Annotated in this window: 34 protein-coding genes and 1 pseudogene; 11 read left to right on the top strand and 24 right to left on the bottom strand. The window is 62.5% G+C overall.

What is annotated here, in order from left to right:
* Positions 1–458 precede the first annotated feature (458 nt).
* Both EO174_RS22300 and EO174_RS22295 read right to left on the bottom strand, forming a co-directional pair.
* Entirely contained in the window at positions 459–1,220 is a 762-nt protein-coding gene (locus tag EO174_RS22300) for an SseB family protein (protein ID WP_065031413.1), read from the bottom strand.
* Positions 1,221–1,222: 2 nt separating this feature from the next.
* Positions 1,223–1,495 (bottom strand): BPSL0761 family protein, encoded by a 273-nt coding sequence (locus tag EO174_RS22295; protein ID WP_065031414.1) that lies wholly within the window; start codon positions 1,493–1,495, stop codon positions 1,223–1,225.
* A gap of 328 nt (positions 1,496–1,823) precedes the next feature.
* On the opposite strand from EO174_RS22295, the gene EO174_RS22290 reads away from it, so the two are divergent.
* Positions 1,824–2,426: a YkgJ family cysteine cluster protein gene (locus tag EO174_RS22290; RefSeq protein WP_074053024.1), complete on the top strand. Its 603-nt coding sequence runs from the start codon at positions 1,824–1,826 to the stop codon at positions 2,424–2,426.
* A gap of 68 nt (positions 2,427–2,494) precedes the next feature.
* Here EO174_RS22290 and EO174_RS22285 read toward each other — a convergent pair whose 3' ends face one another.
* From EO174_RS22285 to EO174_RS22270, 4 genes are all read right to left on the bottom strand, one after another.
* Complete coding sequence (locus EO174_RS22285; RefSeq protein WP_126945612.1) at positions 2,495–2,887, bottom strand: 4-oxalocrotonate tautomerase family protein; 393 nt, start codon at positions 2,885–2,887, stop codon at positions 2,495–2,497.
* A 26-nt stretch (positions 2,888–2,913) separates the two neighbouring features.
* Positions 2,914–3,924 (bottom strand): NAD(P)-dependent alcohol dehydrogenase, encoded by a 1,011-nt coding sequence (locus EO174_RS22280; RefSeq protein WP_164739047.1) that lies wholly within the window; start codon positions 3,922–3,924, stop codon positions 2,914–2,916.
* Between the two features lie 326 nt (positions 3,925–4,250).
* Positions 4,251–4,718: a Cu(I)-responsive transcriptional regulator gene (gene cueR, locus EO174_RS22275; protein ID WP_196768840.1), complete on the bottom strand. Its 468-nt coding sequence runs from the start codon at positions 4,716–4,718 to the stop codon at positions 4,251–4,253.
* Positions 4,718–7,216 carry a heavy metal translocating P-type ATPase gene (locus EO174_RS22270; RefSeq protein WP_277601019.1) on the bottom strand — a complete coding sequence of 833 codons (2,499 nt, stop codon included), beginning with the start codon at positions 7,214–7,216 and terminating at the stop codon, positions 4,718–4,720. Before EO174_RS22270 ends, cueR begins: the two co-directional genes overlap by 1 nt.
* 103 nt (positions 7,217–7,319) lie before the next feature.
* On the opposite strand from EO174_RS22270, the gene EO174_RS22265 reads away from it, so the two are divergent.
* From EO174_RS22265 to EO174_RS22245, 5 genes are all read left to right on the top strand, one after another.
* The gene (locus EO174_RS22265; RefSeq protein WP_126945618.1) at positions 7,320–7,580 is read left to right on the top strand and encodes a cation transporter; all 261 of its coding nucleotides are present in this window, start codon (positions 7,320–7,322) and stop codon (positions 7,578–7,580) included.
* 137 nt (positions 7,581–7,717) lie between these two features.
* Entirely contained in the window at positions 7,718–8,113 is a 396-nt protein-coding gene (locus EO174_RS22260; protein ID WP_102254386.1) for a hypothetical protein, read from the top strand.
* A gap of 20 nt (positions 8,114–8,133) precedes the next feature.
* Entirely contained in the window at positions 8,134–9,492 is a 1,359-nt protein-coding gene (locus EO174_RS22255) for a TolC family protein (protein ID WP_241240065.1), read from the top strand.
* Positions 9,489–11,003 carry an efflux RND transporter periplasmic adaptor subunit gene (locus EO174_RS23310; protein ID WP_126945621.1) on the top strand — a complete coding sequence of 505 codons (1,515 nt, stop codon included), beginning with the start codon at positions 9,489–9,491 and terminating at the stop codon, positions 11,001–11,003. Before EO174_RS22255 ends, EO174_RS23310 begins: the two co-directional genes overlap by 4 nt.
* Positions 11,000–14,140, top strand: coding sequence for a CusA/CzcA family heavy metal efflux RND transporter (locus tag EO174_RS22245; protein ID WP_126945624.1), 3,141 nt, complete (start codon positions 11,000–11,002; stop codon positions 14,138–14,140). Before EO174_RS23310 ends, EO174_RS22245 begins: the two co-directional genes overlap by 4 nt.
* 104 nt (positions 14,141–14,244) lie before the next feature.
* Here EO174_RS22245 and EO174_RS22240 read toward each other — a convergent pair whose 3' ends face one another.
* The 8 genes from EO174_RS22240 to EO174_RS22205 all read right to left on the bottom strand — a co-directional run bounded on the left by EO174_RS22240 (position 14,245) and on the right by EO174_RS22205 (position 25,668).
* Entirely contained in the window at positions 14,245–15,075 is an 831-nt protein-coding gene (locus tag EO174_RS22240; protein ID WP_126945627.1) for a DUF4198 domain-containing protein, read from the bottom strand.
* Positions 15,076–15,101: 26 nt separating this feature from the next.
* Positions 15,102–18,137 (bottom strand): TonB-dependent receptor, encoded by a 3,036-nt coding sequence (locus EO174_RS22235; protein WP_126947579.1) that lies wholly within the window; start codon positions 18,135–18,137, stop codon positions 15,102–15,104.
* 98 nt (positions 18,138–18,235) lie between these two features.
* On the bottom strand, positions 18,236–19,177 hold the full coding sequence (locus EO174_RS22230) for a FecR domain-containing protein (RefSeq protein WP_126945630.1): 942 nt from the start codon (positions 19,175–19,177) through the stop codon (positions 18,236–18,238).
* Positions 19,174–19,770 carry a sigma-70 family RNA polymerase sigma factor gene (locus tag EO174_RS22225; protein WP_206514013.1) on the bottom strand — a complete coding sequence of 199 codons (597 nt, stop codon included), beginning with the start codon at positions 19,768–19,770 and terminating at the stop codon, positions 19,174–19,176. Before EO174_RS22225 ends, EO174_RS22230 begins: the two co-directional genes overlap by 4 nt.
* A gap of 86 nt (positions 19,771–19,856) precedes the next feature.
* Entirely contained in the window at positions 19,857–21,683 is a 1,827-nt protein-coding gene (locus EO174_RS22220; RefSeq protein WP_126945633.1) for a PepSY domain-containing protein, read from the bottom strand.
* Complete coding sequence (locus EO174_RS22215; protein ID WP_126945832.1) at positions 21,680–22,369, bottom strand: PepSY domain-containing protein; 690 nt, start codon at positions 22,367–22,369, stop codon at positions 21,680–21,682. The genes EO174_RS22220 and EO174_RS22215 overlap by 4 nt, the downstream gene beginning before the upstream one ends.
* A gap of 68 nt (positions 22,370–22,437) precedes the next feature.
* On the bottom strand, positions 22,438–25,092 hold the full coding sequence (locus EO174_RS22210; protein WP_206514015.1) for a TonB-dependent receptor: 2,655 nt from the start codon (positions 25,090–25,092) through the stop codon (positions 22,438–22,440).
* 183 nt (positions 25,093–25,275) lie between these two features.
* Positions 25,276–25,668, bottom strand: coding sequence for a CopL family metal-binding regulatory protein (locus EO174_RS22205; RefSeq protein ID WP_074053011.1), 393 nt, complete (start codon positions 25,666–25,668; stop codon positions 25,276–25,278).
* Between the two features lie 157 nt (positions 25,669–25,825).
* On the opposite strand from EO174_RS22205, the gene hutC reads away from it, so the two are divergent.
* Genes hutC through hutG form a run of 4 tightly spaced genes read left to right on the top strand, consistent with a single transcriptional unit; the run spans position 25,826 to position 30,744 of the window.
* The gene (gene hutC / locus EO174_RS22200; RefSeq protein ID WP_046932594.1) at positions 25,826–26,551 is read left to right on the top strand and encodes a histidine utilization repressor; all 726 of its coding nucleotides are present in this window, start codon (positions 25,826–25,828) and stop codon (positions 26,549–26,551) included.
* A 16-nt stretch (positions 26,552–26,567) separates the two neighbouring features.
* Positions 26,568–28,250, top strand: coding sequence for a urocanate hydratase (gene hutU, locus EO174_RS22195; protein ID WP_206514017.1), 1,683 nt, complete (start codon positions 26,568–26,570; stop codon positions 28,248–28,250).
* Positions 28,247–29,785 carry a histidine ammonia-lyase gene (gene hutH / locus EO174_RS22190; protein ID WP_196768843.1) on the top strand — a complete coding sequence of 513 codons (1,539 nt, stop codon included), beginning with the start codon at positions 28,247–28,249 and terminating at the stop codon, positions 29,783–29,785. The genes hutU and hutH overlap by 4 nt, the downstream gene beginning before the upstream one ends.
* 20 nt (positions 29,786–29,805) lie before the next feature.
* Positions 29,806–30,744 (top strand): formimidoylglutamase, encoded by a 939-nt coding sequence (hutG, locus tag EO174_RS23300; RefSeq protein ID WP_231110600.1) that lies wholly within the window; start codon positions 29,806–29,808, stop codon positions 30,742–30,744.
* Here hutG and EO174_RS22180 read toward each other — a convergent pair.
* The 9 genes from EO174_RS22180 to EO174_RS22140 all read right to left on the bottom strand — a co-directional run bounded on the left by EO174_RS22180 (position 30,741) and on the right by EO174_RS22140 (position 39,827).
* On the bottom strand, positions 30,741–31,274 hold the full coding sequence (locus tag EO174_RS22180; RefSeq protein WP_065031431.1) for a DUF305 domain-containing protein: 534 nt from the start codon (positions 31,272–31,274) through the stop codon (positions 30,741–30,743). The genes hutG and EO174_RS22180 overlap by 4 nt on opposite strands.
* Positions 31,275–31,348: 74 nt before the next feature.
* Entirely contained in the window at positions 31,349–31,663 is a 315-nt protein-coding gene (locus tag EO174_RS22175; protein ID WP_049395166.1) for a hypothetical protein, read from the bottom strand.
* A gap of 28 nt (positions 31,664–31,691) precedes the next feature.
* A complete protein-coding gene (locus tag EO174_RS22170; RefSeq protein ID WP_081280536.1) occupies positions 31,692–34,082 on the bottom strand; it encodes a heavy metal translocating P-type ATPase in 2,391 nt (796 codons plus the stop codon).
* Positions 34,083–34,158: 76 nt separating this feature from the next.
* On the bottom strand, positions 34,159–34,701 hold the full coding sequence (locus EO174_RS22165) for a DUF411 domain-containing protein (RefSeq protein WP_080955570.1): 543 nt from the start codon (positions 34,699–34,701) through the stop codon (positions 34,159–34,161).
* Between the two features lie 70 nt (positions 34,702–34,771).
* A complete protein-coding gene (locus EO174_RS23295; RefSeq protein ID WP_228903386.1) occupies positions 34,772–35,620 on the bottom strand; it encodes a cytochrome c in 849 nt (282 codons plus the stop codon).
* Between the two features lie 12 nt (positions 35,621–35,632).
* Positions 35,633–36,904, bottom strand: coding sequence for a copper resistance protein B (locus EO174_RS22155; RefSeq protein WP_065031433.1), 1,272 nt, complete (start codon positions 36,902–36,904; stop codon positions 35,633–35,635).
* Positions 36,901–38,769: a copper resistance system multicopper oxidase gene (locus tag EO174_RS22150; RefSeq protein WP_065031434.1), complete on the bottom strand. Its 1,869-nt coding sequence runs from the start codon at positions 38,767–38,769 to the stop codon at positions 36,901–36,903. The genes EO174_RS22155 and EO174_RS22150 overlap by 4 nt, the downstream gene beginning before the upstream one ends.
* Positions 38,770–38,882: 113 nt before the next feature.
* Complete coding sequence (copL, locus tag EO174_RS22145) at positions 38,883–39,302, bottom strand: transcriptional regulator CopL (RefSeq protein ID WP_081280532.1); 420 nt, start codon at positions 39,300–39,302, stop codon at positions 38,883–38,885.
* A gap of 174 nt (positions 39,303–39,476) precedes the next feature.
* Entirely contained in the window at positions 39,477–39,827 is a 351-nt protein-coding gene (locus EO174_RS22140) for a helix-turn-helix transcriptional regulator (protein ID WP_005996633.1), read from the bottom strand.
* A 120-nt stretch (positions 39,828–39,947) separates the two neighbouring features.
* On the opposite strand from EO174_RS22140, the gene EO174_RS22135 reads away from it, so the two are divergent.
* Positions 39,948–40,706, top strand: a complete 759-nt coding sequence (locus tag EO174_RS22135; protein WP_231110607.1) for a hypothetical protein — start codon at positions 39,948–39,950, stop codon at positions 40,704–40,706.
* A gap of 20 nt (positions 40,707–40,726) precedes the next feature.
* On the opposite strand, the pseudogene EO174_RS22130 reads toward EO174_RS22135, so the two are convergent.
* A pseudogene (locus tag EO174_RS22130) lies at positions 40,727–41,593 on the bottom strand (transposase); the annotation flags it as partial.
* Positions 41,594–41,720: the final 127 nt, after the last annotated feature.

Below are 41,720 nucleotides of genomic sequence, written 5' to 3'. Positions count from 1 at the left end.
GTGCCGTCGCTCAAATCCGATGAGGACCTTTGGGGTAACTGCGGAACCAGTCCTGCTCGAACTGCGAGGTCAAGTAAGGCCGCACAAACGCCGACTGTGTGAGGTCCCGCAACCGCTCCTCATGTTGAGGGTCGGCAGGGATTCGTGAGAAAAACAGCCGAATCGGCTCTAACACCATGATTCAACGAGGAAACACCCCTCGACGTCAGGCAGTTCGTGGATTACAGACCTAGGCTTGATCGACCCAGAAGCCGCGTGACACAGGCATTCCTGGAGTACTGCTCAGGAAGGCTCCGACCGTCGCCTGATCCATTGCAGTAGTTCCTCGTGCGGGATCGTACGTCCAGCGTCGACGTCGGCCATACCCTCGCGGGTCCGCCGATCCTTCTCTTCCTCGGTCAATTCCGGAAGGAGTGCTAGTAGCTTGTCTTCAGGGCTCAGAGGCCGATGAGCTGCGCTCAAGTTGGCTTGATTCTCGTGAATATGGGCAGGATCTGGGGATCATCCAAGCCCGCCGGCAAAGGCAGCGATACGTCATGGACCGCCAAGTCGATGATTACGTCCAAATCTGAGCATAAGGGCTGTATGGCGGTGGTCACCAGACGAGCCGCCCGCTCGGCGAAAGCCAGGTCGACCACCAGCCAGATCAGCAGACCGGGAGGCTGTTCGACGCCCCCTGACGAGTTAGTTTCCAGGAGATACGCCGACGAGACGAAGTCGGCGTGCTCAAGGCTGCCGCTGATGGCCGGAGCGAGCCAAGCCGGTGCGGCCTGGGCAGGTCTCACCGCGAACTCCGCCGGCGCCAGCCGTTCCACCCTGGCCAGAAAGCCCGTATCCAACAATGTCGCAACCTCTTCCGGGTACAGGACAACGCCACCGTCGTTGGGATTGAGCATCAACGTCGCGCCGCGAGTACCGGTTAGCAGCTCACGGCCTGATACTCCCAGAATTCTGACAGCAGCCGAGCTGGCCGCCTGCGCCTTGTCGAGCGAGGTAAAGAAAGGGATCGCATCGAAACCGTCAGGATGGCGGAACTGGACCAGTCGCAGTGTCAGAGCGTCGTCCGAGACGGGCGCATGTACGTACACGATCGCATCCATCAGTCGCTTGAAGAATGCGCGTTCCTCGGCTGCACTGTCGCGGGCCCGTTCAAAGGAAGCCTCCAGCGCTGTCTCCGCAGACGTAGTCCCTCTTCCACGCGGCCTGCTCGATTGCTTCATGGTCAGATGCGATGAGGGCCAAGCGGGTACCCGGAGAACCAATCCGCCTCGATCTCGCTGCTCAGGTAGGGTCGCACGAAGGCCGACTGGGTCAGCGCTCGCAGCCGCTGTTCGTGCTCAGCAATCGCCTCGATGTCGCTGACGGTTGGATAGTGCCGCAGCAGTCGACATGCCTCTTGCCGCACCTCTTTGGGCACGGCTTGGCTGGCCGCTAGCTGCCTGAGGAATGCGCCCGCCTGCAGCACATTGCGGGTTCGCTCAGATGGCATCGTCATGACATCAAGAATGACTAGTACTAAGGAATGCTTAGCTTATCGCGTTTGTCGCCGGCCAGCGCACGGTGCAACTATGGACCTTGCGATTCCTGTGTTAATGTAATACAATCAATAACTTACTTCGCATAACGTCGCTTATGTAAAGCCGCGGCGTGGCCGGTATGGTGAGTCTGGTGTCTGAGTGGCTCCGCCCTCGATTGGTGTCTTGCTCACGTTGCGGCTAGCCCGCGCCGGACGCTCCAGCACTGATAGCCTTCAGTTCCGCGAGCATGATGGGCGCAGGCTTGGTAGGTTTCGAGAATCAACCCGGCACGCTTGAGGGGCACCGATGACGCAGCAAACGGATGACTCAGAGAGCGATCCTGCTCAGGCCAAGAAGAATGCTCAGGCGAATTTCGATCGAATGCTTACTGGCATTCCGATGGAAATCCAAGACAGAGAAGCCAGCTTGGCCAGTCGGCTGGCCGCCTTGCCTGGAAGCCCGATAAAAAAGCTGCGCGCCTTGCACAAGGAAATGGAGATCCTGTCCGCTGCGATGGCTCCCTATGTCGCATGCAGTGCGGGGTGCTCGGCATGTTGCCACTACCCGGTGCACCTTTATCCCGTTGAGGCCGAGCTTATTGAGAAGCGCTCCTCGCATTCTCGATTGCCGAAGTCGCTTCCTAGTGCCGACTTCCATGGTTCGCCCTGCCCCTTCCTCATCCAGGAACAATGCTCGATCTACGAGGACCGTCCAATGGTTTGCCGCCAGCATGTTGCGTTGACCAACACGGCGTACTGGTGCGATCCGGTCAGATCGGGCGAAATCACTTTGCCAATGGCCCAACTCTCCAAAGTTCAAGAAGCTTTTCATGAGCTCGTAGCAAAAGATGGCCGCACGACCCCCATGGACATTAGACAGATCTTTGCGGTACCCGGCGAAAGCTCCTAGGCATGGGAGTGCCTGAAAACTTGACCCGACAGCGCCCTTTTATGCGAGATATGCGCGCAACGGGAATGTCAGGACTGATGGAACCGCGCTTCTTGCGTACGCCCACCGTAGCCATAGGCCGAGGCGCGCGCATCGTGGACATGTACATAGCTTGTCGGGTGCACGGGGCCTAACAGGCGCTCAAAGCAGGCGAATACCTCGGCAAGATTCTCTGCCTTCTCCGCTTTGGTGTTGGTCTCATCCGTCACGATGATCTCCAGCGAGAAGCTTGAGACGCCAATCTCGCTCAGCGTCTTTCCTCCGATCAGCCAATCTTCAGGGCGGATATACGTGATGATCGTCGCGATCAGGCCCGCCTTCTTTCCTAGAATCCGGCTGGTCAGATCGCTCACCTGGGTAGATATCTTCGCGGTCAGCGCGGGAGACGAAGATGCAGAGACTTTGATGTTGATCAGAGGCATGAAGGAGCACGTGTGAAGCCGAGAGGCTAGTTGATGGCGATGACCACTTTGCCGATGGGCCTTCCATGTTCCATGCGCGCAAACGCGGCAGCAGCTTCAGCAAAAGGAAAGATGGTGTCGATAACCGGCACGATGGCGTGATCGTCGATGAAGCGGATAAGGGCTTGGGTCATTCTCTTGGACCCCACTACCACTCCGGTGAGCGACTTTCCGCCGATGAGTGAGAATGGATCGATGCTCAATGCAAATCCGCCAGCGACACCACCGATGGTCACGACTCGGCCGCCGGGGCGCAGACTTCGCAGCGAGCGAGCAATCGTGCCGGCTCCACCGATATCCATCACCAGGTCTACGCCGCCGGTGGTGTGGAGCACTGTTTCGTCCCAGTTGGGGTCGGTGTTGTAGTTGATGGTGGACTGTGCCCCTAATGCCACCATGTGCGCGATGCCCTCTTCTCTCCCAGAGAGCACTGTGACGCGCAAACCCGCGGCAAGCGCAAGCTGGACCGCCCAAGTAGACACGCCGCCGGTGCCCTGAATCAGCACATGAGCACCGTCGGGCAGCGCGCCCAACTCAAATAACGCGTGCCAGGCAGTGACTCCTGCACACGCGATCGTAGAGGCTTGCTCCCATGACAAAGTGCGTGGCGCGTGCACCAACGCGCTTTGATCGACCACCAGATGTGTCGTCAGCACACCGTCGATGTTGCCACCCAGCGACATGGACAGCGCTTCGTCACTGGGAAATCCTTCGATCCACAGCGGAAAGAAGATGGGGAGAACGGCATCACCGATGGAGAACTCGGTGACCGCCGGACCTGTAGTGACTACTTGTCCGGCGGCATCCGACAATGGGATGCGGGCTTCACCGGCTCCCATCTGGCCGTGGGCGACGAGTAAGTCACGGTAGTTGAGCGAGGCGGCCTTGACGGCCAGCAAGACTTGGTTATCACCCAAGGACGGGTGCGGAACCTCGATTCTGTGAAGGCTTTGTGGCCCCTGTCCACGGATGACGCGGTAGGCGTGCATGAGGCTCATTCGGCGAGTTTGGTGAGAGGCGGCGACCGAGATGGTGCAATGGCACATCGCATTTTTTGATGGCGCCACTAATGAACAATGTGGGCCGGATAGCCAATCGAGCTGAGTGCTTGCTTTATCAGCTCAAGCGGTCGGCGGGTTTCGAGGCCGATGCGGCGTTGGTCCGGCATGAACTGCGCCCGCATCGAAGGGTCTACGCTCATCAACGCACGTCGAATGGGCGCCACACATGCGCTGCAGGCCATGGCGGGGATATGTAGTCGATGCATGCTTTGCTGCTCCGAGCCGGGCGGACAGCCAGCCTCAGGCTTCCTACTGTGGGAACGTCAATGCCCGTTCGTCGGGCTCGCCAAATCGTCCAGAATCGGACATTCCGGGCGGTTGTCGCCATGGCATCGACTGGCCAGGTCGCGCAGCGTTCGCTGCATGGCCTGCATCTCGGTAATCTTGATCTGCAGATCGTCGATGTGGCCCTGGGCCAGTTTCTTGACCTGGGCGCTGGCTCGCCGGTCATCGCTCCACAAGCCTAAGAGCGATTGGATTTGTTTGATGGAGAATCCCAGGTTGCGGGCACGACGAATGAACCGAAGCCTGTGCACATCGGCATCGGTGTAAAGGCGATAGCCCGCAAAGGTGCGACTAGCCGGAGGGATCAGATCGATCCCTTCATAGTGGCGAATCATCTTGGCGCTGACCTCGCTAAGCGCGGCGGCTTCGCCAATGTTATGCAATCCGGCTTCGCGCGCGTCGGCCAGTTCGGGTCGCAGTGCCTTGGAGCTGCGTCTGGTTGCCATCATGCCTCTCCCACATCGATCTTGGTTGGCTGCCAACGGCGCAACAGCAGCGTGTTGGCAATCACGCTCACACTGGACAAGGCCATCGCTGCGCCAGCGATGACCGGATCAAGCAAGCCCAAGGCCGCCAGAGGAATCCCGACCACGTTGTAACCGAAAGCCCAGAACAGGTTCTGATGGATCTTGCGGGTCGTGCGGCGGGAAATGTCGATGGCATCGGCGATGAGACCCGGCTCAGCGCGCATTAGGGTAACCCCAGCGGCATGCATCGCCACATCGGTACCGGTTCCCATGGCCACCCCCAAGTTGGCGGCAGCCAGCGCTGGCGCATCGTTGACACCGTCGCCGACCATGGCCACCGGTGCCACCTGAGCCAATTCAGCGACCAACGCGGCTTTCTGCTCAGGCAATACATTGGCGCGCACCTCTTGGATGCCCAGCACCTTGGCCACCGAGGCGGCCGCGCCGGGGTTGTCGCCAGAAATCATGACGGTGCGCAAACCCAGCGTGTGCAGCCGTTGAACAGCCGCGGCTGCACCCAGACGCGGCGGATCCTCAAAAGCCAGTATCCCGAGCAACTGCGGATGATCGGTGCCCTGCTCTGCCAGCCAGGACACCGTGTGGCCGGTCTGGCTGAGTAGTTCGGCCCGGGTCTGCAATGCCGTGAGCACGACGCCATGCTCAAGCATCATGCGGGTACTGCCCAGCAACAGGTTCCTGCCATCCACCTTGCCGGTAATGCCGCGGCCAGGCACCGCCTGCACGTCGCGTGCAAGCGGAATGGCGCGCTGGCCCATCACGCTCAGTACGGCCTTGGCTAAGGGATGCTCGCTGCCTTGCTGCAGGGCCGCCGCCAACGGCAACAGATCGGCCGCATGGCCACGGGTGGCAATCTCTTCGGTCAGTACAGGACGTCCTTGGGTCAACGTGCCTGTCTTGTCGAAGGCCACCACCTTTACGGTACGTGCCACTTCCAGCGCCTCGGCATCCTTGACCAGAATGCCCGCTCGGGCGGCCACGCCGGTGCCGGCCATGATCGCGGTCGGGGTCGCCAACCCCAGCGCGCACGGGCATGCGATGACCAGCACCGCTACCGCGCTCAGGATCGCCTGGTTCCAATCACCCGTTGCCAGACCCCAGCCGAGCAGCGTGAGCAAAGCCAGGCCGATCACTACCGGCACGAAGATCGCGCTCACCCGATCCACGGTTCGCTGGATAGGTGCCTTCTTGGCCTGTGCATCCTCCACGAGGCGAATGATCCGAGACAAGGCGGTCTCGGCGCCGATGGCCAGTGTGCGCACCAGGATGCGGCCTTCACCATTGATGGCCCCACCGGTGATGCGATCGCCCTCCCCGCGCGCCACGGGCATGGATTCCCCGGTGATCAAGGACTCATCGACATGCGTGCGGCCCTCCGCGATCACGCCGTCCACGGGGATGCGCTCGCCTGGCCGCACACTGACAATGTCCGAGACGGCAACCTCGTGAATGGCAACCTCGCGCTCTTGTCCGTCCTGATACACGCGTGCGGTGGCTGGCCGCAGTGCTTGCAAGGCCCGGATCGCTTGCGTGGTCTGTTGCTTGGCGCGGGCCTCTAACCACTTGCCCAGCAGGATCAAGGTAATGATGACCGCCGAGGTCTCGAAGTACAGCGCGGCATCGCCGTGGTGTCCGGCATCATTGAACAAGTGATAGACACTCAATCCATAACCGGCGCTGGTCCCCAAAGCGACCAGCAGATCCATGTTGCCCGTGCCGGCGCGCAGTGCATGCCATCCGGCGCGATAAAAGCGCGCACCGATCCAGAACTGCACCGGCGTTGCGAGCAAGAACTGCATCCAGCCCGGCAGCATCCAGTGCTGACCTGCGACCCATCCCAGCATCGGGACGACCAATGGCAGTGAGAGGGCCGCAGCGATCAGCAGTTTAAGGGTGTCACCACTGAGCGCCTGGCGCGCCGGCGCTGTATCGATCTTGCCTTCCAGTGTCTGCGGTTCGACCGCGCGATAACCCGCTGCGCTGACGGCGGCGACCAGGGATGTGACCTCCACCAGTGACGTGGCCCGTATGCGCGCACGCTCGGTGGCCAGATTGACCGACACCTCCATCACGCCCGGCACAGCACGCAGCGCACGCTCTACCCGTGCCACACATGAAGCGCAGGTCATCCCTTCGATGATCAGATCCCGCTCCTGGCTGGCAACCTCATAACCGGCCTGCTTCACCGCCGCGATCAAGGCGGGCAACGCGGCTGCCGGCGCGGTTACCTCGGCCACTTCTGTTGCCAGATTGATCGACGCATCGCTCACGCCGGTAACGGCCCGCAAGCTGCGCTCTACCCGGCCTACACATGAGGCGCATGTCATGCCGGCGACACTGAAGCGATGGGTGGCCGCAGGCACCGGTTGCGGCAAGGTGAGCGTTAAGTCCATGGAGTAAGGGCCAATAGGAACGAGCAGGTAGCCTGAGCCTTCCCATGATGGGAAGGTCAACAACACGGGACGGTTCTCCACTCAACTCGCCTGTCGTTTGACCTTCCCACCGTGGGAAGGCTCATCGTGACAGCGTCGGCAAACCGCCGATGCTTTTGGAGGGTTGTCCATGAATCTCGTTGTTGAAGGTATGACCTGTGGTCACTGTGTCCGAACGGTGACCCAAGCCATTCAGGCCCTTGACCCCCACGCCCAGGTGGACGTCGATCTGGGCAGTGGCATGATCAAGATCGAGGGCCTGCTTGCCGTAGAACAGGCGGTTGAGGCTATCCAGCGGCAAGGCTATGTGATCGCCGCCGTGCTCCCTTCTGAGGCTGGCACGCCGGCCGCCCCGGCCGCATCCTCCTGCTGCGGCGGATGCCACAGCTGAGTCCGCGCGAGGGCTTGATCCTGATCAATGCCAGTCAGCCCCAAGAGGGCTAGACTGGCCATCATGAGAGCTCGCACGTCCCCTACCCTGATCTGCCCAGCGTCCACAGGCGCTGCTTCGGGCGTGTGGGAGCTGTCATGGTGAAGCTGCTGAGGCGATGGCGGCGCCCCCGTTCTCGTGCCCGACTGGCATGGCTGGGACTGTGGGCGCTGCTGCTGCAGCAACTGGCGCTGGTGGCTTACGCCTGTCCGCTGGAATCGGTGGAAGCTGGACAAGCGACCCTGATGGTCGGTTGCGAAGAGATGTCCGCGCCGGATCCCGATGCTCCGGCGTTGTGCGACCAGCATTGCCAGCGCGATCACATCGCCACGGCCGATGCGAAGGCCCCTCAAGTGCCTTACCAGCCCGCGCTGGCCGCCTTCGCGCTCGTGCAGGCTCTGTTGCCACCGGTACACGCGCAGTTCTATCGGGATGTTCCGGTGTGCGTGTCCGATCCGCCTCCCCTGCAGCGCTTCTGTAGCCTGCTGATTTAAGACCCCTCCTGGATTGACCCGTGCTCGTGCTGCATGCGTTGCAGCGCGCTCGTTGTCGTTTGTCCGGAGGTCTTATGGAGATGTCTTTCTTCTTGCGTGCAAGGCGCAGGATGGCGTGTGGATTCGTGTTTGCCTTGGCGCTCAGTGGTCCTGTGGTGGCGGCATCGCCCGCTATCCCGATCAGCTACACAGAAGCCCTACAACGGGCGCTTGCTAACGCCCCAACCCTGCAGGTGCGTCGATCCCAGATCGATGCCAGTACCGAAGAAGCCGCGCGTGCTGGCGCGCTGCCCGACCCACGTTTGATCGTGGGGCTGGCGAACTGGCCTGTCAGCGGACCCGATGCCTTCAGCCTGCGGGCCGATGAGATGACCACCCAGCAAGTCGGTCTGATGCAGGAGTTTCCTGCGCGTGCGAAACGACGTGCCGAGCACGCGCTGGCGCAAGCGACGCTGGCGCAAGCGCGCTCACTGTCGATGGCCGAACAGCAGATGGTGGCCCAAGCGGCCGCGCTGGCCTGGATCGAGCTGTGGAGTACGCAGCAAGCCGTAGATGCGTTGGAAGGTTTGCGCGAGCCGGCACGCATAGCCGAGCGTGCGGCGCGTGCTCGCTTGGCAGGTGGCACGGCCGGGGCCAGTGACGTGCTTGCCGCCCAGGCCGTCCTACTGCAGTTGGACAATCGCCTGGAGCAGGTACATGCGGAGCACGCCGCGGCGCAGGCCGGCCTGGCGCGGTGGTTAGGTATTGCACCAGAGGCGATCTTGGCCAGTGGTGCGGCACCGGATTTTTCGCAGTTGCCATTGGAGCCCACCCAACTGCTGGCCAAACTGGACCAGCACTCGCCACTACTGGGCTGGGAGGCACGCCAGAGCTTAGCCCAGGCCCAGGTGGATGCGGCCGTGGCCGAAACCCGCCCGGATTGGAGTGTGGAGCTCACCTACGGACGTCGCGAGCGCGCACCCGACGGCATGGCGCGCAGCGACATGCTTATGGTGGAAGTGGGTGTGGGCCTGCCGCTGTTCCAGAAGAACCGCCAAGCACGAGGCATCGCGGCACGGCGGGCCGAGCTGGAGGCAGTGTCCGCAGAGCGCGATGAGGCCCGGCGCATCCAAGCCGAGTCGGTGCAACGCGCGATAGCGCGATGGCGCGGGTTAACCGGCCAATTGGAGCGTCAGAACACGCAGAGCCTGCCTTTGGCGCGCGATCGCGCGCGCACGGCGTTGGCCGCCTACGGCGCCGGTGCCGACCTGCAGCCGTGGCTGGAAGCGCGGCGCGATGAGATCGAATTGAAACTGGAGAACGCCCGTCTGCTGGGCGAACAGGGCCGTGCCTGGGCGGCACTGGCCTATCTGCTTCCCCATGAGGAGAACACGCCATGAGCCCGACCAAGACGCGTCTCACACAGCTCGCCGTGGCCCTCGGGTTGCTGGCGCTCGGCTTTGCCGGCGGCTACGCCAGGATGACTCGAACCTCTGATACCACCCCGCCCACCGGCACGAGCGGCGCAGATCAAGCACGCAAGGTGCTGTACTGGTACGACCCCATGGCGCCGGAGCAGCGATTCGACAAGCCGGGCAAATCTCCGTTCATGGATATGGAGTTGCTGCCCAAATACGCAGATGAGGCCATGGGGGGCGGAACGCAGATCGATCCGCGCCTGCAGCAGAACGTGGGCATACGCACTCAGGAAGTGACGGTAGAGTCACTAGGGACTGCCGTACGCGTGCCGGGCACACTGACGTGGGATCTGACCCAGGAAACCCTGGTCAGTGCGCGCATGGAAGGCTTGATCACCCACGTGCAGGTAAAGGCGCCGTTTACCGAGGTTCGTCGTGGTCAAGCGCTGGCCACCGTGCAGGCCCCGGCATGGAACGCGGCCATCGCCGAAGCACATGCCCTGAGCCAAGCTCAGTCCGCGGGTGCGCGTGAGCTACAGGGTGCGGCGCAACAACGGTTGCGTTCGTTGGGTGTTCCTTCTGGCGCCTCGGCCAGAAGTGGCGTCGTGCTTGGCGCAGACCACAGTGGTGTCGTGACCGAGATCCTGGCACGCGAGGGGCAGACGGTGATGCCCGGTACGCCACTGTTCAAGATCAATGGGCTGGACACGCTGTGGCTGGAGGCCTCGGTGCCCCAGGCAGCGCTGGGCACCTTGCGGCCGGGGACCTCAGTGCAGGCCACGGTCAGTGCCTGGCCGGCAGAGCGCTTTGCCGGACAGATCCATGCGTTGCTTCCCCAGGTCGACATGGCTAGTCGCACGCAGCGGGCGCGAATTGTGCTGCGCAACCCGCAGCGTCGGCTGGTGCCGGGCATGTTCGCCGAGGTTCTGGTGCAGCCCGATGCCGAGCAGGCCCTGCCAGTCGTTCCCACGGAGGCGCTGATCGCCACCGGGCGGGACAGCCGGGTCATCGTGCAGGATCCGGACGGGAGCTTTCGGCCAGTGCGGGTGAGTGTCGGACGTAGCGTGCAAGGGCGCACGCAGATCGTGGCAGGCTTGGCCGGTGGTGAACGCGTGGTCGTCTCGGGTCAGTTCCTGCTCGACTCTGAAGCCAGTCTCTCCGGTGCGTTGGAGCGCCTGGGCGCTGCACAACCGACAAGCCCTGCCAGCGCATCAGGTGTGCACGAGCGCCATGACGCCGGGCACGACCCTCGCACTGTCGTGCCGTCACCGTCCAGACAGCCTGCGCCTGTCGCGCCAGGGACCTCCACCTCTACGCCGCCGCGCTGCCCTGTGCAGTATTGGTATGACCCGATGGTGCCGGAGAAGCATTTCGACAAGCCGGGCAAGTCACCGTTCATGGATATGCAGTTGGTACCCAAGTTCGGCCCCGCCGCAGCCGCTGATTGCCAGGCAAGCGACGTCATGTCCGAAGCGATGGAGGGCACGCCATGATCGCGCGCCTGATCCATGCTTGCATCGCCAATCGCGTGCTGGTGCTGGTTGCCGCCGCGCTGCTGGCGGTGGTCGGTATCTGGTCGGTAAAGAACACGCCGCTGGATGCGCTGCCGGACCTGTCCGATACCCAGGTCATCATCCGCACGCAATGGGCGGGGCAAACCCCGCGCATCATCGAAGACCAGGTGACCTACCCGTTGGCCACCACGATGTTGTCCGTCCCGGGCGTGAAGGCGGTACGCGGCTTCTCCTTCTTCGGTGATTCGTTCGTCTACATCCTGTTTGACGATGCCACTGATCTGTACTGGGCTCGCTCTCGAGTGCTCGAGTACTTGAGCCAGGTGCGCGATCGACTTCCACCGAATGTGAATCCGGCGCTGGGTCCTGATGCGACAGGACTGGGCTGGATCTACCAGTACGCGCTGGTGGATCGGACCGGTCAACGTGATGTGGGGCAGCTGCGTGCGTTGCAAGACTGGTTTCTTCGTTATGAGCTAAAAACCGTACCGGACGTGGCTGAAGTAGCCAGTGTGGGCGGTGCGGTGCGCGCTTGGCAGATCCAGCCGGATCCGCAGGCGTTGGCGGCCCGTGGACTGACGGTGGCCGAGCTCATCGAGGCGGTGGATGCGGCCAACGGCGCTACCGGGGGCTCCGTGATCGAACAAGGCGAAGCCGAACTGATGGTGCGTAGCGAAGGCTACCTGCGCACACAGGAGGCATTCGAACAGGTGCCGGTAACCAGCAACGACGGCATCCCCGTCTTGCTCGGCGAGGTGGCCACGATCAGTCGGGGGCCGGTCTTCCGTCGTGGTATCGCAGAGTTGGATGGTCAAGGTGAGGTGGCCGGCGGCGTGATCGTCCTGCGGACCGGCAAGGATGCCTTGGGGGCCATTCGGAACGTCAAAGCGCGACTGCAGGCGTTGCAATCCAGCTTGCCCGAGGGCGTGGAAGTGGTGCCGGTGTACGACCGCTCCGAGCTGATCCAGGATGCGGTACGCAACCTCACCCACAAGCTTGGCGAAGAGTTCCTGGTCGTAGCGCTGGTATGCCTGCTGTTCCTGTGGCACCTACGCTCGGCGTTGGTGGCCGTCATCACCCTACCCTTGGGTATCCTGGCGGCCTTCATCGTGATGCACGCCCAGGGGATCTCCGCCAACTTGCTGTCATTAGGCGGCATTGCCATCGCCATTGGTGCGATGGTCGATGCAGCGGTGGTGATGATCGAAAATGCACACAAGCATCTGGAGCACTGGCGGGAGGAGCAGGGCCGGGAACCTCAGGGTGAGGAGCGCTGGCAGTTGATGGCCCGCTCGGCGGCCGAGGTCGGACCGGCCCTGTTCGCCAGCTTGCTGGTCATCACCCTGTCTTTCGTGCCGGTTTTTGCCCTGCAGGCGCAAGAAGGGCGATTGTTCTCGCCCTTGGCCTACACCAAGACCTACGCGATGGCCGCCGCAGCAGGGTTGTCGGTGACCTTAATCCCGGTCTTGATGGGCTACCTGATCCGCGGCCACATCCGCCCGGAACAGCAGAACCCCATCAATCGCATCCTGATCGCTGGCTATCGGCCCATCCTGCTGTGGGTCCTCAAACATCCCGGTGTCACCTTGCTGCTCAGCGGCCTGCTGCTAGTGCTCACCTTGATCCCCTTTAGCCGGTTGGGCAGTGAGTTCATGCCGCCCTTGGAAGAAGGCAGCCTGTTGTACATGCCCACGGCCCTGCCCGGCCTGTCCGCCGACAAGGCCCGTCAGTTGCTCCAGCTCTCGGGCCGGATGATCAAGACCGTACCGGAGGTTGAGCACGTGTTCGGCAAGGCGGGCCGTGCCGAAAGTGCGACCGATCCGGCCCCGATCGAAATGTTTGAGACCACCGTGACCTTCAAGCCGCGGGATCAATGGCGCCCGGGCATGACCCCTCAGAAGCTGCGCCAGGAGTTGGACGCAGCGGTCAAGATTCCCGGTCTGACCAACCTATGGGTCCCGCCCATTCGCAATCGCATCGATATGTTGGCCACCGGCATCAAGAGCCCGATTGGGATCAAGGTCTCCGGACCGGATGTGGAGCAGATCGAGCGCCTGAGCCAGCAGATCGAGCAGGTGGCCAAGACCGTGCCCGGCGTGAGTTCGGCACTGGCCGAACGCGTCACGGGTGGGCGCTATGTCGATGTACAGGTGCGTCCGGAAATCGCTGCACGTTACGGATTCACTCAAGGCCAACTCCAGCAACTGATTGCCACGGTCGTTGGCGGCGATCCAATCGGGGAAACGATCGAGGGGCGCGAACGCTATCCCATCGTCTTGCGCTACCCCCGTGGCCAGCGTGACTCGTTGCAGGCCTTGCAGGATCTGCCGCTGATCGCGCCAGGCGGTGTGCAACTGACCATGAGCCAGGTGGCGGAGCTGTCAATCAGCCCAGGCCCGCCGATGCTCAAGAGCGATAACGGCCGGTTGGTGGGCTACATCTACGTGGATGTGGCCGATCGCGACTTGGGATCGGTGGTCCAGGACCTGCAAGCCGCGGTGCAGACTCAGGTGAGTTTGCCTGCCGGCTATGGTCTGGCCTGGTCGGGGCAGTACGAGTATCTGCAACGGGCATTGGCACGCCTGCAATGGGTGGTGCCCGCGGCGTTGGCGATCATCTTCCTGGTCATCTGGATGGTGTTTCGCCGGCTTAGCGATGTATCCATCATCCTGCTCAGCTTGCCCTTGGCGTTGGTGGGCGGTTTCTGGTTGATCTGGGGGCTGGGCCATGCGATTTCGGTGGCCAGCATGATCGGATTCATCGCCCTGGGCGGCGTTGCGGCTGAGTTCGGCGTCATCATGCTGCTGTACCTGCGTCATGCCTGGGAGCAGCGCTTGGCCAGCGGTGCGCCGGAAGATGTGTCTACCCTCCAAGAGGCTATCTACGAAGGTGCCGTGCAACGGGTGCGCCCGAAGGCGATGACGGTAGCCGTCATCCTGGCCGGGTTGTTTCCGCTTTTCGTCGGTGCCGGTGCCGGCTCGGAGGTCATGCAACGTATCGCCGCGCCGATGCTGGGTGGCATGCTCACCGCACCGGTGCTCTCCATGGTGGTGATTCCCGCAGCGTTCTATCTGGTGCGGCGACGTGGATTGCGCGCGGCGCGGGGCGACCAATGAGAGACAGACTGAGCACTTGAGGTCCGTCCCCACAAAAAGACGCCAGTCATGGAAGAAGTCATGACTGGCGTCAAAGGGGAGAGTACCGCCTACGTGCTTACTTATCAGTGCCCGGCGTGCGGGGAAATCTCAAAGCTCAGCGACGCCCGATCCGACACAAAATCCAACCCTTTTCTTGTAGAGGGCATCATGTGATTGGTGTGGATGTACCAGGTCTTGGCGGTGGTCACCTGGAAACTGGCTTGGCCCTGGGCATCGGTGCGCAGGAGCGTAGCGCTACCGTGCCCGCCCTTGACCGGTGCGTCAGCGCGATGGCCGACGTACACGCGCAGGTTGGGCACTGGCGTGCCCTGCTGCAGCACCTGGAAAGACAGCTGTTCGCCGACCTTCACGCTTCCAGGATTGCGGGCCAAGCGGATCTCCAACGGATAGCCCAGCGAGGCAGCGAAGTCGTCGGTCAGTTTTGTGCCCACCTGTCCAATGGCACGGGCATGCTTGGTATAGCTATAGGTGACCCCTTTGGGGAACTTGCTTGCATCATAGGTGGCCAGCGTATCGGGCAAGTCTTCCAGCTCCAGGTACTTGCCGAACTCGCTGGCCGTACGGGTACTGGTGGAAGCCATCGTCGAGACACCCAGCAGATGGGTGCCCTCGCCCGCCGGATGCACGGTGAGCTGGCTTTGCTTGCCGACCTCTTTCCAACTGGCCAAGTCCGGGGCAGCCTTAGCGCCGCTCTGACTCAGCGAAACGTCCTGTAGACGCGTTCGGGGGACTGCACCTGCACTTTCATCGAAGGTGCCATTGTTCACCAACGCGGTGTTCGCCTCGCCCGCTGCGGTACCGGGCTTGGAGAAAGCGACAAACAGGTCGTGCGCGCCGGCGCTGCCGGCCACGGCGAACAGCAGTAGTGCGGCGGATAGTTGCATGTTTCTCATGATGTGTAGCTCCTTGGGATCGTGGCTTACCAGTGGTAACCAAAGCGGACATTCCAGCGACGACCCAGCAAGTCGTACGTCATGGTGTCGGTGTTGGCGTTGGGGTTGTTCTGCACGAACGGCGCCTTCTTATCGAGCAGGTTTTCAACGCCGGCGGAGATGTCCCATTTCTTCTTGATGCCGTAGCTCAGTTGCAGGTTGTGGTACACCACGCTGGACACATGCGAGCCGATCGTGCCGGGCACGGCGATGATGTCGTCAGCGCTGCCGATGTACTGCGCCGAATAGACGCCGGTCCAACGGTTTTTGCCCATGCGCAGTGAGCCCAAGCCACGCCACTGGGTGTAGCTACCCAAGCCGCTGGTGATCTTGCCGGCGTACTCAATGGTGGTAGCACCGGCGAAGGGAGTGACGTCATAACGCTCGAGATACGAAGCGTCCAGACTCGCGCTGGCCTGCCAGCCGGCCACATCGAACTGATATAGCACGCCGATATCCACGCCTTCGGATTCCTCGCTGGCCGCATTGACCTGCTGGGACGAGAGGTAGTTGACCTCACCGGTGACCGGATCACGGGTAAAGTTGGCCGGTGAGCAGAACGGATGGGCCAAGTTCGGCGTGGTGTAGCACGCACGCAGCTTGACCGACCCTTCAATGCTACGGATCGCGTTCTCGATGCGGATACGGTAGTAATCGGCCGTGAGCGTCAGTCCCGGCGCAAACCCTGGGGTCCACACAAAGCCTGCCGTGAAGGTTCGCGCATCTTCAGGCTTGAGGTCGGGATTGCCGCCTGTCGTGGTGAGGATAGTGTTGCCCAACTGACGAAAGTTGGTCGGCACGCCCGCGGCTTGGCAGTTGGCCCGAATGACCGAGTCGGCCGGTAACGTGCTCCAGTTGCTGCACGGGTCCAGCGTAGTCAGGCTGCCTTGACCGATGCCACCGAACAACTCCGGAATGCTGGGGATACGAAAAGCCGTTGCGTAGTTGAGACGAATCTTGAGGGGTTCGGCCACCTGCCAATCCAGCCCCACCTTGTAGTTGGTGTCACTGCCGAACAGGTCGTAGTCGGAGTAGCGGCCGGCCAGGTTCAGGGTTGCGTAGTCCACCAACGGGACGTCCTGCAGCAGCGGGACGGCAAACTCGACAAAGGCTTCCTTTGCCGAGTACTCACCTTCGATCGGATCCTGACGCACGATGTTGGCGCTGCCGTTGACTACCAGCGGATCTGGGTACAGCCATCCCCGTTCCTTGCGAAACTCCACGCCCGAGGCAAACGCAACGCTACCGGCAGGCAGATCGAACAAGGCACCGGAGACCGTGCCGCTCACCCCTTGCTGGCTATTGCCACCGGATCCACGCTGGGTAAACAGGATGTAATCCAGCACTTCGGGAGTCAGGTTGCCGTAGCCCAGGTAGTTGCCGCACGGAATAGCCGCCCCTGGTGTGTTGCTGCACAGGCTGGTGTTGAGAGTGTTCTCTACCCGATCCAGGTTGGCGATGTTGGTCGAGCTGTCTGTGGCCGAATTGCGCCCCCAGTTCAACGCCACATTCCATGCCCAGTTATCGCCCCACTGCCCTTCCAGCCCTAGCACGGTGCGGAACGTATCGACCTCTTGCTCGGTGATGCGCGCTCCAGCCTCTTCCAACCGACGGCGCTCCAAGGTCAGGTTTTGGCCGGTGGGGTTGGTCGGATTCGTGGCGGCAATCCGGATCGTGCGATAGACGCCCAGGGTGTTGGGCGAGGCACGCTGGTTGGACTGGCGATTGGTCGCCATCAGTTCGGTGAAAAGGCGCGTGTTCTCAGTCAGGTCGAACTGGCCAAAGCCACTAAGCCCAATGCGTTTGATCGGGCTGACGGCATTGAGCAGCAGGTTGTAGTTGTAGTTGTGCTTGGCGGGATCGTAGAGCTCGTAAGAGCGCGGATCTCCATTGGGATCCTGATTGAAGTTGACTACCCGCCCATCGGCCAAGCGTGCACGACCGCCGATGGTGGATGAGTTGCCCACGCACTGCAGCGTGCCCGCCACTACGCCCAGCGGGCACGGCGCGCGCGAGGCCATGGTGATGGTGCCACTTTCGGCATAAGTCAGGGCGCCAGACATTGAGCTGCGCTCGCCGGTGGTACCGAAGGCCAGGTTGAAGGAGCCGATCTCGCCATCACCCTGGAAAGTCTGACCGTTCCGGGTGGATAGCTCCACGCCATCCATTTCCTTGCGCGTGATGATGTTCACCACGCCGGCTACGGCATCGGCACCGTAGATGGCAGATGCGCCGTCCTTCAGGATTTCGATGCGATCAACTAGGGCCAAGGGCACCACGTTGAGATCCACCGAGTTGTTGGCGCCGGTACCACCGTTGACTACGCGTCGGCCGTTGAGCAGCACCAAAGTGCGGTTAACGCCCAAGCCACGCAGGTTGATCTGGGTGGTGCCGTTACCGTTTCCCGTCCAAAAGTTGTTGGATTGCGAGCCGGCTGCACCGGCCGATGCAGGCAAGCGCTGGAGCAGCGTCTCTACCGACACAGCACCGGAGCTCTGGATAGTCTCGGCATCGATGACCGTGGTGGGTCCCACACCGGACATCTGAGCGCGTTTGATGTGACTGCCGGTCACTTGGACCGCATCAAAGGTGGTGGGTGAAGCGGTCGACGGCGCAGAGGCGTCGGCGCCACCGGAGAGGGAGGCGCTGTAGGCATCCGGACCGGCTTGCCCTACACCGGAGGACGGTGCGTTGCGCGCCGGCTTCGGCGTGTTGGCTCCTTCTCGCACGATCGCCAGCGCGCCGCTTTGATCACGCTTGACCGTCAGTCCCGTGCCGGCGAGCACGCGGTTCAGCGCTGCATCCTGGGACATGTCCCCGCGTGCGCCTGCGGTGCGTCGATCACGAACGTCTTCGCTCAAGTAGACCAGACGAACGCCCGATTGCCGGGCATAAGCTTCCAGCGCGACTTTCAGGTCCCCTTCGGGAATATCAAAACTGCTCGTTTGTGCAGCGGCGGAGGCCGCGATGACCAGACCACACATGACAGCCAACGCTGTCCTCGCCACTTTCGTACGTGCCATGCATTTTCCCCAGGTCGGCGCGAATCGGCCTGATATCTGTGACGAGAGGACGGCACGCTTCCGGTATGAAATATTTCAGATTGATGTCTGTGGGCGTCTCACTGCGGCTGGGAGACGCGAATCTGATCCCCCTGCGTCTCGACGCGCAGGTTGAAGCCCGTGGCCAGCAGACGTGCGAAGGCATCGACACCTGTGGCATCGAAGCTGCCGCCCACACGCATGTGGGCCGTTTCCGGATCCATCAGCACCAACTGCTTGTCGTTGTAGCGATTGAACTGGGCCGCCACATCCGCCAGCGTGGTTTGATCGAACTCCAGGGTTCCATGGCGCCAGCTCAAGGACCGGCGCACTTTGTCCTGAGCGTTTACCGCCACCAGCGTGCCCGCCGGCTTGCTGTACAGCAGTCCCCCGCCTCGCACTATCACCGGCGGCCGGCCGGGCTTGGCCACCATCGGCTCGACGCGCACCTTGCCCTCCAGCACCGCCACTTCCAGGCGCTCGCGCTCTTGCCTGACGGAGAACTTCGTTCCCAAGACCACCACCTTGTGGTCGCCGGCATGGATCACAAACGGATGCGCAGGGTCTGGCTTTACGTCGAAAAAGGCTTCGCCTTTGTCCAGCCATACATGGCGCAGCGAGGGATCCACCTGCGCGCGGAGCTCGGTGTGCGTATTCAGTTCCACCCGCGAACCGTCCGACAAGGCCACGACTTCCCGTCCCCCAACCTCGGTGGTGTAGCGAGTACCCGGCCCCCACCAGGGCATGTTCAGCAGTACGGCCAGCATTGCCACCGCCGCGGCCGCTGACCAACGCACCGGTGAGGCCCAACGCCGCGTGCGGGGTGATTGCACGCCGCGCACGGCCGCCAGTCGATCGGCTCGATCCCAGACCGACTTCAAACGAAGCCAGGCCACACGATGGGCCGTATCCTGCCCCAACCAAGCATCAAGCTGCCTCTGGTCCTGCGCGGTCCACTGCGAAGATTGGGCGCGATTGATCCACTGCGCAGCAACTTGTTCGATGTCGTTGTGCGGGCTCATGGGTGCGAACGTTCCTTGTTGAAGCGCCGGGCCGGGCGCTGAATCTTGCCGGTACCGCCAAGCATGAAGTCCGCCAATGCGCGCATGCCCAACAACGTCTGGCGCTCCACCGTATCTTCGGCAATCCTCAGGCGGCTGGCCACTTCGCGTTGGCTCAAGCCGTAGATCTTGCGAAGCTCGACGATCTGCCGGCATTTGGCGGGCAGTTTCTGCAAGCCTTGCTGGAGGCGCCGTAACTCATCGCGTGCACCCAGATGCCGCTCCGGCGTCACCTCATCGCTCTGCATCACCGCCTGCTCGACATCGGCCATGGCTTCAATGGACACGATGCGTGAGCGGCGGATGCGATCAATGAGCAAGTTGCGTACGGTGGTCATGACAAAAGGTTTGGCCTGCGACGGCAGACCCCGACGCGCGGCTTCATATATGCGTGTGTAAGCCTCCTGCCGAAGATCAGGAATCTCGCTGTCCTCATGCCCATGCCGGCGCAGAAAGGCGTGGATCAAGCCTTCCAGCGGCAAGACATGGGCGATGAACCACTCATCCAGTGCGGTGGTCACCAGGGTACTCGCTGATTCATCGGGCAGGCTCAAGCACGTCCATTCACTAGGACGAGCGCGGTCAGGAAATCCGGTACACCGCAGCACCCGCCGGCCTGCTGGGCCGGCGGGTGCTGGGATCAGATCTTGAAGTCGTCGTACGCCACCTGGCTGTCGGGTACCCCCAGCCTGCTCAGTAGCTCTCGGGTGGCCTTGAGCATGGCCGGCGGTCCGCACAGGTAAAACTCGCAATCAGCCAGGGCCTGATGGGCTTTGAGCAGACGATCATGGGCCACTTCGTGAACCAGACCCCGCAAGAGGGCATCGTCGTTCTGCGCCTCATCCGAGAGCACCAGATGCCAGGTAAAGTTCGGGTGCTGCCCGGCCAATTGCTCCATCTCCTCGATGTAAGGCGCCTCCTTAAGGCTGCGTGCGCCATACCAGAAGTGGATCCGCTCACCGCCCTGCCCCGCCAACAGCGTCCGAATCATCGCGCGCAGCGGCGCCATGCCAGCGCCGCCGCCGATGAACACTTTCTCCCGCCCGTGGGGTTTGAGCGCGAAGTCGCCGAAGGGGCCGCTGAAAGAAACCCGATCCCCCGGGGAGAGCGTGTACAGGTAGGTCGATCCCCTGCCCGGCGGTTGCCGCTTCTTGTCCGATCTGCCGGGACTGAAGCGCGCCAGCAACGTCAGACGACCCTGCGCCTGATCAATGGGCAAGGCCAAGGAGTAGGCCCGGCGTACCGGCTCGCGATTGACCAGCTTTTCCGGCAGATCCACGCCGGCCCAATCCTGATGGTGGTGTTCGGGTCGCACCAACTTGTGAACAGGCACGTCGTAATCGGGCACGTGCACCTGCAGGTAAGCACCGGGTTGATACTCCGGTCCGGCAGCCTCGTCGGGCTTGAGCACGATCTCGCGCAGGAACGGGGTCACCGCCGTAACCTGCTCCACGGTAGCCGCATACTCGGTCCATAGGCTTGCCCCGCCGGCCACCTCGACATCGGTGTCTTCCGTCACGGCCAGGTTGCAGGCCAGGCGATAGCCCATCTTGACCTTGCTGGCGCCCAGGTGGGCGCGATCGGCCGCGGTGGCTTTGGGCGCCGCGCCGCGGAAGCGCACCTCGCACAGGCCACAGCTCTGCCCTCCTCCACAGTTGGACGGCAGTTGCACGCCCTCGCGTGCCAGCGCGACGTAGACGTTGTCGCCTGCCGACGCCCGTACGGTGCGCAGCCGTGTCCCGTCCGGACCGAATACCGACAACTCGCGGGCCGGACGCCAGCGGCGCGGCACGAACTCGCTCCAGTGGAAGCTGGCAAACAGCAGCCAGATGCCGGTCAGGGCCAACCACAGACCGCCGATCGCTGCGGTGACCACCAACGGGTTGTTGAAGTTCTTGCGCCCGGTGTAGTCCATGATGTGCAACATCCAGAACACATCGAACAGACGCCAGGTCTTGTTGCGGTGGTAGAGCACTTCGCCCGTCTGGGCAGACAGGTACACCGTGGTGTCCTGCGTGTCATCGGTGTCCACACGCCACAGACGCCCCTCGTGATCGCGCACCTCCCCGCTCCACTCCAACAGGCGCGGCGCTTTCAGCGTGCCCGGTCCGGTGTAGGAGGCCTGAGCCAGGCGGGTGGCCCAGGCCGAATCCAAGGGGATCGGCTGGCCCGTAACGGCGTTGGCCAAGGTGACACCTTGCGCATCGGCCAATTGGTACACCGGCGTGTCCAACAGCCAGCCAGAACTCACGCGGCTGATTTTCTTGTTGCCACCCAGAAAGCTGGCCGGCGATCGGGCGTTGGCGGGCCAGTCATGCGCGGCATGCGCGTGGGCCTGGAACTGATGGCCCTGCACCTGATCGTGGTCCAACCAGCTCATCATCACGCCACTGGCCATCCAAAGCAGCAACTGCAGGCCGATGATCAAGCCGACCCATTTGTGCAGCGTTCTCATCCAGGGCGTCATGCTGCGGCCCTCCTGCGGAAGCTGTAGAACAACAGCCAGGCGCCACTGAGCACGAACACCAGTCCGACCGCCGAGGCCACGCGCAACAGAGTGTTGTTGACGTCCGAGCGCGCCTCGTAGTCCATGATGTGGAACATCCACAGGAAATCGAACCAACGCCACAGGCTGTGCCGCCGCGCCAGCAACTCGCCGCTATAGGGCGAGAAGTACAACGTCGTTTCACCGGCATCGGCGTAGTGCACGGCCCACATGGGAACCGGGCGGGTGGCGACTTCCTGCGGCGCCTGCGTCACCCATTCAACCCGGGCTACCGGCGCTTGGCCCTGGTACACCGCCTTGGCCAGCGCGATCGCCATCTGCTGATCGCCCGGCGAGAGCACATGGCCGGTCGTAGCGTCGAGCAGGTAAATCTTGTCGTGGGCATGGATTTCATAGACATCCCGCTCTAGCAGGCGCTTGAGCTTGACCTGGGTCATGCCCGAGTAGCGGCGCTGCAACTCCTCACCTGACAAGTGCGTGGGTGCGACCAGCGGTTGCTGATGCGCATGGGCCAGGTGATCGCCATGGATGATGTCCAAGGAAATGACCGTCATGTACACGCCGCTGATCATCCACAGCAGCGCTTGCACGCCGATGATCAGGCCAATCCATTTGTGGGCCTTACGCGCCCAGAAAGCCGATTTCATAGTGATCTCGTTCGACAGGAAGACGACACCTGCCCCCGTCACACGGACGGGGGCAGGTGAAGCGGGCCTTACCAGTGGTAACCCACGCGTGCATACCAACGACGACCCAGCAGGTCATACGTCATCGTGTCGGTATTGGCGTCGGTGTAGCTCTGGATGAACGGGGCTTTCTTGTCGTACAGGTTGTCGATGCCGAAGGACACATCGAAGGTCTTGTTCGGTGCGTACTTGAGCTGGACATTGTGGTAGGTCACGCTGGGGGCATGATCGCCAATGTCGCCGGGGCTGGCGTTGATGTCATCCGCCTTGCCGATGTACTGCAAGCTGTAAGAGCCGGACCAGGCTTCGCGCTCCATCGTCAGCGAGGTCAAGGCGCGCCAGTGAGTAAAGCTGCCACGGCCACCGGTGATCTTGCCGGCGTACTCGATCACCTCCGCGCCCGGGAACGGCCGCACGTCGTACTGGTCCAGATAGGACACATCCACACTCAAAGTCGAATCGAACCCAGCGACCGCGAACTCGTACAGACCACCCAGGTCGATGCCCCGTACCCGCTCGTTGGCCGCATTGACCGGCTGGGACGACAGGAAGTCCACTTCACCGGTGATCGGGTTGCGGGTGAAGTTGTCATTGCCGCAGAACGGATGCGCCAAGCCCGGGGTGTTGTAGCAGATCGACAGCTTGGTTGAGCCATCGATACGCTGGATGGCGTTGTCGATCTTGATGTTGAAGTAGTCCACCGTCAGCGTCAGCCCTGGCAGGAAGCGCGGGGTCCAGACCGCGCCCACGGTCAAGGACTTGGCATCTTCCGGCTCCAGGTCAGGATTACCGCCGGAGGTGGTCAGGATCGTGTTGCCCGGCTGCACGTAGCCCGCCGGTACGCCGTACGCCTGGCAGTTCTGACGCACTACCGAATCAGCCGGCAAGCTGCTCCAGCCGCTACAGGGATCGGTCGTGGTCAGGTTGCCCTCGGCCACGCCACCAAACAGCTCGGGGATGTTAGGGATGCGGAAAGCCGTGGCGTAGTTGGCGCGCACCTTCAAGGACGGCACGATCTGCCAATCCAGGCCCACCTTGTAGTTCACGTCTTCGCCGAACAGATCGTAGTCGGAGTAACGCACCGCGGCATTGAGCGTCAGGCTCTCGGCGATCACGCTGTCCTGCAACAGCGGCACGGCAAACTCGGCGAAGGCTTCCTTGGCCGTGTACTCACCGGCGATCGGATCCTGTTGGTTCGTGTTGGCAATGCCCAGCACCGTCAGCGGATCAGGATCGCGCCAACCACGCTCCTTGCGAACCTCGATGCCGGAGGCAAAGCCCACCCAACCGGCCGGCATCTCGAATAGCTGGCCGCTGATGTTGGCGGTGAAGCTTTTCTGGTCATTACCGCCGTTATCGCGCGTCCTGAACAGGATGTAGTTGAGCACCTCGGGGGTCAGGTCGCCGTAGCCGAGATAGTCACCGCAGGGGATCGCCGCGCCGGGCGTGTTGCTGCACACCGCGGTATTGAGCGTGTCATCCACCCGGTCCAGGTTGGCCACATTGGTCGAGCCATCCACACCGGTGTTGCGCCCCCAGTTCAGCGCGGCCGACCAGTCCCAGTTCATGCCCAACTGGCCTTCAATGCCCGCGACCACGCGGAAGGTATTGGTTTCCTGGAAGAACTCGCGCGGGCCGGCCTCTTCCAGACGGCGGCGCTGCAGCAGCAGGTCTTGGCCGGTCGGGTTGGTCGGGTGGCTGGCCGCGATGTTGATCGGGCGATAGACACCCAGGCTGCCGGGCGTGGCCAACTGGTCGGACTGGCGGTTGGTGAACATCAACTCGGTGAACACGCGCGTGGTTTCATTCACCGTGCTGTCGCCGAACAGGCTGAAGCTCAAACGCTTGATCGGATTGACGGCATTGAGATAGGGATTGCCGTTGTAGTTATGTTTGGCCGCCGAATACGGTTCATAGAAATCCCCGTCACCATTGGGATCCTGATTGAAGTTCACGCGCGAGCCGTCGGCTAGCAATGCGCGCCCACCGATGGTGGCCGAACTGCCCACACATTCGAGTTGCCCGTCGACCTCACCCAAGCCGCACGGTGCGCGTGAGGCCATGTTGACCGTGCCGGTCTCCGAGTAGTTGATGCCGGCCATCAACGAACCGCGGTCTGACGTAATACCCCAGGCGAAATCGAACGACTTTTCTTCGCCATCACTTTCGAAGGTCTGTCCGTACCGCACTGCCGCCTCGGCACCGTCGTAGTTCTTCTTGGTGATGATGTTCACCACGCCCGCCACGGCATCGGCACCGTAGATGGCTGAGGCACCGTCCTTGAGGACCTCGATCCGCTCGATCAGCGCTACCGGGATGATGTTCAGGTCCACCGAGCTGTTGGCACCGGTGCCACCATTGACCACACGACGACCATTGAGCAGAACCAGCGTGCGGTTAATGCCCAGGCCGCGCAGATTGACCTGAGTAGTGCCGTAGCCGTTCTCGGCCCAGTAGGCATTGGACTGGCTGCCGGCAAAGCCGGCCGAGGCCGGCAGGCGCTGCAGCAGCGTCTCCACCGAAGTGGCGCCGGAGCGCTCGATGGCTTCGGCATCCACCACGCTGACCGGACCAACACCGGAGAGCTGCAGTCGCTTGATATGGCTGCCGGTGACCTGGACGGTGTCCAGCGTCTTGGCCGACTCGCTCGTGGCGCCCTGTTCAGCCTGCTGAGCCAGAGCCACCGTGGAAAAACCGGCGCACAGAAGGGCACCGACGGATACCGCCAAAGGATTGCGCTTGAAGTACATGGGTTCTCTCTCCCCCGAAGGGCAATGCATGCGTATGACCCTGGTGCCCCAGACGTGGGGGCCTATGCGACATCAGGGCGTGCGTAGACGTCGCCAATCAATGGCGACCAAGCAGCATTAGCCGATGGGAGGTCGGAACAGCCGGGATACCTGTCGTCGCAGCGGCGGCAACTCAGGCGTAGGTAGGTAGGTGCTCGTCAGGGCGTGCTGGGCGGCAAAGATGACCGGCACACGCCCGGCGAAGAAGGTGAGCACACAGCTGCAGTCGCAGGAGGTGGTGCTGCAGTCGCACTGATGATCGTTCTGATCACCCTGCCCGGCTTGCTTGCCACCGGGACGAATTTTGTTGCAATCGTTACTAATCTTGGCGCGTTCATTGACACGCGCGCCGCCGTGCACCGAGTGGGTGCCATTCACCGCACCTGGGGGAGGAATATGCCGCACGGCCATCCGCGTGGTGGCCTGCGCGCTCAGGATCCCATCCGCGCAGAGCACGAGGATCAGGAACATACGCAGTAGCACACGAAGCGACGACATGAGCGTGTGGCGAACCCGCAGGTTGTCTATACCACAGCAATAGCACGAGGAAATTCTTAGTGTCAACTGCTTATGCAGCACAGCATCGAAAGTGGTTGGACTGGTTGTATAGACATGTAATGCTTGGCCCATGGACGAACCCAAGCCGCACTACCAGAAGCTCAAGCACTTCATCCTGCGTCACATCACCAACGGCGACTGGCCCGCGCGCAGTCGCGTCCCCAGCGAGAACGAACTGACGGCCAAGTTCGGCTTGTCTCGCATGACAGTGAATCGAGCGCTGCGCGAGTTGACCGATGCCGGCGTGCTGACCCGAGTGCAAGGCGTGGGCACGTTCGTCGCCGGGCCCAAGGCCGAATCGGCGATGTTCGAGGTGCGCAACATTCGCGAAGAGATTCAGTCCCGCGGCCAGACACACTCGGTCCAGGTATTGATCTGCGAGACGGTCGAGGCGCGCTCCAGTGTGACGACCAACTTCGGCCTGACACCGGGCACGGAGCTGTTCCACAGCCGCCTGCTCCACCACAGCGATGACAAGCCCGTGCAGTTGGAGGATCGCTTTGTGCAACCCAGCGTGGCGCCGGATTACCTGGACATCGATTTCCACACCGAGATTCCGCATCAGTACTTGATGCGCGTTGCGCCGCTGGAGCGCGCCGAACATGTGATTGAAGCCGAGACGGCCAGCAAGCGTCTGGCTGCGCAACTGAAGATCAACGAAGGCGATCCGTTGCTGGTGCTGACCCGACGTACGTGGTCGCGCGGACAGGTGGCCAGCTTTGTGCGGCTGATTCACCCGGCATCTCGTTACCGCTTTGTGGGCACCTTCCAGGTTGGCGCCCCCCTGACCCCTTGAGGATTTGATGGATACCTTGGAACGCTCCGCTTCCCCTGCGCGCACCGTTCGCGCTCCGATCGGCACCCAGCTGCACTGCAAGAGCTGGCTGACTGAAGCGGCCTACCGCATGATCCAGAACAATCTGGACCCCGATGTTGCCGAGCGCCCGGAAGACCTGGTGGTCTACGGCGGCATCGGTCGTGCTGCGCGCGACTGGAAAAGCTTTGACCGCATCTTGGAAACGTTGCGATCGCTTGAGAACGATGAGTCCTTGCTGGTCCAGTCGGGCAAGCCCGTCGGTGTTTTCCGCACACACCCCGATGCGCCACGCGTGCTGATCGCAAACTCCAACCTCGTCCCCCATTGGGCGACGTGGGAGCACTTCAACGAGCTCGATAAGAAGGGCTTGATGATGTACGGCCAGATGACGGCCGGCAGTTGGATCTACATCGGCAGCCAGGGCATCGTCCAGGGCACGTACGAGACCTTCGTGGAGTTGGGGCGCCAGCACTACGGTGGCAACTGGCAGAACAAGTGGATCCTTACCGCCGGCTTGGGCGGTATGGGTGGTGCGCAGGCGTTGGCGGCGACCTTGGCCGGGGCCAGCAGCATCGTGATCGAGTGCCAGGAGTCGCGAATCGATTTTCGCATTCGCACGCGCTATGTCGATCACAAGGCAACCTCCATCGAGCAGGCCTTGCAGATCATTGAAAGTAGTCCAGTCCCCGTGTCGGTGGGATTGCTGGGCAATGCGGCCGAACTGCTGCCGCAGTTCGTCGCCCTTGCACGTAGTGGCGGCGCCCGCCCCCATGCGGTGACCGATCAGACCTCGGCGCACGATCTGATCAATGGCTATCTGCCCGCCGGATGGACCCTCTCACAGTGGGAGCAGGCCCGCAGCGGTGACGATGGTCAGCGACGCGAGCTGGCGCAGGCTGCCGCGGCCTCGTGTGCCACGCATGTGCGCGCGATGCTCGATTTCCACGCCATGGGCGTGCCGACGATCGATTACGGCAACAACATCCGCCAGGTGGCGCTGGATCAGGGCGTGGACAATGCTTTTGCCTTCCCCGGCTTCGTGCCCGCCTGTATCCGTCCGCTGTTCTGCCGCGGCATGGGCCCGTTCCGATGGGTGGCCCTGAGCGGGGATCCAGAAGACATCTACAAGACCGATGCTAAGGTCAAGGAACTGTTTCCTGACAACACGCATCTTCACCACTGGTTGGACCAGGCCCGCGAGCGCATTGCCTTCCAAGGTCTGCCCGCACGGATCTGCTGGTTGGGCTTGGGCGAGCGCCACAAGGCCGCGCTGGCCTTCAACGAAATGGTGCGCAATGGCGAGCTCAAAGCACCGATCGTCATCGGACGCGATCATCTGGACTGCGGCTCGGTAGCCAGCCCCAACCGTGAAACCGAAGGCATGCGCGATGGCTCCGATGCGGTCTCGGATTGGCCGCTACTCAACGCGCTGCTGGCTGCCAGTGGCGGTGCGACCTGGGTGAGCCTGCATCATGGCGGCGGCGTCGGGATGGGCTTCTCGCAACACTCAGGCGTGGTCATCGTGTGCGATGGCACCGAGCAAGCCGATCGCCGGCTGGCGCGTGTGTTGTGGAACGACCCGGCAACGGGCGTGATGCGCCACGCCGACGCGGGCTACGAGCAGGCACTGGCCTGTGCCCGTGAGCATGGCCTGACCTTGCCGGCCATTCTGGAGTGAATCGCATGCTTACTCTGACACCGGGCCAGCTGACGTTGGCCCAACTGCGGCAGATCGCGCACGGGACTGATCCCATCGCCTTGGACGCAGATTGCTGGGACAACGTCCGCGCCTCTTCGCAGGCCGTGCAGGCCATCGTGGCCGCCGGCGAGCCGGCCTATGGCATCAACACCGGCTTTGGCAAGCTGGCCAAAGTCCATATCCCGCGCGAGCAACTGGAACAGTTGCAAACCAACCTGGTGCGCTCGCACGCCGTGGGCATGGGGCCATTGCTCGACGATGCCTGCGTGCGCCTGATCTTCGCCACCAAGATCGCTTCTTTGGCGCGAGGCTACTCCGGTGTACGCGAGCATACCCTGCTTACCCTGATCGCGATCTACAACGCCAGGATCTGGCCCTGTATTCCCTCCCAAGGCTCAGTCGGTGCATCCGGTGATCTGGCCCCCTTGGCGCATCTGACCTTGGCGGCCATGGGCGAAGGCCAGGTACGTGTCGACGGGCAGATCCTGTCGGCCAGCCAGGCCCTGCAAGATGCCGGGATCGCTCCCATCCGACTGGCAGCCAAGGAAGGGCTGGCATTGCTCAACGGCACCCAAGTGTCCACGGGCATTGCGCTGATGGCGCTGTTTGCCGCCGAACAAGTCTATGCGGCCGCCGTGCTAACGGGCGCGATGAGCGTGGATGCGGCATGCGGCTCCGATGCTCCGTTCGATCCGCGCATCCACGCCGTGCGTGGCCAGCCCGGCCAGATAGCAGTGGCCGCGCACTACCAGCGACTGCTGGCCGGCAGCGCCATTCGCCAATCGCACCTTCACAACGACACCCGCGTGCAAGACCCTTACAGCCTTCGGTGTCAGCCTCAGGTCATGGGGGCGGTGCGCGATGTCATGCAGCACGCCGCCCACGTGCTGCTGACCGAAGCCAACGCAGTCTCCGACAATCCGCTGGTGTTCACCGACACCGGCGAGGTGATCTCCGGCGGCAACTTCCACGCCGAACCGGTAGCCTTTGCCGCGGACCAGCTGACGATGGCGGTGTCCGAGATTGGCGCCCTGTCGGAACGGCGCATCGCCCTACTCATCGATGCCACGATCTCCGGGTTACCCGCCTTCCTGGTCGCCAATCCGGGCGTGAACTCCGGCTTCATGATCGCGCACGTGACCGCGGCCGCCCTGGCCAGCGAGAACAAGACCCTCTCCCACCCGGCCAGTGTGGACTCCCTGCCCACCTCGGCCAATCAGGAGGACCATGTCAGCATGGCCACCTTCGCCGCGCGCAAGTCGCGCGAGGTGGCCGACAACGTGCGCCGGATTGTGGCCATCGAACTGCTCGCCGCCTGCCAAGGCATCGAGTTCAGGCGGCCACTGGCGTCTTCGCAAGCATTGGAGGCAGTGCATGCGCAGGTGCGTAGCGAGGTGCCCCGCTACGATGAGGATCGCTATCTGGCGCCGGAAATGCAGGCGATGGAAGCCTTGATCGAGCGGGGCGGTTTGCGCGCGTTCCTGGACTGGCCGCTGCAGGATCTGCGCGCGTGAATCTGGCTTGGCACGGACGCGTGGACCTGCCGGCGACCGCCGATACGCAACGCTGGCACCAAAGGGTGGCCTTGGACCCGCAGCCTGAGGCGCCCGGCATTGCCCTGCTGGGATTTGCCAGCGATGAAGGGATTCGTCGCAACGCCGGCCGCCTGGGCGCCGCACAAGGGCCCGGTGCACTTCGCAACGCCTTGGCCAACCTGCCTGTGCTCCATTGTGCTCCGCTCTACGATGCGGGCGACATCACCTGCGTGGATCAGGCATTGGAGCTGGCGCAGGCCCACTACTCCCATCGAGCGCAGCAACTGCTGGATCAGGGGCATTGGGTGATTGGTCTGGGCGGCGGCCACGAGATCGGGTATGCCAGCTACGCCGCACTGCGCGGACACCTGGGCGCATCCAAAGCTCGCATCGGCATCTTCAACTTCGATGCACACTTTGATCTGCGCGAGCAAGGCAGTGCAAGCTCGGGCACGCCCTTCCTGCAGGCACTGGAGCATGCCCGCAGCATTCGCTCCCCGCTGCGGTATCACTGCATCGGTGTAAGTCGATCCAGCAACACGGCGCGTCTATTCGCCACGGCCAACCGCGAAGGCGCCCATTACCTCACCGATGACGTGCTGTGCACCTGGAATTGGCAGGCACAGGCTGAGGTTCTGCGTGCGTGGTGTGATGCGGTTGACGTTATCTACCTGACGCTGTGCCTGGACGTGCTGCCACAGGCGGTGGCCCCGGGCGTGAGTGCCCCCAACCCACGCGGGGTGAATCTGGAGGTCCTGGAAGCCCTGCTGGATCTGGTCATGGCCTCGGGCAAGGTACGTGTGGTCGACGTGGCGGAACTGTGTCCGCCCCTGGATCCGGATCAGGCCACCGCACGTGTGGCTGCGCGCTTGATCCACCGCATGGTCAGCGCGCAGGCTCAGTGGGGTGATACCGGCTGGCAAAAGGCAGTGAGCTAGCGGGAGCGCTCAGCCAGAAGTTGTTTCATCTGGGCGATCTCCTGCTTCTGCGAGGTGATGATCTCCTGGCAGAGCTTGACCAGCTCGGGATCCTTCAGGCGGTTTTCCTCGCACATCAGAATGGCGCCGGCATGATGGGGAATCATGGAGCGGATGAACTGCCGATCTGTCACCGCGGCCTGCGTGCGAATTCCCCACCAGCAGAACAGCATGAACGCCACGGTCACGCCGGCCAGGATCAGATTACGCCGACGATCGGGGTACATGCTGGACATGAGCCAAAGCTCGATCAACAGCATCGGCGCGGCCATCAGGCCCGCCATGTAGAACTGGTTGACGTTGTTATAGACGTTGGCCCACTGATCGACCATGGCATACATCAGGGCGTACATGGCCAGGAACGACAAGGCCATCATCAGCAGCAGGCGACCGTAGTGGCCCTGATGCGTCTGACCGGAACTTCCGTGCGAGGCGTGTTGCTCTGAATGCTGCGTGTGCGTGCTTTCGTGCTTACCGTGCGAAGAAGACATGTCGATCTCCGTGGGAATGGCAGAACATCGCCGAATCCCGGGGGCCAAGGAACCAGCCCCCGGGGAGATAGCAGTTACATACCCTTGCCGGCAGCGAATTCCTGCGGGCTCAGCTTGCCGTCCTTGTTGCCATCAAGCATGCCGAAGTGCGGCGCGAGCTTGTGCTTGGCCAGTTCTTCCTTGGACAGCGCACCATCCTTGTTGGTATCGAGCTTGGTGAAATCGGCATCGGCCGCGGCCGGCTTGTGCTGACCATGCTCCTGCTTCTTGTGGTCCATCGGCTTGTGCTGACCGTGGTCGGTGGTGGGCGTGGTGGTCTGGCCGCCGGCGAAGGCCGCGCCCGCCATCAGAAACAGGGCCATCATCGAGAGGGAGGCATAACGCTTCATTGCAGTACTCCTTGTGGGATATGAGCCATCAGTGACAGGAATGGCCGCGCGCAGGCTCATCGGCGCGGTCAGGGGGGGAGGTGGCAACAACGGTGGAGCCGGACAAACGCAAGGCATTGGTGACCACCGAAACCGAGCTCAGGCTCATGGCCAGGGCCGCCATCATCGGACTGAGCAAAAGGCCGAAGCTGGGATACAGCAGGCCGGCGGCGATAGGCACGCCGATGGCGTTGTAGACGAAGGCGAAGCCCAGGTTCTGCTTCATGTTGGCCACCGTCGAAGACGAGATGGCACGGGCTTGCACGATGCGCCTCAGATCACCCTTGACCAGGGTGAGCTGGGCGCTGGACATGGCCACATCCGTGCCCGTCCCCATCGCGATGCCCACATCGGCTGCCGCCAGGGCCGGCGCATCGTTGATGCCGTCGCCAGCCATGGCCACACGACGACCCTGGGCCTTGAGTTGCTGGACCAGTTCGGCCTTGTCCTGCGGCTTGACGCCGCCACGCACATCCTCGATGCCCAGCGTGCGCCCCACGGCCTCGGCCGTCGCCTGTGCGTCACCGGAGGCCATCACCACGTGCAGGCCATCGGCACGTAGCAGGTTCAAGGCAGGCAAAGTCGTGACTTTGATGGGATCTGCTACCGCAATGGCGCCGGCCAATCGTCCATTGACCGCCAGGAACATCACGCTGGCGCCTTCCTTGCGCAGACGCTCGGCGCTGCTCTGCAAGGGCGCAACATCAGCCCCTACCGATGCCATCAAGCTTTGGTTGCCAAGCACCACATCCTGATCGGACACGCGCCCGCGAACGCCTTGACCGGTGAGCGAATCAAAATCTTGGGCGGCCACCAGGTTCAAGCCACGTCGCTGGGCTTCCGCCACGATGGCCTCGGCCAAGGGATGCTCACTGCCCTGCTCCAAGCTGCCAGCCAAGCTAAGGATCTGATCGGCATCGAAACCGGCGTAGGAGAGCGTGTCGCGAAAGGCTGGACGGCCCTCGGTCAACGTACCGGTCTTGTCCACGATCAACGTGTCGATCAGACGTAGCTGCTCGATCGCCTGAGCATCGCGGAACAGGACCCCGACCTGCGCAGCGCGGCCAGTGGCGACCATGATCGACATGGGGGTAGCCAAACCCAGGGCACACGGGCACGCAATGATCAGAACCGATACGGCATTGAGGACGGCAAAAGTCCAGGACGGTTCGGGTCCAAACAGACCCCATCCGAAGAACGTGAGCACCGCCGTGGCCAGCACGGCCAGGACAAACCAGTACGCCACCTTGTCCGCCATACGCTGCATCGGCGCGCGGGAGCGCTGGGCTTGGGCTACCAACTGCACAATCTGCGCCAGTACCGTCCCGGATCCGACTTTGTCCGCCCGGATGACCAAGGCGCCCGTCCCGTTGAGCGTGGCGCCTATAACGTGATCACCGACAGCCTTCTCCACCGGAATGGGTTCACCGGTCAGCATCGACTCATCGACACTGGTGCGGCCTTCGATGACCTCCCCATCGACCGGCACCTTCTCGCCCGGTCGTACGCGAAGCAGGTCACCCACGTGCACGTGATCCAGCGCAACGTCCTCTTCGCCCCCATCGGGTTTGACGCGGCGAGCCGTCTTGGGCGCCAATCCCAGCAGGGACTTGATGGCCGCCGAGGTTTTGGAACGCGCCCGCAGTTCCAGCAGCTGTCCGAGCAGGGTGAGCGAGACGATGACCGCTGCCGCCTCGAAGTAGACCCCTACCCGTCCATGCTCGCGGAAAGAGTCCGGAAACAGGCCCGGTGCAACGGTGGCCACCACGCTGTAGCCAAACGCGGCGGCCACGCCGATGCCGATCAGCGTCCACATGTTGGGGCTGCGATTGCCGATGGACTGTAGGCAGCGCTCAAAGAATGGCCACCCCGCCCAGAGCACCACTGGAGCGCTCAGCACGAGCTCAATCCAGGTGCGCGCCTGCGTGGACGAGCCGGGCAGACGGTGTCCCAGCATGGCCAAGACCAGGACGATCAAGGTCAAGGGCAATGTCCACCAGAACCTTCGGGTGAAATCGCGTAACTCCGGATTGTCGTCCTCCTCCAGCGAGGGCATCTCCGGCTCCAGCGCCATGCCACAGATCGGACAGGTGCCGGGACCTGGCTGACGAATCTGCGGATGCATCGGGCAGGTGTAGACCGTGGCGTGGGTACCGCTGGGTTGGGCCACCGCTGCTGGGGCGGTCACTTCAACTTGCTGGGGAGCATCGTCCGTATAGCGGACGGGACTGGTGATGAACCGCTCTCGGCATTTGGCTGAGCAGAAGTGATACTTCGTTCCGCCATGCAGGGCGTGGTACGGCGTTCTAGCCGCGGAGACCTGCATACCGCATACCGGATCACGCACCGAGTCTGGACCATCGCTGGCACCCTGCGGCATCGCCTTGCCGGCTTCATCGTGGGAATGAGGGGACATGGATCACTCTGGTCTGGAAGAAGGGATCGCGAGCAAACTGTCAGCTGCGTTGACCGTGCAGGACGTAAGGCTGCGTGGTGCCATCGGGCAGTACGAACTCCACCGTATAGGGTTGAACGCGTCCGTCGGGCATCTCCATGCCAGGAGAACCGGCAGGCATCCCCGGTAGCACCAATCCACGGCCTACCGGGCGCTCACGCAGCAGGCGCAGGATGTCCTGCACCGGCACATGACCTTCGACGATGTAGCCATCGATCTCGGCGGTATGGCACGAGCCGCGTCCATAGGGAACGCCCAAGCGCGCCTTGATCGGGTTGAGGTCTTCGCTGTTGTGCACCTCAACCGTAAAACCTGCTTTCTCCAGATGCTCCACCCACAGTTGGCAGCAACCGCAGGTCGCACTCTTATGTACTTTGACCAACGGCAACGGACGCTGCGGTTGAGTGACCTGCTGCGCAGCCGCCGATGTCGGAGATTGGGCGTCCGATGCCGCCTCTGAATTGACAGCCGATTCGGGGCGCGCGCATGCGGTCAGCGACAAGGCCGTGGCCAGCAGAAAGAGACAGCTGCGTGAAGTGTTCATCATGCTTCCTTAAGAGATGCCCGAGCGCCGAGGCGCTCGGGCGTGGAGCCGGGGCAGCTCCATGAAGGGATCAATGCTGGTGATCGTGGCCGTCATCGGCCTTGGGAGCTGGCTCGGCTGGTTTGGCTGGCATGGAGCCGTGCTGATCGTGCTCGCCCTCGGACTTGGCCTGCGCAGGTTGCTTTGCCGGCTCGGCCGCATGCACGTGCGTCTTGCCGTCGGCATGCACATGCGTGGTGCCTTCCTTAGGCTTGCTCATGTCCATGCCCATGCCACCTGCTTCATGCCCCTGGCCATGGCCATGGCCATCACCCATCTCTTCGCTATCACCGCCGCCATGGTGATCTGCACCCGCTTCCTCGCCATGCGAGTGCCCGCCGGTCTCACCGCCACCGTGTGAATGGCCATCACTGCTGGCTACCAACGCCTGGTAGCCGGCCTTGTCCAGCTTGGGCAGCTTCTGCAGGAAGGCCGACATGTTCCAGATGAACTCATCGTCCATGCTGCCGCCCCACGCAGGCATGCCGCTGGCCTTGATGCCGTGCTTGATCACCCAGAACGCCTCAGCTGGACCCACCGGGTGCTTGCTTAGGTTTGGTGGCGCGGGGTACAGACCCTTGCTCATCTCGGTGGCCGCCGCATCTGGCGAAAGATGACAGGTCACACACATAGCGTTGTAGTTGCCCGCACCCTGGCGGATACGCTCAGGATCATCCAGGTTCGTGGGTACCTGAAGCTTGGCGGCGCGCACCTCAATGGAACGCTCACGCGCCGTTTCAAGTAGCGCATACACCGGGCGACTATGCGGATCATCAGCGGCCACGTTGTACACGCCCAGAGAGACCGCGGCGGTTGCGACCACCGCAACCAATGCCACGCCGGCGCCGAGCCATACCCACATCTTCTTGTTGGATTTCATTGTCAGTTCCCCTTAGAACCAGGTACGAAGGCCGATGACCAAGCGCGTGTCTTCAAAAGACTCGCCATGCTCGCGTCGCATGTCTGCGGTATTGCCAAACGCACGCTCGTACACCACGCCGATGTAGGGAGCGAACTTTCGGGTGAACTCATAACGAAGTCGCAGGCCCGCCTCAGCGGTACTCAGACCCGAACCTATTCCGCGCAATGGATCGTTCTTGCCATACGCCGTGACCTCCACCAGCGGCTGCAGGATCAGCCGATTGGTCAGCAGCAGTTCGTACTCGGCCTCGACATTGGCAGCAGTCTGGCCGCCTTCGCCGAGATAGGCTGTGGCGGATACTTCGAACTTCATCGGTGCCAAGCCCTGTACGCCGATAGCGGCGAAGTTCTGCGAAGCCCCCGGCTTGAAGTCATGGCGCACACCGGCCACCACATCCCACCACGTGGAGATACTGCGGCCGTAGAGCACTTCCAGATCAGCCGACTCGGTCTGACCATCTGTGCGTTCGCCTTCACTGCGGAACCAGACGCGATTGAGGTCCGTACCGATCCAACCCTGACCCTCCCAACCCAGCCCGGTGCCCGGATCGGCATCCCAGGCTTCCAGGCGATTGAGCAGTACGTAGCTCTTGATCGAATTGTCATGCACCGGATGCGCGTGTGCGGGCGCGATGGCCGCCTGACGATCAGCCTCGGTCACCGCAGGAATCGGGGTGCGCGGCTGCGTTGGTGCGACAGGCCCATGTCCCATCTGACTGTGGTCCATGCCCTCCATCGATTGCATGCCAGCTTCTGGCGTAGCGGATGCGGGCGAACCGTGGCCCATCTGCGAATGGTCCATCCCCTGCATCGCAGGCGTGGACGTGCTGGAGGCGTCGGACGCAGCGGGCTGTGCCATCTGACTGTGATCCATGCCCTGCATCGGCTGCGTCTGCGCTTTGGGCGCTGCAGGTGTACTCGCGGGCGAGCTGTGCCCCATCTGCGAGTGGTCCATGCCCTGCATGGCAGGCTCGGCTGCTTGAGCCGGCGGCGCGGCATGGCCCATCGCCGCATGATCGATAGTCGCTTCGCTGGTCTTGGCCGGTGTTGTAGGTTTGGGGGCTGGCGCAGGCTTTGATGTCGGCGCCTGATGTGCAGAGTGATCCTGAGCCTGGGTCTGCGCGCCCTGCTCCATCGGCATGGAGCCGTGCTGCATGGATTGGGCGCTGGCCGCATTGGCCAGGGCCAGCGAGATAGCCAGGGTCAGCGCAGTCAGGGTGGTATTGCGTTTATTGATGTTCATTCGTCGACCCTCACCGTGCGCATCATTCCGGCTTCCATGTGATAGAGCAGGTGGCAATGGAACGCCCAGCTGCCCAACGCATCGGCACGCACGCGATACGTACGTCGGCTGCCTGGCGGCATGTCCACCGTGTGCTTGCGCACCATGAAGTTGCCGCTATCGTCTTCCACATCGCTCCACATGCCGTGCAAATGGATCGGGTGGGTCATCATCGTGTCGTTGACCAATACGATGCGCATGCGCTCGCCGTAGTTCAGCCGTAGCGGCTCGACATCGGAAAACTTCTGACCATTGAAACCCCAGGAGAATTTCTCCATGTGTCCGGTCAGATGCAGCTCGATCTCGCGACCGGGGTCGCGTCCGTCAGGGTCTTCAAAGGTGCTCTTGAGCATGGAATACGTCAGTACATGACGGCCGTTATCGCGCAGGCCATTGCCCGGATCGTCCAAGCGCGAAGTCACGCTCATGGCTTGGTTGTCCAACAGCGGATTGTTGGTCTCGCTGGCAGGGTGTGATTGCATGCCCCCATGCTGCATGCCGGCCATGGCACCATCGCCGGCGGCGGGCATCGCGTGACCCGCATGGGCCGAGGCCTCATTGCCGCTGGCAGGTGGGGTCATGCCGGGCATGCCCATGGCTGCACCACAGCCGCCTTCCATGCCCTTGCTGCCGCCAGACATATCCATCGATCCATGATCCATGCCCATGTCTGCCATCGTCAGCAGCGGCCGGGGATCCACAGACGGAAGAGGCGCGCGTAGTCCTTCGCGCACGGCGAGCGTGCCGCTGACGTAGCCGGTGCGACCGGAGTCCTGGGCAAAGATGGTGAATGCGTCCTGCCCGGAGGGCTCCACGATCACATCGAAGGTTTCTGCTACTGCAATGCGGAACTCGTCGACCGAAACCGGATGGACGTACAAGCCATCCGCCGCGACCACGGTCATCTTCAACCCCGGAATACGCACATCGAAGTACGTCATGGCAGAGCCATTGATGAAACGCAGACGCACCTTCTCGCCACTGCGGAACAACCCGGTCCAGTTGCCCAGAGAGGTCGTGCCGTTCATCAGGTAGGTGTAGGTGTTGGCGTTGACGTCGGACAGATCCGTGGGCGTCATTCGCATCACGCCCCACATCTTGCGATCTTCCAACGTGGCCGACAGACCATTGCGCTTCACATCGCGCGCGAAATCGCCGACCGTGCGCTTGTAGTAGTTGTCATGGCCCGGCATCTTCTTCAAACGATCGAACAGGGCCGTCGGGTCCAGGTCTGTCCAATCGCTCAGCATCACGACGTAGTCGCGATCGAAGCTGAAAGGCTCTGGCTCCAGTGGATCGATCACGATCGGTCCATAAAGCCCAGCTTGTTCCTGGAAACCTGAGTGGCTGTGGTACCAGTAGGTTCCGCCCTGATGCAGGGTGAACCTATAGTGGTAGGTCTCACCACGTCCGATGCCGTCAAAGCTCAGGCCCGGCACGCCGTCCATGTTGGCCGGCAGAATGATGCCGTGCCAATGGATGGAAGTATCCGTGCCATGGAGGGAGTTAGCGGGCAATGCATTGGAGACACGCAGGTTGACCGTGGTGCCTTCCCGCCAACGCAGCAACGGCGCCGGAACGGACCCGTTGACCGTGATCGCGGTGCGGGTCTTGCCGGTGAAGTTCATCGGCGTCTCGCCAATGGTCAGGTCAAACTCGGTGCCCGATAGTACGTTGGGTTGTCCCGGGCCCTTGAGCGCCCAACTGGCTTTGGGCCAGAAACCTAATCCTGCGACTGCGCCTCCCAAGGCCAAGCCCTGGACAAATCGCCGCCGCGAAGGCAGCAGCGGTCCACCGTGTGGACCACGAAAATCATCATGCGACATGAAAATGCTCCAAGCGTCGTGTTGCCACCGGCGGGCGGTGGTACAGAGCGGGCGGCTGGCCTAAACAGGCATGCAAGCCACACCAACGGCGCCATTGCGGCGCCTAGGGACGCTTAGCCGATCGGTGGTCGGATCAGATGAGGCAAGGCAGGTGCCGCATGCCCGAGGGGCAGCGGCATGACATCCAGGCCCAAGGCCAGTTGCACCGAAACATGCAGGCGCGCAGGAAGTGCGCTCGCGCACGCGTGTACGCAGGCGCACCGGCACTCAGAAGACTTGCAACAGTCGGGACCGGCATGGTCGCCATGCCCCGTGCCAGCCTTTTCAATCGATGTGGCATCGGGATGATGCTCAGCACTGTGATGGGCGACGCAGTCTTCATCGACTTGCACCGCGGCAGCCACTTCGCTGGCCTGCTCTTCCATGACCGGGTTCATACTGACCGAGGCAAACGCCGACCACGCGCCGTTAAGCACGAGCATGGCGATCAGGAACAGTCGCAGTAGAAGTGAGGAGGCTGACACGGGCGACATGGTAAATCACTTTAGACAAGGCGCGTGTGTATCGGTCGTGAACAAAATCTCAAGCAGGCCTGAGATGCCGCGACTTCTCAGTCGCACTAGCCACGGCCACTGCGACTCCCTCCAGGAGCGCCCAAAAGGCGGGTTGAGGCGAAGAATTGCCCTTGTGGTGAGCGCTTGTTCGGTTTACTTCTCGGGTGTGGCCTCGATCAGCTTCACCAACTCGCGCTTCTGCTGCTTGCTTAGCGAGCCCCAGCGCAGGAGCAGCTTGGCCAGCAGATCATCGTCGGTGTAGAGGAAGGCGGCGGGGATCCCCAACGCTTGAGCCAACCGCTCAGCAGTCTCCAGCTTGGGCTCGTGCTTGCCACGCTCGTACTGGTTGATTCGGGGGCTGGCCACGTGAGGATCCAGACCGGCCCGGATGCCCAACTCCTTCTGCGACAAACCCGTGTGCAGGCGGGCTTGTTTGAGGCGTCGAGCGAAGGTCGGTGTTGAGTCGACGGACAAAGTCACGCGCGCACCCCATGGAGACCCCATAAGGATGGCGGATGTACCCTGCCTTGCATACTAAGATATTCTTAGCCTTGAGGCAACCGGCGACACCGGTAGCGCCGCCACCGCCAGGAGCCACGCCGCTCCCTCATCCCCGGAAACCGCATGCCCGGAACCTCGTCAATGACGCCATCTGGGGTCGCCAGCATCGAGGAGTTGGGCCTTCGTGGCACCCTTTTCCTAGCCGCACTGTTAGCCGCGCAGCTACGACGCATACCGGTGGCGCCCACACGCCGCTCCACCTTGCTGGTGCTGGACGCGCTGCGAGACCTGGCCTTGATCCAAGTTCCCTGGCCAGCGGATCGATGGCAGATCCGCCCCGATGCCGAGGTCACGCCCATCGAAGATCTGCAATGGGCTTTCGCCTGGTCTACCCACGAGCGCAGGCACCTGCTCCCGGTGCTGGAAGACCAACTCGGCGATATGGCACACGATGTAGACCTGGCGGACGCGAAACTGGAGCTGTGGGATGAACTTGCACTCTGGGAGACCGAGCAGTTTCTGGAGCAGCAATTGCTCAAACATCACTTCGACCCAGGCTGGGCACGCGATGTGGGGTTCGTCTTTCAATCCGGGCCGCCGGGCTTGCCGATCGCGCGGTGGCGTTACTGTTGCTGGGCGGCGGTACGCCAAGGCGCGTCGGTGGCAATGCGTCTTGGCGTGCACGACAGCGCCCATGTGCGGGAAGCCATCTTTCAGGAGGTCCAGAAGCGCCTGCGCTACCTGATGACCAGTTCGCCCGAGCAAGGCATGTTCAAGCCCTATCATTTGGCACCGGAGTCCTCAGTAGCCAAACTGTTTGTAGAGTGGGTTGTCCCTATGGAATGGGCGTACTGGACAGGTGAGCGCCACCCCAGCCGCTAGCAGACAAACGAGCAGCCTCGTTAGTCGGCTCCTCCATCCTGCGTACGGCCGCGCCGAGTTTTCTTCACCGCATTTTGTGCCGGCGTCAGTTGATTCAGTAGGGGCTCTAGCGCTTCAAGACGTGCGTTGGCACGCAAGGCATCGGCTTCAGCGCTCTCGCGGCGCTCGCGCTCCCGCGCAAGCGCGTCTTGGACTTGAGCTAGCTCGCTGCGCATGGCATCCAAGGCCTTGGCGTCAGTCTTCCAACGCTCCTGCAGTGCCAAATGATCCGTCGCGGTCTGGCGCAACGCCACGACCTCGCTGTGTTGGCCTTCGTGGGCCTGTCGCAACTGGGCAAGCTCACGCTCAATCCGCCCGTGGCGCTCCAGCCATTGACCATTGTCGCGGTTCAGCACCAACAGCTCCTGATTCTTCGCGCCTAAGGCTTCATTGGCCTGACGTAAGGCTACTTGCAGCTCTTGGACCTGATGCTCGTGGCGGCGCAGCTCTTGCTCGCGCTGCTCTTTGGTGGAAGTGCGGTAGTGCTCCAGTGCTTCCCGGGCATGAGCATGCTTGTCCTCCAGAGAACGCGCATGCGCCTCGTGATCAGCCAGCCGCACCGTCATGCCGGCGATGCGCTCGTTCAACTGGGCGATTTCCGCGACCTTCTCACCCAGATTGTGCTGAAGCAGGGCGTGAGCGGCTTGCTCTTGCTGCAAGCTGGTCTCAGTGCGCTGCAGTTGGCTGCCCAGAGCAGCGGCTTCCTGCTGGGCGGTGGAAAGCGCTTGTTGCTGACGCTGAAGGTCGGCCCCATGGCGCTCTCGCTCCCTGGTGAGGATCGCCTCCGCTTCCTCTTGAAGTCGCGTAGCCAGGCGCGCGACCAAGTCCTGCAAGGCTTCACTCACGGCTGGGCACCGCACTCTTTGATGGTCCACCGACGCACTCTGAGTATCCATTTAACGCAGTCAAGGGGGTCTATAGTTCCGGGAACGCAGTAATGAGTGCCTGGTTTTCCCAGTCGCGCACTCTGGGGGG

This window comes from Xanthomonas sp. BRIP62418 (assembly GCF_003993495.1).
GTDB lineage: Bacteria > Pseudomonadota > Gammaproteobacteria > Xanthomonadales > Xanthomonadaceae > Xanthomonas > Xanthomonas euroxanthea.
This window is presented reverse-complemented; position numbering and strand designations above follow the sequence as displayed.

Coding starts and splice junctions, on each gene's coding strand:
- EO174_RS22300 (WP_065031413.1), bottom strand. CDS start 1,220: ATGAAGCAATCGAGCAGGCCGCGTGGAAGAGGGACTACGTCTGCGGAG.
- EO174_RS22295 (WP_065031414.1), bottom strand. CDS start 1,495: ATGACGATGCCATCTGAGCGAACCCGCAATGTGCTGCAGGCGGGCGCA.
- EO174_RS22290 (WP_074053024.1), top strand. CDS start 1,824: ATGACGCAGCAAACGGATGACTCAGAGAGCGATCCTGCTCAGGCCAAG.
- EO174_RS22285 (WP_126945612.1), bottom strand. CDS start 2,887: ATGCCTCTGATCAACATCAAAGTCTCTGCATCTTCGTCTCCCGCGCTG.
- EO174_RS22280 (WP_164739047.1), bottom strand. CDS start 3,924: ATGAGCCTCATGCACGCCTACCGCGTCATCCGTGGACAGGGGCCACAA.
- cueR (WP_196768840.1), bottom strand. CDS start 4,718: ATGGCAACCAGACGCAGCTCCAAGGCACTGCGACCCGAACTGGCCGAC.
- EO174_RS22265 (WP_126945618.1), top strand. CDS start 7,320: ATGAATCTCGTTGTTGAAGGTATGACCTGTGGTCACTGTGTCCGAACG.
- EO174_RS22260 (WP_102254386.1), top strand. CDS start 7,718: ATGGTGAAGCTGCTGAGGCGATGGCGGCGCCCCCGTTCTCGTGCCCGA.
- EO174_RS23310 (WP_126945621.1), top strand. CDS start 9,489: ATGAGCCCGACCAAGACGCGTCTCACACAGCTCGCCGTGGCCCTCGGG.
- EO174_RS22245 (WP_126945624.1), top strand. CDS start 11,000: ATGATCGCGCGCCTGATCCATGCTTGCATCGCCAATCGCGTGCTGGTG.
- EO174_RS22240 (WP_126945627.1), bottom strand. CDS start 15,075: ATGAGAAACATGCAACTATCCGCCGCACTACTGCTGTTCGCCGTGGCC.
- EO174_RS22235 (WP_126947579.1), bottom strand. CDS start 18,137: ATGGCACGTACGAAAGTGGCGAGGACAGCGTTGGCTGTCATGTGTGGT.
- EO174_RS22230 (WP_126945630.1), bottom strand. CDS start 19,177: ATGAGCCCGCACAACGACATCGAACAAGTTGCTGCGCAGTGGATCAAT.
- EO174_RS22220 (WP_126945633.1), bottom strand. CDS start 21,683: ATGACGCCCTGGATGAGAACGCTGCACAAATGGGTCGGCTTGATCATC.
- EO174_RS22215 (WP_126945832.1), bottom strand. CDS start 22,369: ATGAAATCGGCTTTCTGGGCGCGTAAGGCCCACAAATGGATTGGCCTG.
- EO174_RS22205 (WP_074053011.1), bottom strand. CDS start 25,668: ATGTTCCTGATCCTCGTGCTCTGCGCGGATGGGATCCTGAGCGCGCAG.
- hutC (WP_046932594.1), top strand. CDS start 25,826: ATGGACGAACCCAAGCCGCACTACCAGAAGCTCAAGCACTTCATCCTG.
- EO174_RS22180 (WP_065031431.1), bottom strand. CDS start 31,274: ATGTCTTCTTCGCACGGTAAGCACGAAAGCACGCACACGCAGCATTCA.
- EO174_RS22175 (WP_049395166.1), bottom strand. CDS start 31,663: ATGAAGCGTTATGCCTCCCTCTCGATGATGGCCCTGTTTCTGATGGCG.
- EO174_RS22170 (WP_081280536.1), bottom strand. CDS start 34,082: ATGCCGCAGGGTGCCAGCGATGGTCCAGACTCGGTGCGTGATCCGGTA.
- EO174_RS22165 (WP_080955570.1), bottom strand. CDS start 34,701: ATGAACACTTCACGCAGCTGTCTCTTTCTGCTGGCCACGGCCTTGTCG.
- EO174_RS23295 (WP_228903386.1), bottom strand. CDS start 35,620: ATGAAATCCAACAAGAAGATGTGGGTATGGCTCGGCGCCGGCGTGGCA.
- EO174_RS22155 (WP_065031433.1), bottom strand. CDS start 36,904: ATGAACATCAATAAACGCAATACCACCCTGACTGCGCTGACCCTGGCT.
- EO174_RS22150 (WP_065031434.1), bottom strand. CDS start 38,769: ATGTCGCATGATGATTTTCGTGGTCCACACGGTGGACCGCTGCTGCCT.
- copL (WP_081280532.1), bottom strand. CDS start 39,302: ATGTCGCCCGTGTCAGCCTCCTCACTTCTACTGCGACTGTTCCTGATC.
- EO174_RS22140 (WP_005996633.1), bottom strand. CDS start 39,827: ATGGGGTCTCCATGGGGTGCGCGCGTGACTTTGTCCGTCGACTCAACA.
- EO174_RS22135 (WP_231110607.1), top strand. CDS start 39,948: ATGCCCGGAACCTCGTCAATGACGCCATCTGGGGTCGCCAGCATCGAG.